This window comes from Amaricoccus sp. W119 (assembly GCF_047275745.1).
In the GTDB taxonomy this organism is placed as follows: Bacteria; Pseudomonadota; Alphaproteobacteria; order Rhodobacterales; family Rhodobacteraceae; genus Amaricoccus.
On record NZ_JBKQWU010000001.1, the window covers coordinates 281005 to 337425 of the forward strand.

The window sequence follows — 56421 nt, forward strand, 5'->3', positions numbered from 1 at the left end:
CGAGGCTGGTGCCCCGGCGCCCTGCGTCCGATGGCATCGGGCGACGGCTGGATCGTGCGTCTCCGCCCGCCGCTCGGGCGGCTCACCCCGGCGCAGGCGGCCGGTGTCGCGCGCCTCGCCACCGCGCATGGCAACGGGTTCCTCGACCTGTCGTCACGCGCCAGCCTGCAGATCCGGGGCGTGACCCCGGCCTCGCATCCGGGGCTGATCGACGGCCTTCGCGCGCTCGGCCTCGTGGACGAGACGCCAGAGGCCGAGGCGCGGCGCAACGTGATGCTCACGCCCTTCGCGACCCCCGCCTGCGACGCGCTCGCCACCGCGCTGGAAGCGGCGCTCGCGCAGGCGCCGTCCCCGCCGTCGAAATTCGGCTTCGCGGTCGATACCGGGCCCCGTCCGGTGCTAACCACCACGTCCGCGGACATCCGGCTGGAACGCGCGGCCTCAGGCGCGCTGATCCTGCGGCCCGATGGCGCGGCGCTCGGCGTGAAGATCGCCGAGGCGGCGATGCCCCGCGCCGCGCTCACCCTCACTCGGTGGTTCCTCGACTCGGGCGGCGCTCCGGAGGGGCGCGGGCGGATGGCGCGGCATCTCGGCTCGGGAGCCGTTCCGCCGCTCCGTCTCGACACCGCGCCCGCCGCGCCGCTGAGGCCGCCCCCGCCGGGAGCGCATACCATGGGCCTGCTCGGCGCCTTCGCCTTCGGCGCGCTTGACGCGGAGGTGCTGGTGGCGCTCGCGGAAACCGGCTTTGAACTGCGCCTCACACCGTGGCGGATGATCCTCGCGGTCTGCCTCGGCCGCGCCCCCGACATTCCCGGCCTCGTCACCGATCCCGCGAGCCCCCTGCTCCGCGTCGCCGCCTGCGCGGGCGCGCCGGGCTGCGCCTCCGCCTTCGCACCGACCCGGCCGCTCGCCCGCGCACTGGCGCCGAAGGTCCCGCCGGGCGGCTTCCTCCACGTCTCGGGCTGCGCGAAGGGTTGCGCGCATCCGCGACCCGCGCCATTAACCCTCGTCGCGGGCGAAGCGGGTTTCGCGCCGGTCCGGAACGGCACCGCCGCCGGGCGGCCCTCCGGCCAGCCGCGCGATCCAGAGTCCATCGCGGCCGATCCCGGCCCCCTGTTCGAGACGCCCTGATGCCGCATCTCTACGAAACCGACGGCGCCGCGATCTACCTGCGCTCCTTCGCCACGATCCGCGCCGAAGCCGATCTCTCCCGCTTCGCCCCCGCCGAGGAGAAGGTGGTGGTGCGGATGATCCACGCCGCCGGGATGGTCGGGCTGGAACGCCATGTGCGCTTCACCCCCGGCATGGCCGAGGCGGCGAAGGCGGCGCTCCATGCCGGGGCACCGATCCTCTGCGACGCCTATATGGTGAGCGAGGGTATCACCCGGCCCCGGCTCCCGGCCGGGAACGAGGTCATCTGCGCGCTCCGCGACCCGCGCGTGCCGGATCTCGCGCGCGAGATGGGCAATACCCGCTCGGCGGCGGCCTTTGAGATCCTGCGCCCACGACTTGCCGGCGCGCTTGTTGCGATCGGCAACGCGCCGACCGCGCTCTTTCATCTCCTGAACATGCTCGAGGACCCAGCCTGCCCGCGGCCCGCGGCGATCATCGGCTGCCCCGTGGGCTTCGTCGGCGCGGCGGAATCGAAGGCGGCGCTGCTCGCTGATCCGCCCGCGCCCAGCCTCATTGTCGAGGGTCGGCTCGGCGGCTCGGCGATCACCGTCGCGGCGGTGAACGCGCTCGCGAGTGAGAAGGAATGACGGGCATGGCAGGCAAGGTGATCTGCGTCGGCCTCGGCCCGGGTGACCCGGAGCTCATGAGCGTGCGCGCCGACCGGTTGATCCGCTCGGCCGCGACCGTCGCCTATTTCCGCAAGGCGGGCCGCGCCGGTCAGGCGCGTCGCATCGTCGAGGGAATGCTCCGAAGCGACGCGCGCGAGATCGCGATGGAATATCCGGTGACGACCGAGATCCGCTTCGACACCGAGGAATACGACGCGCTGCTCACCGAATTCTACGACCGCGAGGCGGAGCGGCTGGCCGGGATCGCCGCCGCGGGCGAGGATGTGCTGGTGCTCTGCGAGGGCGATCCGTTCTTCTACGGCTCCTTCATGCACCTGCACTGGCGGCTCACGGGCCGGGTGACGGTCGAGGTCGTGCCGGGGATCACCGGCATGTCGGGCTGCTGGACCGCGACGGGCGTGCCGATCACCTGGGGCGACGACGCGCTCTCCGTCCTGCCCGCGACGCTTCCGGAGGCGGAACTGATCCGCCGCGCGGCGAGCGCCGACGCGCTCGTCTTCTTGAAGATCGGCCGCAACCTCGGCAAGCTCACCCGCGCGCTCGCCGCGGTCGGGCGGCTCGACGCCGCCTGGCTGGTCGAGCGGGGCACGATGCCGAACGAGCGGGTGGCGCGGCTCACGGAGGTCGATCCCGGCGACTGCCCGTATTTCGCCGTCGTGCTCGTTCACGGCCAGGGCCGCCGCCCCGGCGCGGCGCGGCTCCGCGCCGAGGCGGCGCGCGCCTCGTGACCGGCGCGCTCGCCATCGCGGGGCTCGGCCCCGGCGCGGAGGCGCTGGTGACGCCCGAGGTCGCCGAGGCGCTGGCGGAGGCGACGGATGTCGTCGGCTACTTTCCCTATGTCGCCCGCGTCCCCGAGCGGCCCGGCCTGACGCGCCACGCCTCGGACAACCGCGTGGAACTTGACCGCGCCCGGCTCGCGCTCGACCTCGCGGCGGCGGGGCGTCGGGTGGTGATCGTCTCCTCCGGAGATCCGGGCGTCTTCGCCATGGCCTCCGCCGTCTTCGAGGCGCTGGAAGCTGCGTTGGAGGATGCGCCGGACTACGGACACCTGCCGATCCGCGTGCTCCCCGGCATCACCGCGATGCTCGCCGCCGCCGCCCGCGCGGGCGCGCCGCTCGGGCACGATTTCTGCGCGATCAACCTCTCCGACAATCTCAAACCGTGGGCGCTGATCGAACGGCGGCTCCGCGCCGCGGCCGAGGCGGATTTCGCGATCGCGCTCTACAACCCCCGCTCGAAGGCGCGGCCCGAGGGGTTCGCTCGCGCACTCGATCTCTTGCGCGAGACCTGCGGGCCGGAGCGGCTTGTCACCTTCGCCCGCGCGGTGACGACACCGGAGGAACGGATCGAGACGGTGACGCTCGGCGCGGCCAGGCCGGAAATGGCGGACATGCGCACCGTCGTTCTGATCGGCAGTTCCGCGACCCGCCGCGTCGTCGGCCATGTCTATACGCCGAGGCAGGCCTCGTGAGCGAGCCAGCGCATCACCTCCGCCACGGTCCCGGCCACGCGCCTGTCGGGGCTCGCGGGCCTGTCGATCATGATGACCGGCAGGCCGAGATCGCGCGCCGCGATCAGCTTCGCCTCCGCCCCCGCGCCGCCGGAATTCTTGGCGACGACGAGCCCCACGCGATGCGCGCGCATGAGCGCCAGATCCCCGGCGACGGTGAAGGGACCGCGCGCGATCACGACCGCGGCGCCCGCAAGCGGCGGGCTTTCGGGCGGATCGACCAGGCGGAGCAGGTAGCGGTACCCGAGACGCGCGGCGAAGGGAGCGAGACCCTGCTTGCCGATCGCGAGGAACACCGTGGTCGGCTCGGGCGGCAGCGCGGCCGCGGCGGCGGCGGGATCGGCGACATGCATCCAGCGGTCCCCCGGCCCCGCGCGCCACGCGGGCCGCTCGAAGGCGATGAGCGGCACGCCCTCGGCGGCGCAGGCGGCGCGGGCATTGGCGCTGATCCGCGCCGCGAAGGGATGGGTCGCATCGACCACGGCGGCGATGTCCTCCGCGCGGAGATAGGCGCCGAGCCCCTCGACCCCGCCGAAGCCGCCGACCCGGACCGGCAGCGGGCGGGCGCGTGGCGCCGCGACCCGGCCGGCGTAGGAATAGACCGCCGGCCAGCCCGCCTCCGCCAAGGCTCCCGCGAGCGCGTTGGCCTCGCTCGTGCCACCGAGCAGCAGGACGCGGCCCATGGCTGATCCGGTCACGTTCGCCACCGCCCCGGCCTCGTCCGACATGACCGATTTCCCCCTCGCGCCGTGGCTCGCCATCATCGGCATCGGCGAGGATGGCCTCGCCGGGCTGCCGGAGGCAAGCCGCGCCGCGCTCGACGCCGCCGAGGCGGTGTTCGGCGGCGCCCGCCATCTCGCGCTGGCGAGCATCGAAGAAACTCGCGCGCGCCCCTGGCCGGTACCCTTCGCGCTCGATACGCTGCTCGCGCTGCGGGGCGCGCCGACCGCGGCGCTCGTTTCCGGCGATCCGTTCTGGCACGGGGCCGGGTCCTCGATCGCGAAACGGCTCGCGCCGGGCGAATGGCGCGCCTACCCCGCGCCCTCCGCCTTCTCGCTCGCCGCCGCCCGGCTCGGCTGGCCGCTCGAGACCACCGCCTGCCTCGGCCTCCACGCCGCGCCTTTCACCCGGCTCGGCCCGCATATCGCGCGCGGCGCACGGATCATCTGCACGCTGCGGGACGGCGCGGCGGCGGGGGAACTGGCGGCCTGGCTGGTCGCGCGGGGCCTCGGCACGACGGAACTGACGATCCTGGAGGCGCTCGGCGGGTCGCGCGAGCGGGTCAGGCAGAGCAGTGCCGAAGGTTTCGCCCTGACCGACGTCGCCGCGCCCGTCGCCGCCGCGATCGACCTCGCGCGGGCGCCGCGCGGCACCGGCCTCTCCCGCGCGCCCGGCCTCCCGGACGCGAGCTTCGCAAGCGATGGGCAGATCACCAGATCGCCGGTCCGCGCCCTCACCCTCGCCGCGCTCGCCCCCCGGCCAGGCGAGCATCTCTGGGACATCGGCGCCGGGTCCGGCTCGATCTCCGTCGAATGGCTGCTCGCCGCGCCCGGCACCAGCGCGAGCGCGGTCGAGCCCCGTGCCGATCGCGCCGGGAACATCCGGGCGAACGCGGCGGCCTTCGGGCTCGACACCCGCCTCCGGCTCATCGAGGGGCGAGCGCCCGAGGCGCTGGACGGGCTCACGACGCCCGACGCGGTCTTCATCGGCGGCGGCGGGTCGGCGGCGCTCTTCGACAGGCTCTGGGAGATCGTCGCGCCAGGGACGCGGATCGTCGCCAATGCCGTGACTCTGGAAACCGAGGCGCTCCTGACCACGCTCGCCGACCGGCATCGCGGGACGCTGCTCCGGATCGAGCTTTCCCACGCCGAACCGCTCGGCCGGATGCGCGGCTGGCAACCGATGCGCCCCGTCGTCCAGTGGAGCGTGACGCGATGAGAGTCGCACGATGAGAGTCGCACAATGAGAGTCGCGGGCCTCGGATTCCGCGCAGGCGCGCAAGCGGACTCGCTCCGGGCGGCGCTCGACGCGGCGGGCGGCGCGGCGGGGCTCGCCGCCCTTGCAACCGCCGAGGACAAGGCCGGGACGGAGAGCGTTCGCGCCTTCGCCGCCGCGCTCGCGCTTCCGATCCGCGCGATCTCCGCCGCCGAGATCTCCGCCCAGACCACGCTCACCCGCTCGCCCCGCGTGGCGGCGGCGCGCGGCACCGGCAGTCTCGCGGAGGCGGCCGCCCTCGCCGCGCTCGGCCCCGGTGCCCGGCTCGTCGCGCCGCGCGCGGTCGCGCCAGATGGGATGGCGACCGCGGCGATCGCGGAACTGACCGAGGAGGCCGCCCCATGACCGTCCATTTCATCGGCGCCGGACCCGGCGCGCCGGATCTGCTGACGCTGCGTGGCCGCGACCTGATCGCCGCCTGCCCGGTCTGCCTCTACGCCGGTTCCCTGGTGCCCGAGGCCGTGCTCGGCCATTGCCCGCCCGGCGCGCGGATCGTGAACACGGCGCCGCTGACACTCGACGAGATCATCGCGGAGATCGAAGCCGCGCACGCGGCGGGCCACGACATCGCAAGGCTGCATTCCGGCGATCTCTCGGTCTGGTCGGCGATGGGCGAACAGCTGCGCCGCCTGCGCGCGCTCGGCATCCCCTTCGACGTGACGCCCGGCGTGCCCGCCTTCGCCGCCGCCGCCGCCACGCTCGAAGCCGAGTTGACGCTGCCCGGCGTCGCGCAATCGGTGGTGCTCACCCGCACCTCGGGTCGCGCCTCGGCGATGCCGCCGCGCGAGACGCTGGCGAATTTCGGCGCGACCGGGGCGACGCTCGCGATCCATCTCTCGATCCACGTCCTGCCCCGCGTGGTGGCGGAGCTCACGCCGCACTATGGCGCCGGTTGCCCCGCGGCCGTGGTCTGGCGCGCGTCCTGGCCCGATCAGCGGATCGTGCGCGCGACGCTCGCGACGATCGAGGCGGCGAGCGAAGGCGGGCCCGGCCGCACCGCGCTGATCCTTGTCGGCCCCGCGCTCGGCGTGGATGATTTCGCCGAGAGCGCGCTCTATTCGGAAGGCTACGACCGCCGCTTCCGCCCGACCGGCACCAACCCGCGTTTCCCGGAGGCCGAATGACACCCGGGCTTCTCATCGCCGCGCCCGCCTCGGGCAGCGGCAAGACCACGCTCGCCCTCGGCCTCGCCCGCGCGCTGACCCGCGACGGGCTGCGCGTCCAGCCGTTCAAGAGCGGCCCCGACTATATCGATCCAGCCTTCCACACCGCGGCGACCGGTCGGGCGTCAGTCAATCTCGACAGCTGGGCGATGGGCCCCGGACGGCTCTCCGCCCTCGCCGGGGCGGGCGCGGACGCCGATCTCGTCCTCGCGGAGGCCTCGATGGGGCTTTTCGACGGCGTGGCACGCCCCGGCGAGACCGGGAACGGCGCCTCCGCCGATATCGCGGCGCGCTTCGGCTGGCCGGTGCTGCTGGTGCTCGACATCTCCGGGCAGGCGCAATCGGCGGCGGCCGTCGCAGCGGGGTTCGCAGCCTTCGATCCGCGGATCAGCCTCGCAGGCGTGGTGCTGAACAAGGTCGCGAGCCCCCGGCACGAGGCGCTGGCCCGCGTCGGCATGGAAGCGGCGGGGATCGCGGTGCTCGGCGCCCTGCCCCGCGCGCCGGATCTCGCGCTGCCCGAGCGGCATCTCGGGCTCGTGCAGGCGGGCGAGACCGGCGATCTCGAGGCGCGGCTCGGGGCGCTGGCCGATTTCGTCGCCGCCCATGCCGATCTTCAAGCGATCCGCGCCGGGGCGGCGGGGACTTTGCCGGAGGACGGCGCGGCGCCGGTGACGCCGCCCGGCCAGCGGATCGCGCTCGCCCGCGACGCGGCGTTTTCATTCGCCTATCCGCATCTCGTCCAGGGCTGGCGGGCGGCGGGCGCGGAACTCCTGCCCTTCTCGCCGCTCGCCGACGAGGCGCCGCCCGAGGCCGCCGATAGCTGCTGGCTCCCCGGCGGCTATCCCGAACTGCACGCGGGCAGGCTCGCCGCCGCCACGCGGTTTCGCGACGGTCTGCGGCGCTTCGCCGAGACGCGGGCGGTGCATGGCGAATGTGGCGGCTACATGGCGATGGGGGCGGCGCTGATCGACGCGGAGGGGACGGCGCATGAGATGGCCGGGCTGCTCGGCCTCGTGACCTCGTTTGCGAAGCGGCGGATGCATCTCGGCTACCGGCTCGCGACGCTCGACCGGCCGATGCCCGGCCACGGGGCGGGTGCCCGGCTGCGCGGGCATGAATTCCATTACGCGCGGGTGATCGAACAGCCCGACCCGCCCCTCGCCCGCGTCGAGGACGCGACCGGCGCGGCAGTGCCCGAGACCGGATCGGCGCGGGGCCGCGCGACGGGGACCTTCTTCCATCTGATCGCGGAGGCGGAGGCATGACGGGTTTCGTGTCCTTCGTATCCTCCGGTCCCGGCGATCCGGAACTTCTGACGCTGAAGGCGGTGGACCGGCTCGGCGCCGCCGACGCGGTGCTGTTCGACGATCTCTCGGCGGGGCCGATCCTCGCCCATGCCCGTCCGGACGCGGATCTCGTCGGTGTCGGCAAGCGCGCGGGACGGCCTTCGCCGAAGCAGGACCATGTGAGCCGGCTGCTGGTCGACTATGCTTCGGGCGGCGCGCGGGTGGTGCGGCTGAAGTCCGGCGACTCTGGCATCTTCGGCCGGCTGGAGGAGGAGCTGACCGCGCTCCGTGCCGCCGGGATCGGCTACGAGATCATCCCCGGCGTGCCCTCGGCCTGCGCCGCCGCCGCCGCCGCCGGCATCCCGCTCACACGACGCCTCACCGCGCGGCGGGTGCAATTCGTGACCGGCCACGACATTACCGGCGGGCTGCCGACCGACCTCGACCTCGCCGCCCTCGCCGATCCGCGCGCGACAACCGTGCTCCACATGGGGCGGCGGACCTTCGCCGCGCTCGCGGGGCTTCTGGTCGGCCGCGGCCTCCCGGCGGAAACACCCGCGCTGATCGCCGAGGCAGTCTCGACCCCGGCGCAGAGCCTGCGCCGGACCACGGTCGGCGCGCTCGCGAGCGACCTCGCCGCGCCCGCCGAGGGTCCGATCCCGGTGACGCTGATCCTCTACGGGCCGCTCGCCGAAGGTGAGCCGGGCGGGGATGAGCAGGGCGAGGATCAGGCGTGATCGACCTCTCCCTGATCGGCATCGGCTCGGGCAATCCCGAGCACCTGACGCTCGCCGCGATCCGCGCGCTCGGCACCGCCGACCTCGTGCTGATCCCGCGAAAGGGTGCCGAGAAGGCCGATCTCGCGGAACTCCGCCGCGCGATCCGCGCCGAGCACTCGGCGGGGGCCGCGACCGCCGAATTCGACCTGCCGGAGCGGGACGCCGCCCGGCCCGACTACCGCGCCGGGGTCGATGCCTGGCATGCCGAGATCGCGCGCGCTTGGCAGGCGGCGATCGGCGCGCATCCCGACGCCCGGAGGGTCGCGCTGCTCGTCTGGGGCGATCCCTCGCTCTACGATTCGACGCTTCGGATCGCGCGGCTCGCGGGCGGGTTTAACGTCACCGTCGTTCCGGGGCTGACCGCGCCGCAGCTTTTGACGGCCGCGCATGGAATTCCGCTCAACGCCGTCGGAGCGCCGGTGCTGACGACGACGGGCCGGCGGCTGCGCGACGCGGGCTGGCCGGAAGACGAGCCCGATACCGTGGTGGTGATGCTCGACGGCGACTGCGCGTTCCGGCATCTCGATCCGGACGGGGTCTCGATCTGGTGGGGCGCGTTTCTGGGAATGCCTGAGCAGATGCTGCGCGCCGGGCCGCTCGCCACCGTCGGGCCGGAGATCGTCACCGCGCGTGCCGACGCGCGGGCGCGGCACGGATGGATCATGGATACGTACATCCTTCGCCGGGGTACGGACCGGGAGGCTTGAACGACCCGGGAAAGCCGGAACCGCGATCACCCTAGCTTTCGCGGCCGTAGGCCCAGGGGCCCTGGGCGAAGAGGCCGCCATCGACCCAGAGCGTCTGACCGGTGACGAAGCGCGCCTCGGGCGAAGCGAGCCAGAGCACCGCGCGCGCCACATCCTCGGGCTGGCCCACGCGCCGCATCGGGGTGATCGCGCCCCAGGTCGCGCCGTAATCCGCCGCCTCGGCCTTGGTGCGCTCGGTCTCGACCGCGCCGGGGGCGACGCAGTTGACCGTGATCCCGAGCGGCCCGAGTTCGACCGCCGCGACCTTGGTGAACTGCTCGACCCCGCCCTTCGAGGCGGTGTAGGAGACGAGCGACGGGAAGGCGACCTTGTTGCAGCCCGAGCCGATGTTGACGACCGCGCCGGGACGCCCCGCCGCCGAAAGCCGTCGGGCGAAACGGGCGGTCATGTAGAAGGTGCCGGAGAGGTTCACGCCGATCACCCGGTCCCAGTCCGCGTCGGCGTGATCGAGCAGGCTCGACCAGACCTGGATGCCCGCGTTGTTGACGAGCACCTCGGCGGGGCGGCCGAAATGCTCCCCGACCCGCGCGAAGACCGCGTCCGCCTCGGCGGGCCGGCTCACATCCGCGCGGATCGCGAGGCATTCGGCGCCGGCGTCGCGCGCGAGGCGTTCGGTCTCGGCGGCGGCGTCCTCCGGGTCCTGATGGCAGAAGGCGACCGGACGCCCCGCCCGCGCGAAGGTGAGCACGATGTCCCGCCCGATCCCGATCCCGCCGCCCGTGACCAGAACGGGTGTCTCGCCAGCTTCGTCCACGATCCGTCTCCTCTCGTCCGCGGCATTTGCTCCTTCATACACTTCAAGGGCTTGCGGCGAAGACCGAAAAGCCGGAGCATCGCGGCGCGGAACCGTCTCGGAACGGTCACATCCCCGCGCTATCCGGCGGAGACCGGAGTTGAACCTCAAGGGAGAACATTATGGACAAAGGCCAGATATTCGCCGTCGCGCTCGCCGCCTGCGCCGCCGGGACGCTGCCCGCCGAGGCCCAGACCCAGATCAGCTGGTGGCACGCGATGGCCGGCGCGAACGCCGAGGTGGTGACCAAGATCGCCACCGATTTCAACGCGGCGCAGTCGGACTACGCGGTGATGCCCGTCTTCAAGGGCACCTATCCCGAGACGCTGAACGCCGGCATTGCCGCCTTCCGCGCGCGTCAGGCGCCCGACATCATCCAGGTCTTCGACGTCGGGACCGGCGTCATGATGGCCGCGGAGGGCGCGGTGAAGCCGGTGGCCGAGGTGCTGGAGGACGCAGGCCTGACCTTCGACAAGAGCCAGTATCTGCCGGGCATCGTCGCCTATTATTCGCGGCCCGACGGCACGATGCTGAGCTTTCCCTATAACTCCTCCTCGCCGATCCTCTATTACAACAAGGACATTTTCGAGAAGGCCGGGCTCGACGTGGACACGCCGCCCAAGACCTGGAGCGAGGTCTGGGAAATGGCGAAGACCATCAAGGAATCGGGGGCGGCGCCCTGCGGCTATACATCGACCTGGCTCACCTGGATCCATCTCGAGAATTTCGCCGCCTGGAACAACACGCCCTATGCGACGAACGAGAACGGTCTCGCGGGCGGGGACGCGGAACTCCAGATCAACGCGCCGCTCTATGCGAACCATTTCCAGGAACTCGCCGATCTCGCCAAGGACGGCACCTTCCGATACGGCGGCCGCACCTCCGAGGCGAAGCAGATCTTTCTCGCCGGCGAATGCGGCATCTTCACCGAGAGCTCGGGCGGGCTCGGCGATATCGTCAAATCCGGCATGAACTACGGCATCGGCCAGTTGCCCTATGACACCGAGGCCGAGGGCGCCCCGCAGAACACGATCCCGGGCGGCGCGAGCCTCTGGGTCTTCGGCGGCAAGTCGGACGAGACCTACCAGGGCATCGCCGCCTTCTTCGAATACCTGTCGCGGACGGAGGTTCAGGAATACCTGCACCAGACCTCGGGTTACCTGCCGGTGACGATGGCGGCCTATGAGGCGACCAAGGCTTCAGGCTTCTACGAGGAGAACCCGGGGCGCGAGACGCCGATCACCCAGATGATGGGCAAGGAGCCGACCGCGAATTCCAGGGGCGTCCGCCTCATCAACCTGCCGCAGGTTCGCGACATCGAGAACGAGGAATTCGAGCGGATGCTCGCCGGCGAACAGACCGCGCAGGAGGCGCTCGACAACGCCGTCGAGCGTGGCAACGCCGCCATCCAGTCGGCGCTCGGGAACTGAGGCGCGCGATGCCTCTCCGGCCCTTCGGGGCCGGATATACCCGGCGAAGCGCCGGGCGAGGCCAACCGGGCCCGGAGTTGCCATGAACCGCGCGACCTTCCCACAGAAGCTGCTGCCCTATCTGCTCGTAGCGCCACAGCTCGCGATCAGCCTCGTCTTCTTCTACTGGCCGGCGGGTCAGGCGATGCTGCAATCGACGCGGCGCGAGGACCCGTTCGGCCTCTCGTCGCAATTCGTCGGTCTCGCGAATTTCCGCGCGGTCCTGAACGATCCGGCCTGGCTCAACTCCTTCCAGGTGACGCTGGTCTTCTCGGCCTGGACCGCCTTCCTCTCGATGGCGATCGCGCTTCTGCTCGCGACGCAGGCGGAAAAGCTCGTGCGCGGCAAGGGCGTCTACCGCACGCTCCTGATCTGGCCCTACGCGGTGGCGACGGCGATCGCGGGGATGCTCTGGCTCTTTCTCTTCAACCCCTCCTTCGGCACGCTCGCCTGGCCGCTCCGCCAGCTTGGCATCGCCTGGGACCCGGTCCTGAACGGCACGCATGCGATGATCCTGGTCATCGGCGCGGCGGCCTGGAAGCAGATCAGCTACAATTTCCTCTTCTTCGTCGCGGGGCTGCAGGCGATCCCGAAATCGCTCCTCGAAGCGGCGGCGATCGACGGGGCGGGCGGCGCGCGGCGGTTCTGGACCATCACCTTCCCGCTTCTGGCGCCCACGACCTTCTTCCTGCTCGTGGTCAACACCGTCTACGCGCTCTTCGACACCTTCGGGATCATCCATGCCGTCACCGGCGGCGGGCCCGGCAAGGCGACGGAGACGCTGGTCTACAAGGTCTACAACGACGGCTTCGTGAACCTGCGGCTCGGAACCTCGGCCGCGCAGTCGGTGATCCTGATGGCGATCGTGATCGCGCTGACCGCGATCCAGTTCCGCTACATCGAGCGGAGGGTGCATTATGGCTGACGCCCGCGATCAGGGCATGGTCGGCGCCAGCCGCTCGGGGCAGTGGGTCGCGCATTTCCTGCTGGTGATCGGCGTGATCGTCGTGGCCTTCCCGATCTACTACGTCACCGTCGCCTCGACGCATTCGCTGCAGACCATCCTGCGCCCGCCGCTGCCGATGCTGCCGGGCGGCGAGGCGGTCGCGAACTACGCGGATGCGATCGGCGGCGGCGTCGGCCGGATCGGTGGAGTCGGCGTCGGGCGGCTCCTCTGGAACACCACGCTCGTCGCGATGGCGGTCGCGCTCGGCAAGATCACGATCTCGATCATGTCGGCCTATGCCATCGTCTTCTTCCGCTTCCCGCTCCGCATGGTGTTCTTCTGGCTCATCTTCATCACGCTGATGCTGCCCGTCGAGGTGCGTATCCTGCCGACCTACAAGGTCATGGTGGACCTGCGCCTCATCGACACCTACGCGGGGCTCATCCTGCCGCTCATCGCCTCGGCGACGGCGACGCTCCTGTTCCGGCAGTTCTTCCTGACGATCCCGAACGAGCTTCTGGAAGCGGCGCGCGTCGATGGCGCGGGACCCTGGCGGTTCTTCAAGGATATCGTGCTGCCGCTCTCGGCGACCAATATCGCGGCGCTCTTCGTCATCACCTTCATCTATGGCTGGACGCAGTATCTCTGGCCGCTGCTGGTGACCAATTCCAATTCGATGAACACGATCATCATCGCGCTGCGCAAGATGATCTCCTTCGCCGACGCGGACACGCCCTGGAACCTCGTCATGGTGACCTGCGTCTTCGCGATCCTGCCGCCGATCCTCGTCGTCGTGCTGATGCAGCGGTGGTTCGTGAAGGGCCTCGTGGAGACCGAAAAGTAATGGCAACCGTCTCGCTCAGGGATGTCCGCAAGTCCTACGGCCCGACGCAGGTGATCCACGGCGTCTCGATCGACATCGCCGATGGCGAATTCGTCGTGATCGTGGGCCCTTCCGGCTGCGGCAAGTCCACGCTGCTCCGCATGGTCGCCGGGCTCGAAGCCATCACCTCGGGGACGATCGAAATCGCCGGGCGGGCGGTGAACGATCTGGAGCCGCGCGCGCGCGACATCGCGATGGTGTTCCAGAACTACGCGCTCTATCCGCACATGAGCGTCTTCGACAACATGGCCTACGGGCTCCGGATTTCGGGCGTCCGGGGCGCGGAGTTGCGCGCGCGCGTCGAAGCGACGGCGGCGATGCTGGAACTGACGCCCTTCCTCGCCCGCAAGCCGCGCGAGCTTTCCGGCGGTCAGCGGCAGCGCGTCGCGATGGGCCGGGCGCTGGTGCGCGGGCCGGCGGCCTTCCTGCTCGATGAGCCGCTCTCGAACCTCGATGCGAAGCTCCGGGTGCAGATGCGGCTGCAGATCAAGGAACTGCAACGCTCGGTCGGGACCACCGCGCTCTATGTGACGCATGACCAGGTGGAGGCGATGACTCTGGCCGACCGGCTTATCGTGATGAACGAGGGCCGCGCGGAACAGATCGACGCGCCGATGAAGATCTATCTGGAACCGGCGAGCACCTTCGTCGCGGGCTTCATCGGCTCGCCCGCGATGAACATCCTGCCCGCCGAGGGCACCGAGCGCGGCGTGCGCCTTGGCGGCGTCGACCTGCCGCTCGGCCGCGCCGCGCCCGCGGCCGATGTGCTCGTCGGCATTCGCCCCGAGGATCTCGAAGCGGCGCCGGAGGGCGAGGGCCTGCCGCTGACCGTGCAGGCCGTCGAACTCCTCGGCGCCGATGCCTTCGCCCATGCGGCGGCGCCCGGCGGCGGCACGATCGTCTTGCGCGTACCCGGCAAGCAGGCGCTCACCCCCGGCCAGCGCGTCGGCGCGGTCCCCGTCCCCGGGCTCGCGCATTTCTTCGATCCGGCGACCGGGCGGCGCATCCCCTGACATTGCTGATGACATTGCTGTCGGGGTTGATGGCGGGCCATTGCGATCGGCGCGGCGATCGGGAATGATCCGCCGCGACGGCGGAGGAAGGAGCCAGGAACGGATGGCAGCGGATGGCGCGGGAACGCGGACGGGCGGAACCCGCAAGGGGTACTACGAGAGCGGCGCCTACTGGCGCAAGCGGACCGACCTCATGTACTATCAGTATTTCAAGTACTTCGTGCGCTGCCTCGCCCCGAATGCGAAGAGCCTTATAGACATCGGCTCCGGCAACGCGCCCTATCTCGAATGGTTCGACTGGATTCCGGATCGCGTCTCCTTCGACAAGGCCCATCCCTATCAGTCGGAGACGGTGCGAGGGCTGGAAGGCGATTTCTTCACCTTCGATTTCGGCCAGCGTTTCGATCTCGTGACCTGCATGCAGGTGCTGGAGCATATCCCAGACGCGGAGCGGTTCGCGCGGCGGTTGACGGAGATCGGCGATCTGCTGCTGGTCTCGGTGCCGTTCCGATGGCCGAAGGGGCAGACGCGGGGCCATGTGAACGACCCGGTCGATCTGAAGAAACTGTCGCGCTGGTTCGGGCGGGAGCCGAACTACAGCATGATCGTGCGCGAGCCTTTCGTGAAACGCGCCGGCGCCCGGCTCTTCGCGATCTACGATCCGGACCCGGAGCGGGTCTTCAACGCGAAGATCCGCCATACCGCCCGGCCGCTGGCGGACTGACGCCACGGGAAGCGTGATGCGCCCGGCCTTGCCTCTCCCGCGGGAAAGTGGAGGAGTGCGCGCCGGACAGGGACAACCGGACGGAAGAGGTTGAGGCGATGGCCGGACAGAAGCCCGCGGGCGGCATCGAGAGCTATGGCACGGGCGCCTACTGGCGCGACCGGATGGACCTGCTCTACTATCAGTACTTCAAGTTCTTCATCCGCTGCCTCGGTCCCAATGCCAGGAGCATGATCGACGTGGGCTCCGGGAACGTGCCCTATCTCGAATGGTTCGACTGGATTCCCGACCGGGTCTCGATCGACCTCGACTACCCTTACGAATCAGGGAAGGTGAAGGGGATCAAGGGCAACCTGCTCGACACCGATCTGGGCCGGAAATTCGAGCTCGTGACCTGCATGCAGGTGCTTGAACACGTGCCCGAGGTCGAGGCTTTCGCGAAGCGCCTGACGGAGATCGGCGATTTGCTCCTGATCTCGGTGCCGTACAAATGGCCGAAGGGGCTCGTGAAGACGCATGTGAACGACCCGGTCGATCTCGACAAGGTCGTGAAATGGTTCGGGCGGGAGCCGAACTACCACCTCGTGGTGCGCGAGCCCTTCAAGAAGCGCACCGGCGCGCGGATGTTCGCGATCTACGATCCCGACCCGAAACGGGTATTCGATGCCAAGATCCGCCACTCGGCACGCCCGCCCATCGACTGAGCGGAACGCGCCGGTCAGGGCACGAGCTCGAACGGCCCGTCGACCGGCGGATGCTCCTCGCCGAAGAAGATCCCGACCCGCGACGCCAGCCTGAGCTTCGCGCCCGGCAGGATCGCGCGCATCCCCTCGCCCGCGATCAGCATCGCATGGGCGTTGGGCAGATCGCGCGGCGGCGCGGAGAAGGCCGGCCAGTGGAAGATCCCGATTTTGGCGCCTGGATGCGCGGCGACCTCGGCGCGCATCCCCGCGAGGATCGCCGGATCGGTACAATCGCCGATCAGCAGGAAATCGAGTTCGACCGGCCCTTCGACCCGGCCCAGCGCCTCCGGCGGCACCGCCGCGTGGCGCCAGCGCCAGTCGGTCAGCGCCGGGCCGCCGGGGCGTTCGCGATCGGCGCGGGCCACGGCGTGATAGATCTGGCGCAGGCCGAAATGAACGCTCCGCGCATGCGTGACCCTGGTCCGCGTCAGCGAGCTATCGGCGTCGAGCGCGAAGGCGAGCGGCGCCTGAGGCAGGATGGTCACCACCGATTTCTCGCCCTTCGCCGCCCGCGCGCGGGTAATGAAATCGGCGTCGGCCCCGACCCTGACCGGGTCCCAGGGCCCGAGCTCATGGGCGATCTCGCGCCGGAACAGGAAGGAGGAATGGCTGAAGAACAGTATCCGTCGGCCGATCCGCCAGTTCGGCGTCACGCGCAGATCGGCCCGGGCGCGCACCCAGTAGCAGCAGGCGCCGACGAGCTTCGGCTTCTTCGCCAACGCCGCCACCAGCCGCTCGATCTTCTGCGGATGCGACCAGTCGTCGGCGTCATGCGTCGTGACGAAAGCCCCGCTCGCGACGGCGAGCCCGCGGTTGCGCGCGGCATAGGCGCCGGCATTGGTGCCCTGGCGGATGACGCGGATGCGCGGGTCCGCCGCCGCCAGCGCCTCCGCGCGGGCGACCGTCGCATCGGTCGAGCAATCGTCCACGACGATGATTTCGAGATCGCGGTAGCTCTGCTCCATGAGTGAGCGGAGCGCGATCCCGATGCTCGCCTCGGCGTTGTAGCAGGGCACGACGACGCTGACCCGGCCCTGATCCGACGCCGCGGCCGGAACGTTCGACGTGAGATTGTCGAAACCGAGCGGTCGGTCGCGGTCCGCGCGCCGGATCGGCGCCAGCCCCGCGCGGGTCAGCACGCCGTTCACCGCCGCGAGCCGCGCCTCGTCCTCCGCCTCGTAATTCGCAAGCGCGAGCACCGCGTCGGCGTCGACGCCGCCACCCTGCCGGACCAGCTTGCCGAAGGCGTGCCGGGCCCCGTCGCGGTCGCCCATCGCGTCGAGGATGAAACCTTCGCGCATGTAGCGGTCGGCGATGTCGCGCTGTCTCGGCAGGCCCTCCACCGCCCGGCAGGTCGCGAGCGCCCGCTCCCAGTCCCCGGCGAAGGCATACCAGGCGGAGAGCTTCGTCAGCGCGTCGTATCGGTCGCCCCAGGCATAGCCGGGATCGGCCGCGATCCGCTCGAGCGCCGGGGCCGCGGTGGACGAGAGCCCGCCCCAGAGATGATGGATCGCGCGCAGCGTCTCCTCGCGGCGCGCTTCCTCCTCGGTCGCGAGCCGGCCAGCCTCGATGCGCGGCTCGAACCGCTCGGCCGGGCGGCGGCGGATGCGCTGGACCACGCGCCGCATCGGCTCGGTCGCCTGCCAGCCGAAACTCCGGCGGGCGGCGGCGTGATGCGCTTCGACGGAGCGGCCATAGGCGCGAAGCTCGGCGATCTCGGCCTCGGTCGCGCTCCGGGCTTCCTCGAGCGCGGCGAGTCTTTCGTCAAGCAGGTCCCGGTCGAGCGCGGTCGGAGCGGTGGGATGGGCGGGCATCATTCAATCTCCGAGGCGGCGGCCGGCACGGGCCGCATCGCCCGCCGCAGCCGCGCGACATGCTGCTCGTAGCCGAAGCGGTCGCGCACGATCGCGGAGGCGCGCGCGGTATGCGCGACATAGGCGGCGCGGTCGGCGAAATAGCGGTTCACCAGCGGCTGGACCCCCTCGGGCTCGCAATAGAGCGCGGCCTCGCCGAAGAGCGGTTCGAAGACACGCGGCAGGATCACGAGGCAGCCCGAGGCCATCGCTTCGATGATCGTGCGCCCGAAGGCTTCGATCCGCTCCTCATGCGGGAAGAAGACGAAGAAATCGAGCGAGGCGAGAAATTCGCGCGGATGCACCGAATTGAAGGGCAGCATTTCCCAGTTCCGAAGCTTGGTCCCGAGGATCTTCTCCGGGATCGCGGCGCCCCCGAGCACGCGCACGCGCATCGACCCGTCGTCCGGATAGGCGGCACGGATCGGCCCGGCCTTCGTCGGCCATTTCTCGACCGCGTCCCTGCCGTGGCGGCCGATGATCGGACGCGAATCCTGCCAGGTCGGACGCTCGACCGCCCAGGCATCGACGTCGATGATGTTGAACCAGTCCTCGCTGGTCAGGAGGTCGCCATCACCGTCGAGCGTCAGCCCGTCGCGCACCTGCGGCCCGATCGGCACCCAGTCGCCGGGCTGGCCCAGCCAGGTCTCGATATGCCGCCGCGCGGCGTGGATGTCGTAGAAGGGCGCCTCCCCCGCCATGCGCCGCGGCGTCTGGTTCACGACGACGCGGAGCCCGCCGGCCCGGATCTCCGGCAGGTGGCGCTGCGGCTCGTGGAAGATCGCCGGGAAGCGGATCACCGCGACATCCGCGGCCGCGCTGTCGCCCTCGGTCAGTTCGTCGATCTTCCCTTCGTCGATCAGCGCCTGAATCTCCGCGTTGACGCCGCGGTCGACATCGTAGCCGTAGCGGTTGACCTGCACGACCGCCGTCCGAACGCCCGCGCGCACCTGCGCCAGCAGCTCCTGATGGTTCGAGGCCGTCGTGCCGCCGACATGGCGGAAGTCCGAGATCAGCACCGCGTCGTAGTGCTCGCCCCGGCGCGATTGGCCGGTGAGGATGAGGGAGGGTGTCGCGAAGAGGCGCGTGCCCTCCGGCGGCCAGGCGACGCGGGCCGCCGTCGTATCCCTGCCCTTCTCCGTCATCGCCTGATGATGGCCGGTGAAGAGCCGCGCATAGGCCCGCCCGGCACCCCGGTCGAGCGTCACCGCCGGGGAATCCTCGTTCACCCGGGTGATGGTGAGCGGTGCCGCGTGCGTGGTGATCGCCTTCCCGCCGAAGATCGCTTCCAGCCGCGCGGCGAATTCCTCGTCACCGCCAAGCTCGACCGCGTCCCAGAACCCCGCCCGTTCGAGGACCGGCGCGCGCCGGAACATGAGCCCCGCCGGGTCCGGCTCGGTCAGCGTCGTCGCGAAGGGGGCGCGGACAAAGCGCAGATCCTCCGTCGCGTGGAGCCGCGCGGTCCGGACCGCGATGGTCCTCGTCGATTTCAGAACCGCGCGCGCCTGCTGTTCGATGCGCGCCGGATGCGCCCAGGCGGCCGCGTCGAGACAGGCGACCAGATCGCCGGTCGCGCGCGAGAGCGCGAGATTGCGCGCCGCGTAGAGGCCGAGCGGCGTATCGGATCGGATCGGCACCACCCGGGGATCGGCCGCCGCCGCCTCGGCGAGAACCGCCGCGGTCTCGTCCGTCGTCGCGTCGTCGACCGCGAGGATCTCGAGATCGCGCCAACTCTGCGCGCGAAGCGAACGCAGGGCCGTCGCGATCATCCCGGCGGCATGGGCGACGAGGATGACGCTGACGCGAGCACCGCCAACGCTGCCGGCCGGAATATCGGCGGCGAGATTGTCGAGCCGCGCCGGTCCGTCCGGATCGGCTCGCCTGAGCCCGACGCCGGCGAGAACCCCGAGCGCGCGGGCGATTTCGTCGATCCGGGTGGCCGGATCGACCGCGCCCGGCCGTCCGAGCAGCATCAGCTCCGGGTTCAACCAGGCATTGATCGCGAACCGATCCGCCTCCCCGGCTCCCGCATCCGGAAGGGTCGCTGCGATGGCGCGGGCGAGGAAGGCGATCTCGGCGCCGTCCTGCGCCTCGCCCCCCCAGTGGCGGAGCGTGTCGAGACGTGCCAGAGCACGAGCGCGGATCGCGGGATCGGGCGACTCGCCGTCGATCAGGACCATCGCCCGCTCGCAGAGCCCGCGCACCGGATCGCTCGCCTTCCAGTTGTCCCGGAGCCGCGCGAGATCGGCGAGCGCCGCTTCGGGAAACCCGGCGCGGGCGGACGCGAGAAGCCGGTCGATCTTCTCGGGCGAACGGCTGACCACATAGCCGGGCGGCCGGTACTTCCGGAACCGCGGACGGAACTTCGCGGCGCTCTCGGCCCTGTCGGCTCCGGGGATCAGCCCGCTGAGCCGCGCGCCGAGCTTCCAACTGGTCGAGCGCAGCAGGCGCGCGTGCCGGTTCTCGACCTCGGAGATATGCGCCCGGAGCGCGATCACCTCGGCGTCGCGCCGGCGTTGCTCCCGCTCCATGGCCTCGGCGCGCGCGAGATCGTCCTGGTAGCCGGTGTCCCCAGCCGCGTCCGCACCCGCCGCGTCCGCACCCGCCTCGCCGTGCTTGACCTCGCCGCGCCCGGCCTCGCGGGCCTCCCGGGAACGGCCCTTGTCCTGCGACGTCCCAAAGTCGGCCGGCGCTGGGGTGATGCTCATCGTCGTCCTCGACTGCTGCCTCGCGGGGCTCCGGCCCTTGGCTGATTCGTCTTGCGTCTTCGCGCTGGCGGACCGGGAGTTCGGTCCCTTTTCAGCCATCCCAACCGCGGTGTCCAGAACCGACCTGTGCTCGCTTGCCGATCACCGACGATCGCAGGCGACGGTCGAACCGAGAGTTCAGCCCATTTCAGGCGGGGCCTTGCTCCCGCTTCGGAACACATCCTGCGATGCGCGAGCCGGCAGTGCCGGGATCAAGCGGTGTATCAGCATGAAACCCGGCCGGACCGCGCCTCACGGGATGGATGCCACCTTGACGGGTGCGCGCCAGCCTCGCCCGGGAGCGGGCTGGCGGCGTGCTGATGGAGATGTGAGCAAATTGTCGCAACCATATGATGTGATTTCAGAAACGAAATGCGAATCTGTTAGCATTTTCCCGAGCCGGCCGTGGGTCCGGATAGACCGGCATTAAACCCGGAGGACTAGCGTCGCCCCAGGATTGCAATGGCAAGACATCAGGAGGCCGCGCATGACGACACTGACCTTCACCGCGGAGAGCAGCGCCGCCGAAATCAACGCGGCGATTCGGGCGGCGGACGGTCCGCTCACCATCCTGCTCGCCGCCGGAACCTATGATCTGGAGGAACCGATCCGGATCCTTCGCTCCGATGTGACGGTGACCGGCGCGGGTGTCGGCGCGACCATCCTGAAGGCGAGCGCGATCGGCGACGGCAACGCGCAGGCCATCGTCGTGCACGGCGGCGGCGGGACCGAGGTCACGACGCTCAGGAGCTCGACCGTCGCGGATGGAACGACCGAGATCGTCCTCAACAGCGCGGCCGGGATCACCGCTGGCATGGTGATCAAGATCGAGCAGGACAACGACGACGCCTATTTCATCGAGACGGGCAACACTCATCTCGACGCCGCCGAGAAGAACGAGCTCGGCCAGCAGCTGCGGCAGATGCTGGCCGAGGTGGTCGCGGTCGATGGCGACACGGTCACGCTGAAATCGAAGACGCCCTACGCCTTCACCGGCTCGGACGCCAATGGGGCGACGGTGACGAGGGTGAGCATTCCCGACCTGCTGGCCGGGGTCGAACTTTCGGGCTTCACCGTGACCTCGGATCTTCCCGGCACGCCGGACAAGAACAGGTTCGTAAACGTCTACGAAGAATTCTCCCAGCAGGGGACGCAAGCGGCGCTCGAGATCTCGGGGGTCCGCGGCCTCGTCCTTCATGACGTCTCGACGCTCAACGTCGCCTCGACCGCCTTCGACTTCTCGAACATGTACGGCGCCGAGATCGACAGCCTCGAGGCGAAGGGCGCCTTCAACAAGGGCGCCGGAGGCAATGGCTACGCCTTCCACCTGCGCACGGCGTTCAACAATACGCTGACGAACCTGACGGACCAGGACATGCGCCACGGCGTCCTGTTCGCCTCCTTCTCTGCCGAGCACCACAACACGATAGAGGTCACCTCGACGAACCGCGACATCAACTTCCACGGCAGCGCCGACAGCGGGAATACGATCGTCGTGGATCGCTCGGTGCTGGAATTCTCGAGCGCCGGCGAGGTGAAGAAGGCGGTCCAGACCGGCAACCGGAACATCCACCCGAATTCGACCGTCGATGCCAATGACGTCACGTTCAAGTACCTGATCGGCAGCTACTCCGAGGATATCGCCCACGGCCACGCCAGCGGCTCGAAGCTCTACGGCAAGGAACGCGACGACGAATTGCACGGCGGCGCGGGCAAGGATCTGCTGGACGGCGGAGTCGATGACGATATTCTGTCGGGTGGCGCGGGGGCCGACACCTTCGTCTACCGCCGCGACTACGGGCTCGACACAATTCTCGATTTCACCTCCGGCAAGGGTGGCGACACGCTCGATCTCAGCGGCGCCGGGGTCGCATCGCGCGGCGCGCTCGCGGCGAAACACGTGGGCGGCGACACCGTCATCTCCTTCGGCGGCGGCCATGCCCTGACGCTCAAGGGCATCAGCAAGTCCGAATACGCGGCGATGAACATCACCTTCGGACCCGCGACCAAGAAGGGCGTCTCCGTTCTCGCCCGAGGCTCGGACGTCGGTTTCACCGGAACTTCGGGCAACGACACCTTCTCGCTCAGACCGGGCAATTTCGGCGAGGGCGCCCGGCCCGACATCCTCGCGCTCAAGGGCGAGGACACGCTCAGGATCGTCGCGGGCTCGAACTTCGACTCGGGGCTCGGAGGCAAGCTCCGAGGCATCGACGTTCTCGACGTCTCGGAGGCGCCGCGGCGGCCCACGGCGAAGCTCGACAAGGCCTTCACCAAGCAGGCGGACAAGCAGTACGTCGTCGTCGAATACGGCGAGAAGGGCGTCTTCCTCGACACCGGCGACATCCGGGACTGGGACATGGTGCGGGTCCGGGGCGAGGGGCAGGTCCTGCTCGGTTCCAAGGGCGGGTTCGTCCGCGCGGCCGGCGCCGCCGCCATCGACGTGAAGGGGAACTCGAAACACGACGAGATCCTCGGCGGCAAGGGCGACGACCGTCTCGACGGCGGCCGGGCCAGCGACCTCCTGAAAGGCGGCGGCGGCGACGACGCCTTCGTCTTCTCCACGAGCAACGGCAGTTCGGCGGCGGATGTCATCGACGATTTCAGCCGGAAGAAGGGCAACGACGACTGGTTCGAGATCGACAACGCGATCTGGCAGGGGATGAAGCAAGGCTGGATCCCGGCAGTTCAAGCTCGTCTCCGCGCCGAAGCTCTGGGAGGGCGTCGACAAGGACGACCGCGCCCTCTACGACCGGAAGAACGGCGATATCTGGTTCGACCGCGACGGCTCGAGCGTCAAATACGGTCGCGTGAAGCTCGCCGAGGTCGATGACGGCACGTATCTCAGCCACGATGACTTCCTGATCATCTGAGGCCCGCGGCGCTCCCCGGGTGGCGCGGAGCAAGAACGCCCGCGCCACCCTGCCCGCCGAGACTGGACGAGACCGCCTGCTCGGCGCGCGGCTGTTCCACCGGGCCAAACGCGAGGACGCATTGACTGCCGAGGACCGGGACCTGCTGCCGATTCTGGAAGGCGTTCCCGATCACGAGACCCTCGGAAATGCCGGGGTCCCCGGGGAACACCGAGGGGAGCTGGCCGGCGGCGTTCCAGCCGCCGGCCACCCGCCCGGATCTCCCCCTCAGGCGGAAAGGGGGAGCGGCGGGGTCTTCATGTTCGAGGGATCGACGCGGCGCTCCAGCGCCTCGCCCGCGCCATCGAAGAGGTGGCAGTCGCCGGCGAAGAACCCGACCTCGAGCGGCTGCTCCTCGGAGATCAGCCGCGTGCCCGGCAGCACGAGGCAGAAGTTCTCCTCGCGGCCCGGCAGCGGCGCGTAGCCGATCGTCTGCTGGCCGAGTTGCTCGATGACCGAGGGCGTGATGGTCATCCGTCCGTCGCCCGCGCCGATCGCGACATGCTCGGGGCGGATGCCGAGCTGAAGCTCGCTTCCGACAATGTCGCCGCGGCCTTCCACCGGAATGACGATCCGCTGGCCCTGGAAATCGACCTCGACCCCCGCGTCGGAGACGCCGAGGCAGGTGACCGGCAGCATGTTCATGCCGGGATTGCCGATGAAGCCCGCCACGAAGGTGTTGCGCGGCTTGTGGTAGAGTTCGAGCGGCGCGCCGACCTGCGAGATGTAGCCGCCGTTCAGCACCACGATCCGGTCGGCCATGGTCATCGCCTCGACCTGGTCATGCGTCACGTAGATCATGGTCGCGCCGAGCTGCTTGTGCAGGCGGGTAAGCTCGATGCGCATGTCGGCGCGCAGCGCGGCGTCGAGGTTCGACAGCGGTTCGTCGAAGAGGAAGATCTTCGGCTCGCGCACGATCGCGCGCCCGATGGCGACGCGCTGACGCTGCCCGCCCGAGAGCATCCCTGGCCGCTGCTGCAGGCGCTGGTCGAGGTGCAGGATGGTCGCGGCCGCCTCGACCTTCTCGCGGATCGCCTCCTCCGGCGCGCGCTCGACGCGGAGCGGGAAGGCGATGTTCTCGTAGACCGACATATGCGGATAGAGCGCGTAGGACTGGAAGACCATCGCGATGCCGCGCTTGACGGGCGGCAGGTCGTTGACCTTGCGGCCGTCGATGACGATGTCGCCGCCGGTCGTGTGTTCGAGCCCCGCGATCATCCGGAGCAGCGTGGACTTGCCGCAGCCCGAAGGGCCGACGAACACGACAAACTCGCCGTCCGCGATGTCCAGCGACACGTGCTTGACGACATCGATCTTGCCGAAGCTCTTCACGACGTTGTTGAGTGTAAGCTGACCCAAGTTACCTTTCCTCCATTTCGGCCCGGATGTCCGGCCCGGTCGCGATGCTCCCGGGCCGTCCGGTGTGATTACTTGTATTCTTCAAGCGCTTCGGCGGCCTTCGTCAGCGCGGCCTGAGGCTCGGCGGAACCGGTGACGACGGACTGGACCATGTCGATCATGACGTTCTGCAGGCCCTTGTAGTCGGTGAAGAGCGGCTCGGGCCCGCCGAAGGCGATGCCCTCGATGAAGGGCTGCCAGTACGGAACCTCGGCGACGAGTTCATCGACGCGCTCCGACGGCCGCGTCGGCGTCAGGCCCAGATCCGGCGAAAGCTCGTATTCGATCTGGATCTCGGGCGAGGTGATGAACTTGGCGAATTCGGCCGCCTTCTCCTCGACGCCGGAATCCGCGAAGACCGCGAGGCTGTCGGTGATCAGGAGCGTGCCCGGCCCATCGGCCGAGGGGCCGAGCGGCAGCGTGGTCACGCCCCAGTTCATCTCGGTGTCCTTGAGCAGCATCGCCGCCCCGACCGAGGCCTGAAGCATCGCGACCTTGCTGTCGAGGAAGATCGCCCGCATCTCGTTCTGCTCGTAGGCGGTGGCGCCCTCGACCGAATAGGGGGTGATGTCCTTGTAGGCCTGGAGCGCGGCGAGGGTCTCGGGGCTGTCGAGAACGATGTTGTCCTCGGCGTCGATCACCTTGCCGTTGTTCGTGTAGACCCAGTGCAGGAACTGATGCATCGTGTTGTCGAAGGACTTCGCCGACAGGCCATAGCCCGGGACACCGGTCTTGTCCGTGATGACCTTGGCGAATTCGATCTCCTCGGCCCAGGTCTTGGGCGGCGTCTCGGGATCGAGCCCGGCCTTCGCGAACAGGTCCTTGTTCCAGTAGAGCGCCTTGGTCGAGAAGGCGATCGGCACGCCCCACTGGGTGTCGTCGAAGGTCACGGTATCTACGACATGCGGGAAATAGGCCGCCTTCTCCTCCTCGGTCATCGGCACCGGCACGATGAGCTCGCTGAGCGCGAATTCCTTGAGCGTGCGCGAGCCGACATAGGCGAGCGCGGCGGGGCTGCCGGCGGCGGCGAGCGTCGTCGCCTTGTCCTGGCACTGCGCCCAGCCGACCACCTCGACCGCGATCGGATAGTCGGGATTGGCCGCGTCCCATTCACCGATGTACTTCTCGTGAACCGGATCGATCCTGTCGCCGCAATAGATCCAGCTGATCTCCTCGCCGAGCGCCGGCAGCGCCGTGGTTCCCGCGAGAAGGAACCCGATCAGAGTTTTCGGAAACATGGTGGACACCTTATCTCTCCCTGGTGTGAGGTCTTTTATTGCTTCACCGCGCCCGCGGTCAGGCCGCCGACGAGATACCGCTGGAGGAAGAAGACGATGACCAGCGCGGGCGCGATGCCCACGAAGCTGGCCGCCATCAGCTCGTTCCAGATCACTTCCTGCTTGCCGAAATAGGCGTAGAGCCCGATCGGAAGCGGCATGTATTCGGTCTTGGAATTGAAGGTCAGCGCGAAGATGAACTGCTGCGAATAGGACCCGATGAAGGTCACGATCGCGACCACGACGATGCCCGGCATCGCGATGGGCAGGATCACCCGGCGGAAGGTATAGAACTGCGACGCGCCGTCCATGTAGGCGGCTTCGTTGAGCTCGATCGGGATGCGCATCATGTAGGTACGCAGGAGCCAGATCGCGGCCGGGATCAGGAAGGCCGCGCCCGGGACGATCATCGACCAGTAGGTGTTGAGCAGCCCGAGCGTGCGCATCAGCCGGAAGAGCGGGATGAGCAGCACCGCGCCCGAGAACATGCTGACCGCGAGGAAGCCGGCGAGCACCAGCCCCATGCCGATGAAATGGAACCGGGCGAAGGCATAGGCCGCCGGAACCACCAGGAAGAGCACGATGAGCGTCGCCACGGTCGAGATCAGGAAGGAGTTGAAGATGTAGCGCGCGAAGCCCGGCACGCTCTCCCACATGGTGAAATAGGCGGCGAAGGACCCGTCCTCCGGCCAGAAGCGGTATGGCGAGGAGAAGAGCTGCGAGAGCGGCTTCAGGCTGACGAGGAAGCCCTCGAGGAAGGGAGCCAGCATGAAGAACAGGAAGGCCGCGATCCCGGCGTAGACCCCGATGACCTCCCACCAGCGGTAGCGGTCGATCATCGGCGTGTTGTCGTCATGAAAAAGTGCCATGGTTTCCTCCTCAGCCCTTGCCCATGCCCGAGATGCGGTGGGTCACGCGGAAATAGGCGACGCAGAACAGCGACAGGAACAGGCAGATCACCACGGCGCGCGCGGCGCCTTCGCCGTATTTCTTCGAGCCGATCGCGACCTGATAGGTGTCGATGATCATCGTCGTGGTCTGGCCCGAGGGGCCGCCCTGCGTCAGGATCCAGATGATGTCGAAGCTGTTGAACGTGGCGATGAGCGAGAGCATCGACATGGTGATGATCGCCGGCGCCATCAGCGGCAGGGTGATGCGGCGGAATCGCGTCCAGCGGCTGGCGCCATCGGTCCAGGCGGCCTCGTAGAGATCCTTCGGGATCGCCTGGATCGCGGCGAGGAAGTAGATCGTCACCATCGGCACACCGATCCAGACGTCGGTCACGATCGTCGCCCAGAAGGCCGTGCTCCCGTAGGCGAGGAAGGCGACCGGGCCGTCGACCAGCCCGAACCTCTGCAGGAGGCCCGAGATCATTCCGAACTGGCCGTTGTACATCCAGCCCCACATGAAGATGCCGATCGCCATCGGGACGATCCACGGCGGCATGGTCAGGATGCGGAACAGGTGGCGTCCGGGAACCGCGGCATTGAGCAGCACCGCGCCGCAGGTTCCGATGATCATCTTCAGAAGAACCGAGAAGAAGGTCCAGATGAAGGTCCGGAGGATGACGGTGAAGAAGGTCTCGTTGAAGATCTTCTCGTAGTTCCGCCAGCCGACGTAGTTCGTCACCTTGCGGAGCGAGGCGTCCGTGAAGGACAGCCGGAAGGTCTCGAAGAGCGGCCATGCGACGATGCACAGCACATAGAGGATCGCGGGCGCGAGCAGCGCCCATGCGAAGATCATCGCGGATCTCGAATTGGTCATGTCAGGCCGCCCTCCTTGCCAGCGCGGTATCGAAACGGTCCCAGACGGGGGCGAGGTCGACGACGCGGCGCGCGCGGCGCGCGTCGTCCATGGCGAGCGCGAGGATGCCCGCTTCGAGCGCATCCGTGGGCGAGACCGGCAGCGGACCGCCCTCCGTCACATGCGCGACGACTTCCGCGGCCATGCGCTCGTCGGCGCCGTAATGCTGCGACAGCGCCGTCTCCGCGTATTCGCGCTCGACCACCCGGGACTCGCTCAGAACGTCGGTGACGTTGAGGAATCCGCGGGTGAAATCGCCCTCGGCCTGCCCGCGGGTGCCGAAGACGGCGAAGCGGCGGTACTGGTCCGGCGCGTTCAGATTGGTGTGGAAATTCATGCCGACGCCGTTGGCGTATTCGATGATCGCCACCTGATGGTCGATGATGTCGGCGTCGGTGTCGAAGACCCGGTCGGTGCCGTTCCAGCCCGAAGGCTTGCGGTGGAAGATGCTCAGGTCGTTGACGCCCTCGGCGCGCGGATCGTTCTCGGGCACGAAGGTCGCGCGGCCGCCGAAGCTTGCCACGCGCATCGGCCGCGCCCCGATCAGGCCGTTGTAGAGATCGAGGTCGTGGCAGCACTTCTCCAGCATGAAGCTGCCCGCCCATTTCTCGTAGCGCCGCCAGTCCCGCATGAAGAAGGCGCCGTGATAGGGGAAGATATGCTCGGAGGCCTCGACCGAGACGATCCTGCCGAGCCGCCCCTCGTCGCGCGCGGCGAGCAGATCGCGGTAGAGCGGGGCGTAGCGCAGCACGAGGCCGACGAGCAGCCGGTCATGCCCATGGCGCGCCAGCAGCCCCGCGAGCTCGACCGTCTGCTCGATGGACGAGACGATCGGCTTCTCGGAGAAGACCTTCACCCCCGCTTCGAGCCCGAGGCGAATGTGGTCGAGATGCATGTGGTTGGGCGAGCCGATCATCAGGAGATCGAACCCGCCCGCCGCGACCAGCGCCTCCGGAGACTCGTGGCGCGTGCCGGGAGAGATGCCGTGCTCGACGAGCGTCGGAAGCCCGGCCGGCGCGGGATCGAAATAGCCGACGATCTCGAACGCCGGATCTATCTCCCTGAAGACATAGCCCAAATACCCCAGGCGATAGCCCAGGCCGATGATGGCGACTTTCATAGCGCTCCCTGAGAGAAATTCTTTTTCTAAAAATGGCACAAACTCGGCCATTTTACCAATGATTTGGGTGCGACATCCTGTCGTATCTGTAATAGATTTTCAGGAACGTCGCGGTTTCGCGCTCAGGCGGAAACCGCCTCGCGGGTTTCGCGCAGGCCGAGGATCGCCGCGCCGACGAGACCCGGCTCGATGGCGCATTCCGCCCTCACGATCAGCGGGCGCTCCACGCGGCAGAGGACGCGGGACCGGAGCTCGCGGTCGAGCGCCTCGATGAGCGGCCGGGAATTGGAGAGCCCGCCCCCTGCGACGATGATCCCGGCGCCGAGGAGGTTCTGCGCCACCGCGAGCGGACCGGAGAGGATCTCGAGCCAGATCGCGACCGTGCGGCTTTCGCGCGCCGCCCCCGCCTGCCAGCCCGCGATGATCGCGTGGCTGTCGGCGGAGGCTCCGGGATGCAGATGGCGATGCAGCATCTCGATGCCGCGCGCGCCGCAGACCGCGTCGAGACAGCCTGACTGGCCGCAGCCGCAGGGAAAGGCCGGCAGCGTGACCGGCGGATCGCCGACGACGCGCTGCGTGACCGGACCATGGCCGAGCTCGCCCGCGAAACCGCCGGGCCCATCGAGCAGTCGCCCGCGCACCACGACGCCGCCGCCGACGCCGGTTCCGAGGATGAGGCCGAGAACCGTGTCATGGCCGCGCCCGGCGCCGACCACCGCCTCGGCCAGCGCGAAGCAATCCGCGTCATTCGCGAGATCGACCGGCAGGCCGAGCGCCAGGGTCAGATCCCGTTGGAGCACGCGCCCATTGAGGCAGGGGATGTTCGCGACGCGCGCGATACCGGTATCCGGATCGACGATGCCGGCGATGGAGAAGGCGGCGCGGGCGGGTGAGACCCCGGCCGCGGCGATGGCTTCGCGCAGGACGGCGGTGAAAGCGGCGAAATCCCGCCCCGGGGTCGGCACCCGGCCGATCGGGCGGACGTGCTCGGCGGCGTAGGCATGGCCGATCTTGATGGCGGAACCGCCGATATCGAAACAGATGATCATCGGGCCTACGCCTCCATACGCTGTCCGGCGATCCAGACACTCGACGCGGTGATCTCGGGCGTCAGGGTCAGGAAATCGGCGCGGGCACCCGGGCGCAGATGCCCCCGGTCCTCGGCGCCGATCGCGCGCGCGGGGAAGAGCGCCGCGAGCCTCAGCGCCTCGCCGAGCGACCAGCCGAGGCTCGCATGGACGTAGCGGACCGCGTCGATCAGCGCGATGTCGGCCCCGGCCAGCGTTCCGTCGGCCAGCGTCAGGCGCCCGCCCTCGCGAAGGATGCCGCGTCCATTGAGCGTGAAGCCGGGGAGGTCGGTGCCGATCGTGGACATGGCGTCGGAGACGAGGAACATCTGCGCCGGCCCCGCCTTGCCGCGCAGCGCGATGCGCATCGTCGCATCATCGACGTGGAAGCCGTCGGCGATCAGCCCGGCCCACACCCGTCCGTCGTCGAGCGTGGCGCCGACGAGTCCGGGCGCGCGGTGGCCAAGCTGGCTCATCGCGTTGAAGAGATGCGTCACCATCCGCGCGCCGGCGTCGAAGGCGGCGCGCGCGCCATCGGCGGCGCAGTCGCTGTGGCCGAGGCTCACCGTGACGCCCGCCCCGGCGAGCGCGGCGATCTGTTCCGCCGTGACCGATTCCGGCGCGACGGTGCAGATCAGGCAGGGCAGCTCCGCGGCCGCCGCGATCAGCGTCTCGAGATCGGCCTCGGTCATCGGCCGGATCAGGCTCGGATCATGCGTCCCCTTGCGCGACCGGTCGAGGTGCGGCCCTTCGAGATGCAGGCCGAGGAGGCCGGGCTCCCCCACGACGGCGCGGGCGGCAGCGATGGCGCGCTCGGTCACGTCGGGGCGGTCGGTGATCAGCGTCGCCATGACGCCGGTCGTGCCAAGCGCGGCATGCGCGGCGCAGATCCGCGCGATGCCTTCCGGGCTCGGATCGTTGTTGAGGAGGACGCCGCCGCCACCATTGACCTGCAGGTCGATGAGCCCCGGCGCGATCCAGCCGTCGAGCCGCGGGCCGCCGGGCGCCTCGCCCGACCGCAGGACCGCCGCGACCCGTCCGTCGCGGATCACGAGGGCGGCGTCGTCGTGCCAGTGATGGCCGTCGAACAGGCGATCAGTATGAAGGACGAGATCGGTGGAGACGAGATCGATAGGGGCGAGGTCGGTCATGTCGCTCACCAGACGGTGCCGCGGGCGATCAGCGGCTCGACACGCGTGACCACGCCATCGCGGTGGAAAACCATGCGGTCGAAGAGGTTCGACACGACGCAGGTATGGTTCGGCACGATCCGGAGCTGGTCCCCGATCGCGGGCGGCGGCCCGGCGCTGTCGCCCAGATCGACGACCGCGTGTTCCTCCGACAGCGCGACGATCCGCGCGCCGGGCAGGCCCTCGATCTCGCCGTGATCGGCGAAGCCGAGAAGATCGGAGGTCAGCGCCTTGGAGCCCGCGTCGAGAACCGCGCGGGTCGGCGTCGGTCGCGACACGACCGTCGCGAGGACATGCATGGCGAGATCCTCAGGCCCGCATTCGCCCGCCCGGACCATCGAGCGATCGTTGTAGACATAGGTGCCCGCGCGATGCTCGGTCGCCGCCGGAACGAGATGCGCATTCCAGAGATCCGGACTGCCGCCGTTCGAGCGGACGGGGCATTCGATCCCGCGCGCCGCGAGAAGCGTCATCGTGCGCGTGAGATAGTCCTGAACCGCTTCGGCGCCACCCACCGCCGGATAGGTGAGCAGCCCCCGGAACCGGAGCCCCGGCGCCGCCGCGATACGCGCGGCGAGGTCCGCCGCCGCCTCCGGCGTCGTCGCGCCGCAGCGGCCGCCGCCCGTGTCGCATTCGACCATGACCGCGAGCGGCTTCCCGTCCCCGAAGGCGCCGGCGTAGCCGTCGATCGTCTCGGCGCTGTCGGCGCAGACTGTCAGCAGCGCGACGCGGTCGTTCAGCGCCTTCAACTCAGCGAGACGCGCCGCGCCAAGGATGTTGTAGGTGATCAGGATGTCATCGAATCCCGCCTCGGCGAAGGCGGCGGCCTCGGTCACCTTCTGGCAATTGATCCCGACCGCGCCCGCCTCGATCTGCTGGCGTGCGACCGAGGCGAGCTTGTGCGTCTTGATATGCGGGCGGAAATTCAGCCCGTGGCTGGCGAGATAGCTCTGTGCGCGCGCGATGTTCGCGGCGAGCCTCGCCTCGTCGATCACGGGCATGGGCGTCGGCACATCGCGGAGCGCGGTGCCGGGCTCGGGCCAGGGAAAGGTCATGTCTCACCTCCGAAGGGATTTTCGCAGCGGGGCCAGATGTCGTCGCGCACCAGCCGGTAAGGATTGGTCGCGGGATCGTTCGGATAGGGCTTGCCCGCGGAGCAGTAGATGATCCGCGCCGCGATCGGCGCGAAGGCGGCGTAGAAATGGTTGGTCGACTTGATGGCCAGGATCTTCCGGGCCGAGGGCTCGATCCCCATGACCGAGAAGAGCGACGGGTCGAAGCTCTGGGCGCGGACGGTGTTGAGGATCACCTCGATCCCGGTCTCCGATCCATCCTCCCGCAGGAGCGCGACCCGCGCGGCGGGGCCGAAGGGCACCCGGCTCTCGCCGAACCGCATCTCGGCGTCGGGGACGACGCTGAGGACACGGACCATCGCGTCGAGCGGCTCGCCGGTCATCGGCGCCGACTTGCCCCCGAAGCGGAGCGGCATCTCGGCGCCCTCCCCCGCGACGGAGCAGAGCTGGACGGCGATCGGGTCCCAGATCGTCCCGACCGCGACCCCCGTCGCGCCCTGTGCCAGAAGCTCGCGCAGAAGCACGGTCGCATCGCCCGCGGTGCCGCCGCCGGGATTGTCCCACATGTCGGCGATCACGACCGGACCGGCCTCCGCCGCCATCGCCCGCGCGACCGCTTCCGTCTCGACCATCGCGGGCATGATGTGGTGGCCGCGATTCGCGAAAAGCCGCTCGCTCAGTTCCCGCGCCAGCCGCGCGCCCAGATCCGCGTCGCCATCGGTCACGGCGATCATCTTCGTGCCCATCTCCGGCACGTCGCCGGCCATGAAGCCGTGGATCGCGGAGAGCGAGAGCACCTTCGGATCGTCGCGTTCGATCGCCATCATCGTATCGACGAAGCCGCGCATCGGCTGGCGCGATGTCGGGAACACGTCGATCATCCGACAATCATGGACGCACATCACCGGGCGGACCCGCCCGTCCAGCGTATCCGCGACGATGCGCCACAGGTCCTCGGCGCGATCGACGAAATCGGTATGGGGGAATTCCTTGAAGGCGACGAAGAAATCCGCCGCCGCGACCCGTTTCGCCGTCAGATGGCTGTGCGGATCGAGCTCCGCGCAGATGAGGACGCCGGGGCCGACGATCTCGCGCGCCCGCGCCAGCAGATCGCCCTCCGGGTCGAGGCAACCTTGCGCCACCATCGCGCCGTGCAGGCCGAACACCACCGCCTCCACCGGCAGGGCGGCGCGGAGCTGGTCGAGGATCTCGTCGCGGAGCGATTCATGGGCGCCGCGCGACACGAGCCCCGCCGGATCGGCCCAGGCCGCCGTTCCCTCGATGAGCTCCCACCCGCGCTCGGCGCAGACCCGCCGGCCGACCGTGACCGGGGCCGTGCAGAGCGTCGGGGTTGCGGGATGCCGTCCGGGCGGGGCGTAGAGCGAGGCTTCGAAGGCGCGCCGGTCGATCACGATCGGCGAGAAGGTGTTCGTCTCGGTCGCCAGCGCCGCGACGAAGATGCGTCTCGGTGACACGGAGCCCATGGTCATTCCTGGATGTGCGGCAGATAGCCGACGAAACCGGCGATCTTCCAGCGCCCGCCCGCGCGCCGGCAGACATAGAGCGTCTGCCAGTTCATCCGGTCCGAGGTGCCATCGGCCTTCGCGATCCGTCCGTCGAACTTCTTGCGCGCCAGCGCCGCGTCGCCGTCGATCTCGATTTCCTCGAGCCGGGTCGCGGCGAAGATCGCGGCGCGCGGATCGCCCGCGAAGGCGCCGGCGTTCAGATCCGCGACGAAACCGCGCGCCTGCCGCAGCCATTCCGCGCGGTAGAGTTCGAGACTCGGGTAGGCGAGCGCGAAGCCTTGGGGATCGGACTGGAAGCCGCCGCTGACCCCGGTGAAGTTGACCTCCAGGAAGTCGTCGGCGACCGCGGCCCAGTCAGCGGCGATGAAGGCGTCGATATCGCGTGGGACGAGCATCTCCCAGATGGCACGGCGGTCCGAGTCCTCGGCTGGAAACGGGTTCTGGAACGGATCGCGGTCTCCCACGGGTCGGCTCCTCCTCTGAAAATTTGTTTCTGATTTTCTGCAAAAGCGCTGGCATCATGGCCGTGAATATGGCTAAATGTCAAGAGAACTAGAAAATGAATTTCTGGAACCGCCATGCCAAACCCAGCAACCTGCCAAGACGCCATGACCATGCCCGACACGATCCGCCTCGGCGGGAGGCCTCCCGCATGACCGCCCCGATGGACGGAGGCAGGGCACCGACCGGCGTCGGCGCCCCCGATCTCATCGCGGCGCTGACCAACGAGACCGGGCTCTCCTCGCTGGAGCGCAAGCTCGCCGCCTCGATCCTCGGCGATGTCGATTTCGCCACCAACGCCTCGATCACCGAGATCGCCGCGCGCGCCGGGGTCTCGCCGCCGACGGTAACGCGGTTCTGCCGCCGCCTCGGCTGCGCGTCCTTCTCCGACTTCAAGGTGCAACTCGCCAAGAGCGCCTTCGTCGGGCTGCGCTACCTGCATCCGGAATCGGTCACCTCGACCCCGGCGGAGGTCGCCGAGGACATCGTGACCAAGGCGCAGAGCGCGCTCTTCGAGATGCACCGCGCCCTCGATCTCGGGGCACTGTCGGCGGCGGCCGATCTGCTCGCGGGCGCCGAGATGATCCATGCCTTCGGATCGGGCGGCGGCTCGTCCATGGTCGCGAACGAGCTGCAGAACCGGCTGTTCCGGCTCGGCCTCCGGATCTCGTCCTCCAGCGATCACGGCGTCAACCTGATGCAGGCCGCCGCCGCCGATCCCGGCACCGTGGTGATCGGCTCGTCCTTCAGCGGGCGCAATCAGGAGCTGGTCCGCTGTCTCGACCTGCTGCGCGAACGCGCGATCCCGACCATCGCGCTGACACGGAGCGGCTCGCCCGTCGCCGAGGCGGCCGAGATCGCCATCCCCATCGACCTGCCGGAAGGCCAGAACATCTTCCGGCCGACCTCGACCCGCTATGCCTACCTCGCCGCGATCGACATCCTCGCCAATCTTGTCGCCTACGCGGATCGCGACCGGTCCCTGCGCCTGCTGCGCGGGATCAAGGAGCAGTTGATCCGGCACCGCGACGGCGATGACCGCCAATCCCTAGGCGATTAGGCCACCCGCGCCCGGGCCCTCGCGGCGGCCCGGGCGCGGACGCATTCCGCCGCGCAGGACCAGGGAAATTCATGTCGAAACGTCTCGCCATCGTGACCGGAGCCGCCGGCGATATCGGACGCGCCATCGTCGGCCGCCTGCTGCGCGACCATGACCGCGTCATCCTGGCCGACCGTGATCTCACGGCGGCCGAGGCGGCGGCGGCGGATCTCGGACCCGGGTGCCGCGCGGTTCAGGTCGATGTGACCGACCCCGGAAGCTGCGCGGCGCTCGCGGGGGCCGCGCGCGAAGCGGGGGATCTCGCGACGCTGGTGAACAATGCCGGCGCGGCCCTCTCGCCCAGCTTGCGCGCGACCAGCGCCGAGACCTGGCAGGCCGACCGGGCGCTCAATCTCGACGCCGCCTATTACGTCTTCGCCGCGGTCGCGGATCAGCTCGAAGCGAACCGGGGATCGGTCGTCAACATCGTCTCCGTCAACGGCATCTCGGTCTTCGGCAATCCGGCCTATTCGGCGGCCAAGGCGGGCATGATCCACCTCACCCGCCAGATCGCCGTGGAATACGGCCGCCGCGGCGTGCGCGCGAACGCGGTCGCCCCCGGCACCGTCCGCACCCAGGCATGGCAGGCGCGGGCCGAGGTCAACCCCTCGGTCTTCGACGAGGCGGCGGAGCATTACGCGCTCGGCCGGATCGCGCGGCCCGAGGATATCGCCGAGGCCGTGGGCTTTCTCGCCTCCCCGCTGGCCGCGGCGATCACCGGGGTGACGCTGCCCGTCGATTGCGGCCTGACGGCCGGCATCCCGGCGCTCGCCCGCACCTTCGCCCAGTGCGACGATTTCTGAGGCCGGATTTCCCCGCTCCGATACCGAACAAGGCCCACTGCGATGTCTCTCTTTCTCGAAAACGCCTGGTCCCCCGACCCGGCGCCCAAGGGCGCCTGGACCGTCACGCTCCACAATCTCGGCGAGACCGACCTGACCGGCTTCCGCCTCTCGGTCACGACGATCACGCGGATCACTCCCGGACACTGGATCGCAGGCGCGCGGCTCGTCCGGCGCGTGGCCAACTACCATGAGTTCGAGCCGCCGAAGGACCTGCGCCTGACCCCGGGCGCGCGCTGGAGCTTCCGGGCGGAGGGGCTCAACAGCGCCCCCGCGCATCGCAACGACGCGGCCAAGACGGCCTGGGTCACGCTCGCCTCCGGCGAGCACCTGCCGATCATGACCGGCGATCTGACCCGCGCGGACGCGGCCCCCGCGGCGCCGTCTCCCCGGCTGCCCGAGGGACGCCTGACGCTGCCCTTCGCGCTCCTTCCCTGGCCCAATGCGATCGAGGCCGAAGCCGGTCCGGCACCGGTGATGCTCCACGCCGCCGAGGGCACATCGCTCGCCGACAGACGGCTCATGCTCTCGGTCGGCGCGCTGCATGCGCGGCTCTATCCGGCGGCGAGGAAGCTCTTCCAGATCTCGGCCGTCCCCGGTGGCCGCGCGCTCGCCTTCGCCGATGACGCGGCGCTCCCCGCCGAGGGCTACCGGCTCGACTTCGGCCCGACGATCACGCTGAGCGCGAGCGCGGGGGCGGGGCGGCGATACGGTCTCATCTCCCTCGCCCAGATGCTCCACGGCGCCGCCACCGACCCGGCGTTCCGCTTCCCCACGACGGGGCGGATCGAGGACGCGCCACGCTATGGCTGGCGCGGCAGCCACCTCGACGTCTCGCGGCATTTCTGGAGTTTCGGCGAGGTCAAGCGTTTCATCGACATCCTCGCCTGGTTCAGGATGAACCTGTTCCACTGGCACCTGACCGACGACGAGGGCTGGCGGGCCGGGATCCGCGCCTTTCCGGAACTGACGACCATCGGTGCGACCCGGGGGCATGACCGCCCCGGCATGCCGCCGCAGCTTGGCGACGGACCGGAGGACAGCGGCGGCTTCTACACGCAGGATCAGATGCGCGCGGTGGTCGCGCACGCGGGGGCGCTCGGCATCGAGGTCATGCCGGAGATCGAGACTCCGGGCCATGCCGCCTGCGTGCTCGCGGCGCTGCCCGGCCTCACGGATCCGGGCGAGACGCCCGAGAGCTACTTCCCCGTCCAGGGCTATCCCAACAACGCCTGGAATCCGGGAGTTCCCGAGACCTTCGAGGTCCTGGAGGCGATCATCGGCGAGCTCTGCGAGATCTTTCCCTCGCGCCATTTCCACATCGGCGGCGACGAGGTCGCGCACAACGCCTGGCTCGAATCGCCGATGGCGCGCGCGCGGATGGAGCGCGAGGGACTCGCGGGCACGTTCGAACTGCAGAGCTGGTTCCTGCGCCGCGTCAAGGCGATGCTGACGGCGCGCGGCAAGGTGCTGGTCGGCTGGAACGAGGTCGCGCATGGCGGCGGCGTCGGCCCCGAGGACACGGTGCTGATGGCCTGGGAGAGGCCCGAGGTCGGGATCGACCTCGCCCGCCGGGGCTATGACGTGGTGATGACGCCGGGCCAGGCCTATTACCTCGACATGGCACAGGGCGCGGCCTGGCTTGAGAACGGCGCGGGATGGGCCGGCGCGGTGTCACCGCGCCAGACCTACGAATACGAGGCGGAAGGGGCGTTTCCCGAGGAGTCGCGGGCGCGGATGCGGGGCATCCAGGCCTGCGTCTGGTGCGAGCATTTCACGACGGCCGCGTGGTTCAACGACCTGGCCTTCCCACGCCTTCCCGCCATCGCCGAGGCCGCCTGGACCGAGAAGGACGGCAAGGACTGGCTCCGCTTCGCCGCGCAGGCGCGCCTCCATCCGAGGCTCTGAACGCGCCGTGCCGGGGCGTCACCGGCGCCAGCTTCGGGGCCATCACCGAACCGACGAACGACGAGGAGACGACCGATGACCCGCGTCACTCTAGAAATCTGCGTGGACGACGCGGCGGGGATCGCCGCCGCGTCCGAGGGCGGGGCTGACCGGCTGGAACTTTGCGCGGCCCTCGCCCTCGGCGGGCTGACTCCCTCGGCCGGGCTGATCGCGCTCGCCGCCCGCTCGCCCCTGCCCGCGCTCGCGATGATCCGGCCCCGCGCGGGCGATTTCGTCTGGTCCGAGGCGGAGCGGGAGGCGATGCGCGCCGAGATCGCGGCGGTGCGGGCCGCGGGTCTCGCGGGCGTGGTGATCGGCGCCTCGCTGCCCGATGGACGGCTGGACGCCGGGACGCTGGCCGAACTGGTCGCCGCCGCCGCGGGGCTCGACATCACCCTGCATCGCGCGATCGATCTCACCCCCGATCCGGCCGAGGCGATGCGGCTGGTGCATGATCTCGGTATCCGGCGGGTGTTGTCGTCGGGAGGCGCGCGCACCGCCGAACTCGGGCTCGCGCGGCTGGCCGTGATGGCCCGGGCGGCGCCGGAGGTGTCGGTGATGCCGGGCGGTGGCATTTCGGCCGGGAATGTGGGGGTCTTCCTGACCGCCTTCGGGGAGGCGCCGCCGCGCGAGATCCATGCCTCGTGCTCGGTCCCGGCGCCCACGCCGACGCTGCCGGCCGTGGCGGAGTTCGGCTTCCAGCCCCCGGCCGCCCGGACCACCGACGCGGGGCGCGTGCGCGCCCTGCGCCTGGCAATCGATCAGGTGGCAATCGATCAGGCAGCGGTCTGATCAGCTAGCGATCGATCGAATTGGAATCGACGGCGCCGGATCGGCCGGCGCCAGTCGACCATGCGCGATCGGATGGCGCCGGATCAGGCCACTTCGGACCGGCCGCCGGGGTGAACTTCCTCGTAATACTCCCGCAGCGTCAGCTTGCCGGCCGCCGCCTCGTCGAGCACGACGGTCGTCCTGCGATGCATCTGCAGCGCCGATGCCGGACAGGCGGCCGACATCGGCCCTTCGATCATCGCCGCCGCCGCTTCGGCCTTGCCCGCGCCATAGGCGAGCAGCACGATCTCGTCGGCGCGCAGGATGGTCCCGATCCCCATCGTGATGGCGCGGCGCGGCACATCGGCCGGGTTCGCGAAGAACCGGGCATTCGCCTCGCGGGTGGATCGGGTCAGCGTCTTGATCCGGGTCAGCGACTGGAGGCTCGAGCTTGGCTCGTTGAAGCCGATATGCCCGTTCGCCCCCAGGCCCAGCAGCTGGAACCCGATGTCGCCCGCCTCGACGATGGCCCGCTCGTAGGCGACGGCCTCCGCCTCGGCGTCCCGGGCATCGCCGCGCGGCAGCCGCGTCGCCCCCGCGGGCATGTCCACATGGTCGAAGAGCTGCTCGCGCATGTAGCGCCAGTAGGAGCAGGGATGGTCAGGCCTGAGCCCGACATATTCGTCGAGGTTGAAGGAACGTGCCCGCGCGAAGCTCACCCGACGGGCGCGATGGGCCTCGATCAGCCGGGCATAGACCGCCTCCATCGTGCCACCGGTCGCGAGGCCCAGCACCACCTCGGGCTGCCGCGCGAGCCGCGCCATCATGAGCCCCGCGACGCAATCGACCGCCAGCGCGGCGTCCTCGTGGATCAGGACCTTCACAGCGGCTTCCACGCGAGCGCGTCGATTTCGACCTTCGCATCGACCATCAGCCGCGACTGGACGGTCGACCGGGCCGGCGGGTTGTCGATGAAATGCTTCTCAAAAACGGCGTTGAAGCTCGAGAAGTCGCGCGGATCGTCCAGCCAGCAGTTGACCTTGATCACGTCTTCCAGCCCGCAGCCCGCGAGCGCGAGCACGGCCTTGATGTTCTCGATCACCTGTTCGGTCTGGGCGACGATCCCGCCGGTGACGACCTCGCCGCCGACGGTCGGGACCTGCCCGGACACATGAACGTAGTCGCCCGCCCGGACCGCCTTCGCGAAGGGCCGCTTCTGCCCTCCGGCCTGAGCGTCGGCGGTGTCGTAGCGGATCAGTCGCGTGTCGGTCATGCTTACCTCTGCGGTTACTCGTGATGTGAATTTATTTCATTCATAGCGCAAGATTGGTCGAGTCTCAAGCAGATCGGCCGCGTATGGCATCGAAGAATGTAAATGAATTTCTCAGCGCCGCGAGATCCACAGCTTTCGACTGGCGGGCCGAGCAGCGCCGCCGAAGGTCGCGGCCGTCCCTCGCTTCGCCCGCGAAACGGGTCCCGCCGGCATTGCCGGAGCGCGCCGTATCCGCTTAGTCTTGACCGGTCCGAAGCGGAGGAGAGAGCATGGCCGCGGAGCAACGTGTCACCTTGTCGCGGCTGGACCGGTTCTGCCGCGAGGCCTTCGCGGCCATCGGCGCCGATGCCGCCACGGCGGATGCCGCCACCCGCGCGATGCTGCATGGCACGCGCCTCGGCGTCGACAGTCACGGCATCCGGCTGCTGCCGCATTACCTGCAGGCGCTCGAAGGCGGGCGGCTGAATCGCGCGCCCGTTGTGAAACGCGTCGGCGGCGCGGGGGCGGTCGAGGTTCTCGACGCCGACAACGCCCATGGCGCGGTCGGAACCTACCGGGCGATGGAGCGCGCGGTCGAACTGGCGCGCGATTTCGGCCTCGGCGCCGTCGCCGTCCGCGATAGTTCGCATTTCGGCCCCGCCGGCGCCTATTCGATCGAGGCGGCGCGCGCGGGCTTCATCGGCTTCACCTTCTGCAACTCGGACAGTTTCGTGCGGCTGCACGACGGGGCGATGCGCTTTCACGGCACCAATCCGATCTCGGTCGCGGTGCCGGTCGCGGGCGACGACCCCTGGCTCCTCGACATGGCGACCAGCGCCGTCCCCTACAACCGCGTGCAGCTCTATCGCAGCCTCGGGGTCGAACTGCCCGAAGGGGTCGCCTCCGACACGGCCGGCATCGACACGCGCGACCCCGAAGTCGCCGACATGCTGGCCCCGGTCGGGGCCGCGTTCGGGTTCAAGGGCGCGGCGCTCGCCGGTGTCGCGGAGATCCTGAGCGCCGTCCTGACGGGCATGAAGCTGAGCTTCGACATCCTGCCCATGGCGGGGCCGGATTTCAGCACGCCGCGCGGGATCGGGGCCTTCACGCTGGCGCTGAACCCCGACGCCTTCCTCGACCGGGCCGCGTTCGACGCGGGAATGCGCCGCTACATGACGGTGCTGCGCGAGTCTCCGGCGCGGAGCGGCGCCCGGGTCATGGCGCCGGGCGACCGGGAATGGCGGGTGGCGGCCGAGCGTGATCGCGACGGGGTGAGTCTCGATCCGGCGACGGCGGAAGCCTTCCGCGAGCTGTCCGCCCGACTCGGGCTTTCGCCCGTTGTGTGAACGATACCGGCCAAGCACCTGGAACGAAGGATGTTCTCCGGTGGCGTAGACGGAGGCGACGAGGGGGATTCGGAATTTTCTTGACCGATTCGGGTTTCACCGCCTAGTCTCGATATTGGTCAGACCAGTTCGACTGCCGCGCCATCGGAGAAATGGGGCGGGTCCGGGAGGAGCAATGGTCCAGAACGAACGACCCCGCCGGCAGTACCGGCAGGTGGCCGATCAGATTCAGGCACTCGTGGCCGCGCGAAAGCTCGGGCCGGGACAACGCCTGCCCTCCGAGCGCGAGCTCGCGGAGATGCTGTCGGTCTCGCGGCCCTCGCTTCGGGAAGCCCTGATCGCGCTCGATGTCGAAGGTCACGTCGAGATCCGCATGGGGTCCGGCATCTACGTCGGCTCGACGGCTGGACCGCGGGCGGAAGGGGACACGCCCCGGCCGGACGCCGAAGGGCCGCTCGAACTCCTCAGGGCGCGCTGCGTCATCGAGAGTGCCATCGCGGAGGAGGCCGCCGCTCATGCGACGCCGCGCTCGGTCGCGCGGCTCGACGACAACCTGCGGGAGATGGCCGCCTGCCTCGACGATACCGCGCAGGCCATCCGGCTCGACGGCGCGTTCCACATCGAGGTCGCCTCGGCCACCGGCAACGCGGTGCTGGCGAAACTGACGGCCGAGACGTTTCACAAGCGGATGTCGCCCTATTTCGCGCAGTTCTCGGCCTATTTCGAGAACCCGCGGACCTGGCGCCTGGCGCTGGAAGAACATGGCACCGTGCGCGACGCGATCGCCGCCGCCGATCCCCCCGCCGCGCGCGACGCCATGCGGCATCATCTGACCGAAGCCGGGCGGCGTTTCATAGACGGCGTTCTCGCCGAGCGAGCGGAGGAATCCGCCGCGACGTGACCCTGCGCCCCGGGACGAACGGGCGCCCGAGACAGCAAATGAAACTGGGAGGTTACAGCATGAACTTCGGATTGAGAGGCCTGATCGGGGCGACGGCGATGGTCATGGCCAGCGCGATCGCCGCGCAGGCGCAGACCACGCTCAAATGGGCGCATGTCTACGAGACCTCGGAACCGTTCCACACGGAATCGGTCTGGGCGGCCGAGGAGATCGGCAAGCGCACCGAGGGCCGCTACAAGATCGATGTCTTCCCGGCCTCGCAGCTCGGCAAGGAGGCCGACATCAACCAGGGCCTGAAGCTCGGGACCGTCGACATCATCATCTCCGGCTCCAGCTTCGCCTCGCGCGACTACAAGCCGATCGGGGTGACCTACTACCCCTACATCTTCCGCGATGCCGACCACCTTCTCGCCTATGCCAAGAGCGATGTCTTCCAGCGGTTGGCGGGAGGCTATGAGGAGGAGACCGGCAACCACATCACCGCCGTGACCTATTACGGGACGCGCCACACGACGGCGAACAAGGAGATCAAGACCTGCGCCGACATGGAGGGGCTGAAGATCCGCGTTCCGGACGTGCCCGCCTATCTCGCGATGCCGCGCGCCTGCGGCGCCAATACCTCGCCGATCGCCTTCGCCGAGGTCTATCTCGCGCTGCAGAACGGCACGGTCGAGGCGCAGGAGAACCCGCTGACCACGATCGAGGCGAAGAAGTTCTACGAGGTCCAGTCGAACATCGCGCTGACCGGACATATCGTCGACCATTTGAACACCGTGGTCTCGAAGATGACCTGGGCGAGCCTCTCCGACGAGGACAAGCAGATCTTCTCCGAAGTCATGCTCGAGGCGGCGGAACGCGCCACCAAGATCGTGCAGGAGCGTGAAGCGGCGCTGGTCGACAAGTTCACCGCCGAAGGCATCACCGTGACCGAGGTCGACAAGGCCGATTTCGAGAAGAACGTGATCGAGAAGGCCCCGCTCGACGACTTCGGCTACGAACAGACGGACTGGGAAGCCATCCGCGCCATCCAGTAAGGCCGCCTGACCCCGGCGGCCCTCGCCGCCGGGGTCGTCCATGATGACCCCGTATCGGAGGCCCTAAATGGCAGACCCAGGACACGCGCCCGTCAGCATCGAGGAAATGGCACATGCCTTCGAGGAGGAGGGCGGCCCCGTCGATCTTTCGAACTACGCCATCGAGGACTGGCTGACCATGGCCGTCTTCTGGGCGATGGCGGTCTGCATCTTCCTGCAGTTCTTCACCCGCTACGCGCTCAACAACAGCCTCGCCTGGACCGAGGAAATCGCCGCGAACTGCCTCGTCATCGTGGTATTCATGGGATCGGCGATGTGCGTGCGGATGGGGCGCCATATCGTGGTGGACCTGCTCTACAATTTCCTCTCCCCGAAGACCGGCCGCGTGCTCGAGGTCATCGTCGATCTGATCGGCATCTGCTTCTACGCCTACATGGCCTGGCTCATGTGGCGCTACATCGACATCGTTGGCGGCGAGCGCATGGTCACGGTCGATCTGCCGCGCGGTTTCGTCTTCTATACCGTCTTCATCGCCTTCGTGCTGATGACGCTGCGCTCGGCGCAGAATTTCGTTCACGACCTGAGGGCGAGGAAGTCCGTCAGGGAAGAGGCGGCCGAATCCGGCCCGACGGCGGGGGTGTGAGACCATGCTGCTTCTGATCGGAGCCTTCCTGCTCCTCATGATGGTCGGCGCGCCGGTGGCGGTCGCGATGGCCGTCGCCTCGCTGGCCTATCTGCTGATCTACGGCGTGGCCCCCGACATCGTCGCCGCGCAGCGCATGATCGCGGGTGTCGAGAGTTTCCCGCTGATCGCGGTGCCCTTCTTCATCCTCGCCGGCAATCTCATGAACATCGCGGGCGTTACCGGCCGCATCTATCACTTCGCGCTCTCGCTCGTCGGCTGGATGAAGGGCGGGCTGGCGCAGGTCAACATCATCGGCTCCGTGGTCTTCTCGGGCATGTCGGGCACCGCGCTCGCGGACGCCGCCGGTATCGGCACGATCGAGATCAAGGCGATGAAGGACCACGGCTATCCGGTGGAAGCCGCCGTCGGCGTCACCGCCGCCTCGGCGACGCTCGGGCCGATCTTCCCGCCCTCGCTGCCCTTCGTCATCTACGGGATGATGGCCAATGCCTCGATCGGCGCGCTCTTCATGGCGGGCATCCTGCCGGGGCTGGTGATGACCGCGCTCATGATGCTGACGGTCTACATCTTCGCCCACCGCTATGGCTGGGGCTCGGACACGCCCTTCAGCCTGAAACAGCTCGCCGGCGCGACGCTCGAAGTGCTCGTCGTCCTGGGATTTCCGGTCGCCGTCTGGCTGCTCGTCCAGATCGGTCTGTCGATCAATCTGGCCGTCCTGATCGCGCTCGCGACACTGATCGCGCTCGACTGGTATTTCGACTGGCACGCGGTCATGGCGCTGATGGCGCCCGTGCTCCTGATCGGCGGCATGACCATGGGCTGGTTCACCCCGACCGAGGCCGCCGTCGCCGCCGTGATCTGGACGCTGTTCCTCGGCCTCGTGCGCTACCGCACCATGACCTTCCGCACGCTGGCCAAGGCGTCCTTCGATACGATCGAAACCACGGCCTCGGTCCTCTTCATCGTCACCGCCGCCTCGATCTTCGCCTGGCTCCTGACGGTCAGCCAGGCGGCGCAGCTCTTCTCCGATGCGATGTTCGCGCTCACCGACAACTGGTGGACCTTCCTCATCATCGTGAATGTGCTGCTCCTGGTGGTGGGGGCGTTCCTCGACACGATCGCCGCGATCTCGATCCTCGTGCCGATCCTGATGCCGGTCGCGGCGCGATACGGGATCGACCCGGTACACCTGGGCCTGATCCTGACCCTGAACCTGATGATCGGCCTCCTGACACCGCCGCTCGGGGTGGTGCTCTTCGTGCTGTCGCGGATCTCGCAGCTTTCGGTCGAGCGGACGGCGCTCGCGATCCTGCCCTGGCTCATCCCGCTCATGATCGCGCTCGCGCTCATTACCTTCGTGCCGGCGATCACGCTCTGGCTGCCGACGCAATTCGGCCTGATCCGATGAGCTTCCGCCCGCGCGGGGCCACCGCGCGGGCTTCGTTCCACGAGGATAGCGCCATGGAACCCACCATGCGAACCCGCGTCGCCCGCCTCCACGCGGCCAGGGACCTGAGGGTCGAGGAACAGGAGGTCGCGCCGCCCGGCCCCGGCGAGGTGCTGGTGCGGATGGCGGCCGGCGGCATCTGCGGCTCGGACCTGCACTACTATCACGACGGCGGCTTCGGGCCCGTGCGGGTCAGCGAGCCGATCATCGCCGGCCACGAGGGCTCGGGACGCGTCGCCGAGACGGGTCCGGGCGTGGAGGGGCTGGCGCCCGGCACGCTCGTCGCGGTGAACCCGTCCCAGCCCTGCGGCGCCTGCGAATACTGCCGGAGGGACATGCCGATCCATTGTCTCGAAATGCGCTTCATCGGCTCGGCCATGCGGATGCCGCATGAACAGGGGATGTTCCGCGATCTCTTCGTCGTGCCCGCCGCGCAGCTCCACCCCTTCCCCGCCGAGGCGACCGAGGCCGAGGCCGCCTGCTCCGAACCGCTCGCCGTCTGCCTGCACGCGGTCGCGCGGGCGCGGGAACTCGCGGGCGATCTCGCGGGCCTTCGCATCATGGTGATGGGCGCGGGGCCCATCGGCCTCCTGGTTCTCGCGGCCGCGCGCCACGCCAGCGCGCGGGACATCATCGTGACCGACCTGACCGACGCCGCGCTTGCCCGCGCGCGCGACATGGGCGCCAGCGAGACGGTCAACGTCGCGGACAAGGCCGAGGCGCTGGAACCTCTCACCGCCGACAAGGGACGGATCGATCTGATCTTCGATTGCTCGGCGGCGGCGCCCGCGCTCCGGAGCGCCTTCGCGCTCATCCGTCCGCGCGGCACGATCCTACAGGTCGGCGTGACCGGCGACATGACCTTCCCGCTGAACGCGCTGGTCGGCAAGGAGATCACCTGGCGCGGCACGCAGCGGTTCGAGCAGGCCGAATTCGCCGAGGCCGCGCGGCTGATCGGCGGGCGCGAGATCGACGTGCGCCCGATCATCAGCCACAGCCTGCCGCTCGAAAAGGCGCGCGAAGCCTTCGAACTGGCGCTGGACCGGAGCCTGGCCTGCAAGGTGCAACTGACATTCGCCGGGGAGGAACAGCGATGAAAGCCCTGATCTGCGAGGAGCCCGGGCGGCTCGCCCTGATCTCATGCTCGGAACCCGTCCGCGCCTCGGGGGAAGTGCTGGTCCGTATCCGCCATGTCGGCATCTGCGGCACGGATTTCCACATCTTCGGCGGCAAGCATCCGTTCCTCGAATATCCGCGCGTCATGGGTCATGAGCTCTCCGGCACGGTCGAGGAAGCGCCGGAGGGCAGCGAATTCAGGCCCGGCGATCCGGTCTATATCGTGCCCTACCTCTCCTGCGGGACATGCCAGGCCTGCCGGATCGGTCTGACCAACGCCTGCCGCGACATCAACGTTCTGGGCGTGCACCGCGACGGCGGCATGGCCGAGCTTCTCTCCGTGCCCGAAGCGAATGTGGTGCCGACCGGAGACATCGATCTGCGCGACGGCGCGATGATCGAGTTCCTCGCCATCGGCGCGCACGGGGTGAAGCGCGGCGCGATCGCGGCGCGCGACCGGGTGCTGGTGACCGGCGCGGGACCGATCGGCATGTCGGCGACGATCTTCGCCAAGGCGCGTGGCGCGCATGTCACCGTCATGGACATGCGCGAGGATCGCCTCGCCTTCGCCCGCGACGGGCTCGGCGCCGACGGCATCCTGATCGCCGATGGCGAGGCGGAGGCCAACGCGGAGCGCATGACCGGCGGCGAGTGGTTCGACGTGGTGATCGACGCGACCGGCGCCGCCCAGCCGATCGAGCGCGGCTTCGGCTTCCTCGCGCATGGCGCGCGCTATGTCCTGCTCTCGGTCGTGCGGCAGGACATCCGCTTCTCGGACCCCGAGTTCCACAAGCGCGAGGCGACGCTGATCGCAAGCCGCAATGCCCAGCCCGACGATTTCGCCGAGGTCGTGGCGCAGATGCGGGCGGGACGCGTGCCCACGCGGGCGCTCAACACCCATCGCGGCGACCTGTCGGACGGCGTGGCCCTGTTCCAGGACTGGTCGCGTCCCGAGGCCGGCGTCATCAAGGCCATTCTCGACCTCTGAGCGGATCGCGCGACGCGGGCGGCGCCGGCCTCAGGAAGCGGGCTCGACCTTCGGCGTCGGGCGTTCGCCCGGCCAGATCTTCGCGCGCGTCCGCTCGACGATGAAATCGACGAAATGCCGGACCTTCGGGTCCTGCAGCTTGCGGTGGGGATAGAGGCAGCCGAGAACCGCCGGCTGCGGCGGCGTCTCGGGCAGGACCTCAACGAGCGCGCCACTGGCGAGATGATGGGCGACATCGAACCGGCTCTTCATCGCGATCCCCCGCCCGGCGAGCGCCCAGTCTGTCAGGATGTCGCCATCGTCGGCGTCGTATTTGCCCGACACTTCGAGCCTCCGCGGCCCATCGGGCGTCTGGAGCACCCAGAAATACTCCGGCGAGCGCGGAAACCGGAGCAGCAGGCAGTTGTGGCCGCCGGAGATCAGATCCTCCGGGCTTCGCGGCGTGCCGCGCGCCGCGAGATAGGCGGGCGCGGTGACCAGAACCCGGTCGCAATCGGCGATCTTGCGGAGCTTGAGGTTGGAATCCTTCGGATTGCCGAGAAAGATCGCCACGTCCAGCGAATCCCCCAGAATATCCACGGTCCGATCCGAGAGCCGCATCCGAACCTCGGTCTCCGGATGCGCGTCCACGAATTCGGGCACGAGCGGCGCGATGATCCTCCGGCCGAGCCCGAGCGGCGCGGTCACGTGCAACGTCCCCCGAGGCGTGTCGGAGTAGTTGGCCACCATCGCCTCGGCCCGGTCGATGGTCTCGAGCACCTGAACCGCCTCGTGATAGAAGACCCGGCCCACCTCGGTCGGTGCGATGGAGCGGGTCGTGCGGTTGAAGAGCCGGACGCCGAGCCGCTCCTCGAGCTCCCTGATCCGGTTGCTCGCGACCGCCGGCGTCAGCCGCAGTTCACGGCCGCCCTGGGTGATGCTGCCGACCTCGACCACCCGGGCGAAAACGCGTAGGCTTTCGATATATGGCATGAGCCGGGCTCCTCATCTCGCGCGCCAACCGCCTCCTCGCTGATCACACGATCGCAGATTGCGCGGGGATTATACATGCGACGTATAAATTCTTTCAGATCCGGCTCGGTATTCAGCGCCGTCCCTGCCGCGGTATCCTACTCTCGATCTGAACGTGCCTGTGACACAGCCGATGGAGAGAGCCATGCAACACCGCGCAACGATCCGGTTCCGGCTGAATGACGAGGATGTCGAACTCGGCCGCGTCGCCGCCTCCGACACGCTCCTCGATCATCTGCGGCTCGCGAAGCGCCTGACCGGGACCAAGGAAGGCTGCGCCGAGGGCGATTGCGGCGCCTGTACCGTGCTGGTCGGCCGCCTCCTGAACGGCGTGCTGCGCTACGAGAACGTCAACGCCTGCATCCGTTTTCTCGCCTCGCTCGACGGCTGCCATGTCGTCACCGTGGAGCATCTCTCGGCCCGGAACGGCGAGCTGCATCCGGTGCAGAAGGCGATGGTCGACTATCACGGCAGCCAGTGCGGCTTCTGCACGCCGGGGTTCGTCATGTCGCTCTACGCGCTCTGGATGGAGCATCCGCGGCCGAGCGAGGATCAGATCCTGACCGCGCTGCAGGGCAATCTCTGCCGCTGCACCGGCTACGAGCCGATCATCCGCGCCGCGATGGCGATCAGCGCCCATGGCACACCGGCCGACGACTGGCTGACGCGGGAGCGCGCGCGGACGACCGAGGCGCTGGCCCGGATGCGCGACGGGCGCCGTGTGGTGACCGGGCCGGAGGGCGATCGCGCGATCCTGCCGGCGGATGTCGACGATCTGGCGGAGTTCCTCGCCGGGACGCCGGAGGCGACCATCGTCGCGGGTGCGACCGATGTCGGGCTCTGGGTCACGAAATTCCTGCGCCCGATCGGCCCGGCGGTCTTCATCGGCCATCTCGACGGGCTGAAGGCGATCGAGGTCGCCAAGGACTCGGTTACCATCGGCGCGGGCGTCACCTATTCGGAATTCGAGCCGGTCATCGTCGAGCATTTCCCGCATCTCGCGCCCTACTGGAACCGGATCGCCGGCTGGCAGGTACGCAACATGGGCACGATCGGCGGCAATATCGCCAACGGCTCGCCGATCGGCGACACGCCCTCGGCGCTGATCGCGCTCCGCGCGCGCATCACGCTCCGCCTGGGCGCGAAGCGGCGCGAATTGGAGCTCGAGGATTTCTTCATCGAATACGGCAAGCAGGATCGTGCGAAGGGCGAGATCGTGGAGAGCATCACCATCCCCCTGCCCCGCCCGGACGAGTATCACGCCGCCTACAAGATCTCGAAGCGGCGCGACGAGGACATCTCCTCGGTCGCCGCCGGGATCGCGGTGACGGTGGCGGATGGCGTCATCGGCGACGTGCGGATCGCCTTCGGCGGCATGGCCGGGACGCCGAAACGGGCGGCGGGCGCCGAGGCGGCGCTCCGGGGCCAGCCCTTCGCGCGCGAGAGTTTCGAGGCGGCCGCGGAGGCGCTCGGGGCGGATTTCCAGCCGCTCACCGACTGGCGTGCCACTTCCGCCTACCGGATGCTCGCGGCGCGGAACCTGCTCCGCCGCTTCCACCTCGAACATGACACCACCATTACCGCTCAGGTGCGGCTCAGCGCGTGAGGCAAGAGAAGATGAACAAGATCGAAGCCATCCGGGGCGCCGTTCATTCCGGGCTCGCACATGACAGCGCGATCAAGCATGTCACCGGTCGCGCGGAATACTGCGACGACATCGCCGAGCCCGCCGGCACGCTGCACGCCTATTTCGGGGTCTCCTCGATCGCGCATGGCCGGCTGCTCTCCATGGACCTCTCCGGGGTCCGCGCCGCGCCCGGCGTCGTCGGCGTGCTGACGGCCGAGGACATCCCCGGCCACAACGACATCAGCCCCGTCGGGCGTCACGACGATCCGGTCTTCCCGACCGAGACGGTGGAATATCACGGCCAGCCGCTCTTCGCGGTCGTGGCCGAGACCCGCGACGCCGCGCGCCGCGCCGCCGAACTGGCGAAGGTCGATTACGAGGCGCTGCCGCATGTGACCGACGCCGTGGCGGCGATCGAAGCCGGCTATCCGCATGTCACCCCGCCGCTCAAGCTGGAGCGCGGCGACATCGCCCAGGGCCGCGCCGCCGCCCCGCGCCGGATTCAGGCCCGGATGGTCGTCGGTGGGCAGGATCACATGTATCTCGAAGGCCAGATCTCCTTCGCCATCCCCGGCGAGGACGACGAAGTGACAGTCCACTGCTCAACCCAGCACCCGAGCGAGGCCCAGCACATGGTCGCCCATGTGCTCGGTGTGCCGTCGAACGCGGTCACGGTCAACGTTCGCCGGATGGGCGGCGGCTTCGGCGGCAAGGAAAGCCAGATGAACATCTTCGCCTGCGTCGCGGCGCTGGCGGCGAAGCGGTACAACCGGCCGGTGAAGATGCGGCCCGATCGCGATCAGGACATGACCGCGACCGGCAAGCGCCACGATTTCGTCATAGACTACGATGTCGCCTTCGACGACGAAGGCCGGATCGAGGCGGTCGAGGGCGAGTTCGCCGCGCGCTGCGGCTTCTCCGCCGATCTTTCCGGTCCGGTGACGGACCGCGCCCTGTTCCACGCCGACAATGCCTATTTCTACCCGCATGTGCGCCTCACCAGCCGGCCGATGAAGACCAATACGGTCTCGAACACCGCCTTCCGCGGCTTCGGAGGACCGCAGGGAGTCATCGCAGCGGAACGCATGATCGAGGAGATCGCCTACGACCTCGGCCGCGATCCACTCGACATCCGCAAGGCCAATTTCTACGGCGAGGAGGGCCGCGACCTCACACCCTATCACCAGCGGGTGGAGGACAATGTCATCGGCCGGGTCGTTGACGAGCTGGAGGCGAGCGCCGATTACCGGGCTCGCCGCGAGGCGATCATCGCGGAGAATGCGAAGGGCGGCGTGATCCGCCGCGGCATCGCGCTCACGCCGGTCAAGTTCGGGATCTCCTTCACCGCCACGCATTACAACCAGGCGGGCTCGCTGATCCATGTCTACAACGATGGCTCGATCCATCTGAACCACGGCGGCACCGAGATGGGCCAGGGGCTCAATACCAAGGTGGCGCAGGTGGTCGCGGATGCGTTCCAGGTCGATATCGACCGGATTCGGATCACGAAGACGACGACCGAGAAGGTGCCGAACACCTCCGCCACGGCGGCCTCTTCCGGCACCGACCTGAACGGCATGGCGGCGCGCGACGCGGCCGAGCAGATCAAGGCGCGTCTGGTCGATTTCGCGGCCGAGAAGTGGCAGGCCGAACCCTCGGAGATCCGGTTCATCCCGAACGCGGTCCAGATCCGCGACGAGATCGTCCCCTTCAACGATTTCGTCAAGCTCGCCTACATGGCGCGGGTCCATCTCTCGGCGGCCGGCTTCTACAAGACGCCGAAGATCCACTGGGACCGCGCCTCGGGCCGCGGGCGGCCGTTCTACTACTACGCCTATGGCGCTGCCTGTTCCGAGGTTTCGGTCGATACGCTGACGGGCGAATATCAGGTCGATCGCACCGATGTCCTCCACGACGTCGGCCGCTCTCTCAATCCCGATCTCGACAAGGGCCAGGTCGAAGGCGCCTTCGTGCAGGGCATGGGCTGGCTCACCACCGAGGAGCTCTGGTGGGACGACAAGGGCCGTCTCCGCACCCACGCGCCCTCGACCTACAAGATCCCGCTCGCCTCGGACCGGCCGCGCGTCTTCAACGTCGATCTCGTGACCTGGAACGAGAACCGCGAGAACTCGATCAAGCGGTCCAAGGCCGTCGGCGAGCCGCCCTTCATGCTCGGCATCTCGGTCTTCGAGGCGCTGTCGATGGCGGTCGCGAGCACGGCGGGTTACGCCGTCTGCCCGCGGCTCGACGCTCCTGCCACGCCCGAGCGCGTGCTGATGGCGATCGAACGCCTTCGGGCGGAGGGGTCGAAAGGACAGCGGCCGTGACCCGGCACGGGCTGGAGCGCTTCTTCGCGCGCCATGCCGACACCGTCCGCGTGCTCGTGACGCGCGTCCGGGGCTCGGCCCCGCGCGACGAGGGAACGGAGATGTACGTCGCGCGCGACGGGCTGTTCGGGACCATCGGCGGCGGCCAGCTCGAATACATCGTCATCGACGAGGCGCGGGCGCTGCTGGCAAGGGGCCGGGACAAGGCCGATCTCGACGTGCCGCTCGGGCCGGAAATCGGCCAGTGCTGCGGCGGCCGGGTCGAGATCGCGCTCACGCGGATGAGCGCGGAGGACCGGCGCGACGCCCTCGCCGCGGAAGACGCGTCCGAGAAGGCGCTGCCCGAACTCAGGATCTTCGGCGCGGGCCATGTCGGCCGCGCGCTCGCGAATCTGACCCAGCACCTGCCGGTCCGCACGATGCTCGTTGACACCCGGCGCGAGGAACTCGACCTCTGCGAGGCCGAGGTCGAGACGCGGCTCTCCGCGATCCCGGAGGCGGAGGTCGAATCCGCTCCGCCCGGAACCGTCTTCGTCGTCGCAACGCATGACCACGGGCTCGATTTCCTCATCACCGCCGCCGCGCTCCAGCGGGCCGACGCCGCCTATGTCGGGCTCATCGGCTCGAAGTCGAAGCGCGCGAAATTCTCGAAATGGTGCCGCGAGGTCTGCGACGGCCTCCGGATCGGCGGTCTGACCTGCCCGATCGGCGCCGCCGGCACCGCGGACAAACGACCCGCGGTCATAGCCGCCTTCGTCGCCGCCGAACTCATGGCGGCGCTGACGACCAATGCCCCCGCCAGCGCGCGGCTCCGCCGCGAGCGGGGATCGGGAACGGTAACGACAGTTCGGCGCCACTGACAGGCGCTCCAATCGATAACAGGGAGGGAACCCGTCAATGAACACGGGAAGCTATACCTATAGGCTGTTCTCACGCAGCGATTTCAGCGCCTTCTGGGCGCTTTTCACCGACAATCTCATCAACCTCATCGTCCTTTCCGGCATCTGTCAGTTCGTCTTCCAGATGCCGGCTGAAATCGTTTATGGACGCATCGTGCCCGGCGCCGCGGTTGCGATCATCGCCGGCGTCGCGGTCTATGCCTGGCTCGCCAAGCGCACCGCCGAGCGCGAGGGCCGCGACGTGACGGCCCTGCCCTATGGCATCTCCACCCCGGTCATGTTCGTCTATCTCTTCGGCGTGATCGGCCCGATCTACTGGTCGACGCAGGACGCGGTCCTCGCCTGGCAGGTCGGGATCGGCGCGGGCTTCATGGGTGGTATCGTCGCCGCGATGGGCGCGCTCGTCGGCCCGTGGCTGAAGCGCGTGACGCCGCGCGCGGGCATGCTCGGCACGCTCTGCGGCATCGCGCTGGTCTTCATCGGGACGGTGCCGCTCGCGATAATCTTCGAGGACCCCTTCGTCGGCTTCGCCTCGATGATCATCATCCTCTGGGGCCTGATCGGGCGCTTCCGGCTGCCCTTCGACATCCCCGCCGGCCTGCTCGCCCTCGTCATCGGCACCGCGGTCGCCTTCTCGCTCGGCAAGGCGTCGATCAGCTTCGAAGGCGTCGGCTTCTACCCGCCGCTGCCCTATGTCGGCGACCTTATCGCGGGTATCCAGCATCTCTTCGCCAATCCGGAACTCTTCCTCGTCCTGGTCCCGGTGCAGATCTACAACTTCATCGAGACGATGAACAACGTCGAGAGCGCGGAGGCGGTCGGCGACAAGTACCCGGTCGGGCTTTGCCAGGTCACCGATGGCGTGGGCACGATGATCGGCGCAGTCTTCGGCTCGCCCTTCCCGACCACGGCCTATATCGGCCACCCGGCCTACAAGCGGATGGGCGCCCACGCGGGCTATGTGATCGGGGTCGGCACGATCATCCCGGCCGCGGCCTTCTTCGGCCTCCTCGCCTTCCTCAACAACCTGATCCCGGTGGCCGCGGCCGCGCCCGTCCTGGTCTTCGTCGCGCTGAGCCTCATCACCAACACCGCCCATTCGATCAGGACCGAGCACATGGCCGCCGTGACCATCGCGATGATGCCGCATGTGTCGAGCTTCCTCGTCACCAAATGGGGCTCGCTCATGGGCGCGCTCGCCGCGAGCGGGGTCGAGGGGCTGCCGAGCCTCGGCGATCCGGCCCTGACCGCCGCGATGCTCCAGCAGGGCGCGCATTACCAGGGGCATCTGGCGCTCAGCCAGGGCGCGATCCTGACCGGGCTGATCTGGGGTGCGATCGTCGCCAGCACCATCGACGGCAACTTCCGCAACGCCGCCGGCTTCGCCCTCGCCGCCGCGCTCATGTCCTCGGTCGGCATCATCCACGCCGCGAGCCTGCAGGTTCCGACGCTGGGGCCGGTCTCCGGGGGCTATCTGATCGCCGCGGGCTTCCTGTTCTTCTACCCGATGTTCCATGCCGGGAAAGAACTGGAGAACCGCAAGGTCGTCGTCGAGGAACCGTCCATCGCGCCGGGCGCGTGACCCCCATCCGGGGCGGGCGCGGCGCCCGTCGCGCGCGCCCCGGATACCTAAATCAGGGACAAGACAGACATGACCGAGACCCGAACCCTCATCCGCGGCCGGCTTCTGACCTTCACCGGCGAACCGGCGGACGACCGCGACAAGGACGCCTACCTTTATCTGGAGGACGGCGCCCTGCTCGTCGAGGACGGCCTGATCACCGCGCTCGGCACCCATGACGAGCTGAAGGAGCGCGCCGAGGGTGCCCAGGTCGCCGATCATCGCCCACATCTCGTGATGGCGGGCTTCATCGACACGCATATCCACTTCCCGCAGGTCCAGGTCATCGCCTCCTGGGGCGCGCAGCTCCTCGACTGGCTCAACAACTACACCTTCCCCGAGGAGACCCGCTTCGCCGATCCCGCCCATGCCGAACGCATGGCCGGCGCCTTCTACGACCTGATCCTCTCGCATGGCACCACGACGGCGGTCGCCTATTGCTCGGTTCACAAGGGCTCGGCGGAGGCCTATTTCGAGGAAGCCGCGCGGCGCGACATGCGCATGATCGGCGGCAAGGTCATGATGGACCGCAACGCTCCCGAGGCACTGACCGACACGCCCCAGGCGGGCTATGACGATTCGAAGGCGCTGATCGAGAAGTGGCACGGGCGGGACCGCGCGCTCTATACGATCACGCCGCGTTTCGCCATCACCTCGACGCCCGAACAGCTCGAAGCCGCCGGCGCGCTGGCCGCCGAATATCCCGACTGCCACATCCAGACGCATCTCTCGGAGAACCGCGACGAGATCGCCTTCACGGCGCGGCTGTACCCGGATTGCCCCGACTATCTCGGCGTCTACGAACGCTACGGGCTCGTCGGCCCGAAGACGCTGCTCGGCCATGCGATCCATCTCGAGCCGCGCGAGATCTCGCTTCTGGCCGAGAGCCGGGCGAAGCCGGTCTTCTGCCCGACATCGAACCTCTTTCTCGGCAGCGGGCTCTTCGACGACGAAGGGCTGCGCGGCCGCGGGATCGAGAACGCCATCGCAACGGACGTCGGCGGCGGGACCAGCTATTCGATGCTGGGAACGCTGAACGAGGGCTACAAGATCCTGCAGCTTCGCGGCCAGAAGCTGCACCCGTTGCGCGCCTTCCACTGGATCACGCGCGGCAACGCCGTGGCGCTGGGGCTGGAGGACAGGATCGGGACGCTCGATCCCGGCACCGAGGCCGATATCGTCGTGCTTGACGCCCGGGCGACGGAGGCGA

50 protein-coding genes (2 of these 50 cut by a window edge) are annotated in these 56421 nt (G+C 69.0%); 33 read left to right on the forward strand and 17 right to left on the reverse strand.

The features are described from left to right. The 4 genes in view from cobG to cobJ are tightly spaced (each overlapping or abutting the next) and all read left to right on the forward strand, a layout consistent with a single transcriptional unit that may run on beyond the window. A protein-coding gene (cobG, locus tag ACLJK8_RS01305; RefSeq protein WP_413148149.1) for a precorrin-3B synthase crosses the window boundary here: on the forward strand, positions 1 to 1131 show its 3' portion. The gene continues 48 nt to the left of window position 1, outside the view; 1131 of the gene's 1179 nt are visible here — the last part of the coding sequence; the start codon falls outside the window, past its left edge; the stop codon is at positions 1129 to 1131. After that, positions 1131 to 1760, forward strand: a complete 630-nt coding sequence (locus ACLJK8_RS01310) for a precorrin-8X methylmutase (protein WP_413148150.1) — start codon at positions 1131 to 1133, stop codon at positions 1758 to 1760. The genes cobG and ACLJK8_RS01310 overlap by 1 nt, the downstream gene beginning before the upstream one ends. Continuing rightward, the gene (locus ACLJK8_RS01315) at positions 1757 to 2530 is read left to right on the forward strand and encodes a precorrin-2 C(20)-methyltransferase (RefSeq protein ID WP_413148151.1); all 774 of its coding nucleotides are present in this window, start codon (positions 1757 to 1759) and stop codon (positions 2528 to 2530) included. The genes ACLJK8_RS01310 and ACLJK8_RS01315 overlap by 4 nt, the downstream gene beginning before the upstream one ends. Then, positions 2527 to 3273 carry a precorrin-3B C(17)-methyltransferase gene (cobJ, locus tag ACLJK8_RS01320; protein ID WP_413148152.1) on the forward strand — a complete coding sequence of 249 codons (747 nt, stop codon included), beginning with the start codon at positions 2527 to 2529 and terminating at the stop codon, positions 3271 to 3273. The genes ACLJK8_RS01315 and cobJ overlap by 4 nt, the downstream gene beginning before the upstream one ends. On the opposite strand, the gene ACLJK8_RS01325 is transcribed toward cobJ, so the two are convergent. After that, complete coding sequence (locus tag ACLJK8_RS01325; RefSeq protein WP_413148264.1) at positions 3249 to 3995, reverse strand: cobalt-precorrin-6A reductase; 747 nt, start codon at positions 3993 to 3995, stop codon at positions 3249 to 3251. The genes cobJ and ACLJK8_RS01325 overlap by 25 nt on opposite strands. Before the next feature lie 43 nt (positions 3996 to 4038). Here ACLJK8_RS01325 and cbiE point away from each other — a divergent pair, with 43 nt between their 5' ends. From cbiE to cobF, 6 genes are read left to right on the forward strand one after another with little or no spacing between them, the layout of a single operon-like run. After that, entirely contained in the window at positions 4039 to 5250 is a 1212-nt protein-coding gene (gene cbiE / locus ACLJK8_RS01330; protein ID WP_413148265.1) for a precorrin-6y C5,15-methyltransferase (decarboxylating) subunit CbiE, read from the forward strand. A gap of 24 nt (positions 5251 to 5274) precedes the next feature. Then, positions 5275 to 5652, forward strand: coding sequence for a cobalamin biosynthesis protein (locus tag ACLJK8_RS01335; protein ID WP_413148153.1), 378 nt, complete (start codon positions 5275 to 5277; stop codon positions 5650 to 5652). Continuing rightward, positions 5649 to 6431: a precorrin-4 C(11)-methyltransferase gene (cobM, locus tag ACLJK8_RS01340; protein ID WP_413148154.1), complete on the forward strand. Its 783-nt coding sequence runs from the start codon at positions 5649 to 5651 to the stop codon at positions 6429 to 6431. Before ACLJK8_RS01335 ends, cobM begins: the two co-directional genes overlap by 4 nt. Continuing rightward, positions 6428 to 7735 carry a cobyrinate a,c-diamide synthase gene (locus ACLJK8_RS01345; protein ID WP_413148155.1) on the forward strand — a complete coding sequence of 436 codons (1308 nt, stop codon included), beginning with the start codon at positions 6428 to 6430 and terminating at the stop codon, positions 7733 to 7735. Before cobM ends, ACLJK8_RS01345 begins: the two co-directional genes overlap by 4 nt. Further along, the gene (gene cobA, locus ACLJK8_RS01350; protein ID WP_413148157.1) at positions 7732 to 8493 is read left to right on the forward strand and encodes a uroporphyrinogen-III C-methyltransferase; all 762 of its coding nucleotides are present in this window, start codon (positions 7732 to 7734) and stop codon (positions 8491 to 8493) included. Before ACLJK8_RS01345 ends, cobA begins: the two co-directional genes overlap by 4 nt. Continuing rightward, a complete protein-coding gene (gene cobF, locus ACLJK8_RS01355; RefSeq protein ID WP_413148158.1) occupies positions 8490 to 9242 on the forward strand; it encodes a precorrin-6A synthase (deacetylating) in 753 nt (250 codons plus the stop codon). Before cobA ends, cobF begins: the two co-directional genes overlap by 4 nt. Positions 9243 to 9273: 31 nt before the next feature. Here the strand turns inward: cobF and ACLJK8_RS01360 are convergent, their stop codons facing one another. Then, on the reverse strand, positions 9274 to 10056 hold the full coding sequence (locus tag ACLJK8_RS01360; RefSeq protein ID WP_413148159.1) for an SDR family NAD(P)-dependent oxidoreductase: 783 nt from the start codon (positions 10054 to 10056) through the stop codon (positions 9274 to 9276). A 161-nt stretch (positions 10057 to 10217) separates the two neighbouring features. On the opposite strand from ACLJK8_RS01360, the gene ugpB reads away from it, so the two are divergent. The 6 genes from ugpB to ACLJK8_RS01390 all read left to right on the forward strand — a co-directional run bounded on the left by ugpB (position 10218) and on the right by ACLJK8_RS01390 (position 15834). Further along, the gene (gene ugpB, locus ACLJK8_RS01365; RefSeq protein ID WP_413148161.1) at positions 10218 to 11525 is read left to right on the forward strand and encodes a sn-glycerol-3-phosphate ABC transporter substrate-binding protein UgpB; all 1308 of its coding nucleotides are present in this window, start codon (positions 10218 to 10220) and stop codon (positions 11523 to 11525) included. Positions 11526 to 11607: 82 nt separating this feature from the next. Beyond that, positions 11608 to 12489 carry a sn-glycerol-3-phosphate ABC transporter permease UgpA gene (gene ugpA / locus ACLJK8_RS01370; RefSeq protein WP_413148162.1) on the forward strand — a complete coding sequence of 294 codons (882 nt, stop codon included), beginning with the start codon at positions 11608 to 11610 and terminating at the stop codon, positions 12487 to 12489. 16 nt (positions 12490 to 12505) lie between these two features. Next, a complete protein-coding gene (gene ugpE / locus ACLJK8_RS01375) occupies positions 12506 to 13354 on the forward strand; it encodes a sn-glycerol-3-phosphate ABC transporter permease UgpE (protein WP_413148266.1) in 849 nt (282 codons plus the stop codon). Then, positions 13354 to 14406, forward strand: a complete 1053-nt coding sequence (ugpC, locus tag ACLJK8_RS01380) for a sn-glycerol-3-phosphate ABC transporter ATP-binding protein UgpC (RefSeq protein WP_413148163.1) — start codon at positions 13354 to 13356, stop codon at positions 14404 to 14406. Before ugpE ends, ugpC begins: the two co-directional genes overlap by 1 nt. Before the next feature lie 103 nt (positions 14407 to 14509). Continuing rightward, positions 14510 to 15130, forward strand: a complete 621-nt coding sequence (locus ACLJK8_RS01385) for a class I SAM-dependent methyltransferase (protein WP_413148164.1) — start codon at positions 14510 to 14512, stop codon at positions 15128 to 15130. Positions 15131 to 15228: 98 nt separating this feature from the next. Further along, positions 15229 to 15834, forward strand: coding sequence for a class I SAM-dependent methyltransferase (locus ACLJK8_RS01390; RefSeq protein WP_413148165.1), 606 nt, complete (start codon positions 15229 to 15231; stop codon positions 15832 to 15834). 14 nt (positions 15835 to 15848) lie between these two features. Here the strand turns inward: ACLJK8_RS01390 and ACLJK8_RS01395 are convergent, their stop codons facing one another. Beyond that, positions 15849 to 17687: a glycosyltransferase family 2 protein gene (locus ACLJK8_RS01395; RefSeq protein ID WP_413148166.1), complete on the reverse strand. Its 1839-nt coding sequence runs from the start codon at positions 17685 to 17687 to the stop codon at positions 15849 to 15851. Further along, positions 17687 to 20434, reverse strand: a complete 2748-nt coding sequence (locus tag ACLJK8_RS01400) for a glycosyltransferase (protein WP_413148167.1) — start codon at positions 20432 to 20434, stop codon at positions 17687 to 17689. Before ACLJK8_RS01400 ends, ACLJK8_RS01395 begins: the two co-directional genes overlap by 1 nt. A 526-nt stretch (positions 20435 to 20960) precedes the next feature. On the opposite strand from ACLJK8_RS01400, the gene ACLJK8_RS01405 reads away from it, so the two are divergent. Then, positions 20961 to 23303, forward strand: coding sequence for a hypothetical protein (locus ACLJK8_RS01405; protein ID WP_413148168.1), 2343 nt, complete (start codon positions 20961 to 20963; stop codon positions 23301 to 23303). 307 nt (positions 23304 to 23610) lie between these two features. Here ACLJK8_RS01405 and ACLJK8_RS01410 read toward each other — a convergent pair whose 3' ends face one another. From ACLJK8_RS01410 to ACLJK8_RS01455, 10 genes are all read right to left on the reverse strand, one after another. Continuing rightward, a complete protein-coding gene (locus ACLJK8_RS01410) occupies positions 23611 to 24741 on the reverse strand; it encodes an ABC transporter ATP-binding protein (protein WP_413148169.1) in 1131 nt (376 codons plus the stop codon). Between the two features lie 68 nt (positions 24742 to 24809). Beyond that, positions 24810 to 26018 carry an extracellular solute-binding protein gene (locus ACLJK8_RS01415; protein ID WP_413148267.1) on the reverse strand — a complete coding sequence of 403 codons (1209 nt, stop codon included), beginning with the start codon at positions 26016 to 26018 and terminating at the stop codon, positions 24810 to 24812. Between the two features lie 35 nt (positions 26019 to 26053). Further along, complete coding sequence (locus ACLJK8_RS01420) at positions 26054 to 26926, reverse strand: carbohydrate ABC transporter permease (RefSeq protein WP_413148170.1); 873 nt, start codon at positions 26924 to 26926, stop codon at positions 26054 to 26056. A gap of 10 nt (positions 26927 to 26936) precedes the next feature. Further along, a complete protein-coding gene (locus tag ACLJK8_RS01425) occupies positions 26937 to 27821 on the reverse strand; it encodes a carbohydrate ABC transporter permease (protein ID WP_413148171.1) in 885 nt (294 codons plus the stop codon). Between the two features lies 1 nt (position 27822). Beyond that, positions 27823 to 28980: a Gfo/Idh/MocA family protein gene (locus ACLJK8_RS01430; RefSeq protein WP_413148172.1), complete on the reverse strand. Its 1158-nt coding sequence runs from the start codon at positions 28978 to 28980 to the stop codon at positions 27823 to 27825. 122 nt (positions 28981 to 29102) lie between these two features. Next, a complete protein-coding gene (locus ACLJK8_RS01435; protein ID WP_413148173.1) occupies positions 29103 to 30029 on the reverse strand; it encodes an ROK family protein in 927 nt (308 codons plus the stop codon). 5 nt (positions 30030 to 30034) lie between these two features. Continuing rightward, on the reverse strand, positions 30035 to 31198 hold the full coding sequence (gene nagA / locus ACLJK8_RS01440; RefSeq protein WP_413148174.1) for an N-acetylglucosamine-6-phosphate deacetylase: 1164 nt from the start codon (positions 31196 to 31198) through the stop codon (positions 30035 to 30037). A gap of 5 nt (positions 31199 to 31203) precedes the next feature. Beyond that, positions 31204 to 32292: an alanine racemase gene (locus ACLJK8_RS01445; RefSeq protein WP_413148175.1), complete on the reverse strand. Its 1089-nt coding sequence runs from the start codon at positions 32290 to 32292 to the stop codon at positions 31204 to 31206. Beyond that, positions 32289 to 33785, reverse strand: coding sequence for a M81 family metallopeptidase (locus tag ACLJK8_RS01450; protein WP_413148176.1), 1497 nt, complete (start codon positions 33783 to 33785; stop codon positions 32289 to 32291). Before ACLJK8_RS01450 ends, ACLJK8_RS01445 begins: the two co-directional genes overlap by 4 nt. Before the next feature lie 11 nt (positions 33786 to 33796). Next, positions 33797 to 34300, reverse strand: coding sequence for a hypothetical protein (locus ACLJK8_RS01455; RefSeq protein WP_413148177.1), 504 nt, complete (start codon positions 34298 to 34300; stop codon positions 33797 to 33799). A gap of 188 nt (positions 34301 to 34488) precedes the next feature. Here ACLJK8_RS01455 and ACLJK8_RS01460 point away from each other — a divergent pair, with 188 nt between their 5' ends. From ACLJK8_RS01460 to ACLJK8_RS01475, 4 genes are all read left to right on the forward strand, one after another. Beyond that, positions 34489 to 35397: a MurR/RpiR family transcriptional regulator gene (locus ACLJK8_RS01460; protein ID WP_413148178.1), complete on the forward strand. Its 909-nt coding sequence runs from the start codon at positions 34489 to 34491 to the stop codon at positions 35395 to 35397. 71 nt (positions 35398 to 35468) lie between these two features. Continuing rightward, a complete protein-coding gene (locus tag ACLJK8_RS01465) occupies positions 35469 to 36239 on the forward strand; it encodes an SDR family oxidoreductase (protein WP_413148180.1) in 771 nt (256 codons plus the stop codon). Positions 36240 to 36281: 42 nt separating this feature from the next. Further along, positions 36282 to 38186, forward strand: a complete 1905-nt coding sequence (locus ACLJK8_RS01470; RefSeq protein WP_413148181.1) for a beta-N-acetylhexosaminidase — start codon at positions 36282 to 36284, stop codon at positions 38184 to 38186. Between the two features lie 75 nt (positions 38187 to 38261). Next, positions 38262 to 39017 (forward strand): copper homeostasis protein CutC, encoded by a 756-nt coding sequence (locus ACLJK8_RS01475; protein ID WP_413148182.1) that lies wholly within the window; start codon positions 38262 to 38264, stop codon positions 39015 to 39017. 83 nt (positions 39018 to 39100) lie between these two features. Here ACLJK8_RS01475 and nagB read toward each other — a convergent pair whose 3' ends face one another. Together nagB and ACLJK8_RS01485 are read right to left on the reverse strand one after the other, a co-directional pair. After that, positions 39101 to 39880, reverse strand: a complete 780-nt coding sequence (nagB, locus tag ACLJK8_RS01480; RefSeq protein ID WP_413148183.1) for a glucosamine-6-phosphate deaminase — start codon at positions 39878 to 39880, stop codon at positions 39101 to 39103. Then, complete coding sequence (locus tag ACLJK8_RS01485) at positions 39877 to 40269, reverse strand: RidA family protein (protein WP_413148184.1); 393 nt, start codon at positions 40267 to 40269, stop codon at positions 39877 to 39879. The genes nagB and ACLJK8_RS01485 overlap by 4 nt, the downstream gene beginning before the upstream one ends. A 269-nt stretch (positions 40270 to 40538) precedes the next feature. Between ACLJK8_RS01485 and ACLJK8_RS01490 the strand changes: the two genes are divergently transcribed. From ACLJK8_RS01490 to ACLJK8_RS01520, 7 genes are all read left to right on the forward strand, one after another. Beyond that, on the forward strand, positions 40539 to 41594 hold the full coding sequence (locus ACLJK8_RS01490) for an Ldh family oxidoreductase (RefSeq protein WP_413148185.1): 1056 nt from the start codon (positions 40539 to 40541) through the stop codon (positions 41592 to 41594). Positions 41595 to 41769: 175 nt separating this feature from the next. After that, entirely contained in the window at positions 41770 to 42495 is a 726-nt protein-coding gene (locus ACLJK8_RS01495) for a FadR/GntR family transcriptional regulator (protein WP_413148186.1), read from the forward strand. A 59-nt stretch (positions 42496 to 42554) separates the two neighbouring features. Next, on the forward strand, positions 42555 to 43529 hold the full coding sequence (locus ACLJK8_RS01500) for a sialic acid TRAP transporter substrate-binding protein SiaP (protein WP_413148187.1): 975 nt from the start codon (positions 42555 to 42557) through the stop codon (positions 43527 to 43529). Between the two features lie 67 nt (positions 43530 to 43596). Next, positions 43597 to 44172: a TRAP transporter small permease gene (locus ACLJK8_RS01505; protein WP_413148189.1), complete on the forward strand. Its 576-nt coding sequence runs from the start codon at positions 43597 to 43599 to the stop codon at positions 44170 to 44172. A gap of 4 nt (positions 44173 to 44176) precedes the next feature. Further along, positions 44177 to 45583 carry a TRAP transporter large permease gene (locus ACLJK8_RS01510; RefSeq protein WP_413148190.1) on the forward strand — a complete coding sequence of 469 codons (1407 nt, stop codon included), beginning with the start codon at positions 44177 to 44179 and terminating at the stop codon, positions 45581 to 45583. A 53-nt stretch (positions 45584 to 45636) separates the two neighbouring features. Beyond that, entirely contained in the window at positions 45637 to 46719 is a 1083-nt protein-coding gene (locus ACLJK8_RS01515; protein ID WP_413148191.1) for an L-idonate 5-dehydrogenase, read from the forward strand. Continuing rightward, the gene (locus tag ACLJK8_RS01520; protein ID WP_413148192.1) at positions 46716 to 47726 is read left to right on the forward strand and encodes a zinc-binding alcohol dehydrogenase family protein; all 1011 of its coding nucleotides are present in this window, start codon (positions 46716 to 46718) and stop codon (positions 47724 to 47726) included. Before ACLJK8_RS01515 ends, ACLJK8_RS01520 begins: the two co-directional genes overlap by 4 nt. Before the next feature lie 30 nt (positions 47727 to 47756). Here ACLJK8_RS01520 and ACLJK8_RS01525 read toward each other — a convergent pair whose 3' ends face one another. Beyond that, positions 47757 to 48698 carry a LysR family transcriptional regulator gene (locus tag ACLJK8_RS01525; protein ID WP_413148194.1) on the reverse strand — a complete coding sequence of 314 codons (942 nt, stop codon included), beginning with the start codon at positions 48696 to 48698 and terminating at the stop codon, positions 47757 to 47759. 184 nt (positions 48699 to 48882) lie between these two features. On the opposite strand from ACLJK8_RS01525, the gene xdhA reads away from it, so the two are divergent. From xdhA to guaD, 5 genes are all read left to right on the forward strand, one after another. Next, on the forward strand, positions 48883 to 50343 hold the full coding sequence (xdhA, locus tag ACLJK8_RS01530; protein WP_413148197.1) for a xanthine dehydrogenase small subunit: 1461 nt from the start codon (positions 48883 to 48885) through the stop codon (positions 50341 to 50343). A gap of 11 nt (positions 50344 to 50354) precedes the next feature. Beyond that, positions 50355 to 52691 (forward strand): xanthine dehydrogenase molybdopterin binding subunit, encoded by a 2337-nt coding sequence (xdhB, locus tag ACLJK8_RS01535; protein ID WP_413148198.1) that lies wholly within the window; start codon positions 50355 to 50357, stop codon positions 52689 to 52691. Further along, entirely contained in the window at positions 52688 to 53551 is an 864-nt protein-coding gene (gene xdhC, locus ACLJK8_RS01540; RefSeq protein ID WP_413148200.1) for a xanthine dehydrogenase accessory protein XdhC, read from the forward strand. Before xdhB ends, xdhC begins: the two co-directional genes overlap by 4 nt. Before the next feature lie 37 nt (positions 53552 to 53588). Further along, positions 53589 to 55172, forward strand: a complete 1584-nt coding sequence (locus ACLJK8_RS01545; RefSeq protein WP_413148202.1) for a xanthine/uracil/vitamin C permease — start codon at positions 53589 to 53591, stop codon at positions 55170 to 55172. Between the two features lie 69 nt (positions 55173 to 55241). Beyond that, positions 55242 to 56421, forward strand: the 5' portion of a protein-coding gene (guaD, locus tag ACLJK8_RS01550; protein ID WP_413148204.1) for a guanine deaminase. It continues 125 nt past the right edge of the window; only the first 1180 of its 1305 coding nucleotides appear in the window; the start codon lies at positions 55242 to 55244; its stop codon lies off the right edge, out of view.

What these genes read in the sequence shown, in the direction of transcription:
- ACLJK8_RS01310 (WP_413148150.1), top strand. Translation starts at nt 1,131, where the DNA reads ATGCCGCATCTCTACGAAACCGACGGCGCCGCGATCTACCTGCGCTCC.
- ACLJK8_RS01315 (WP_413148151.1), top strand. Translation starts at nt 1,757, where the DNA reads ATGACGGGCATGGCAGGCAAGGTGATCTGCGTCGGCCTCGGCCCGGGT.
- ACLJK8_RS01325 (WP_413148264.1), bottom strand. Translation starts at nt 3,995, where the DNA reads ATGGGCCGCGTCCTGCTGCTCGGTGGCACGAGCGAGGCCAACGCGCTC.
- cbiE (WP_413148265.1), top strand. Translation starts at nt 4,039, where the DNA reads ATGACCGATTTCCCCCTCGCGCCGTGGCTCGCCATCATCGGCATCGGC.
- ACLJK8_RS01335 (WP_413148153.1), top strand. Translation starts at nt 5,275, where the DNA reads ATGAGAGTCGCGGGCCTCGGATTCCGCGCAGGCGCGCAAGCGGACTCG.
- cobM (WP_413148154.1), top strand. Translation starts at nt 5,649, where the DNA reads ATGACCGTCCATTTCATCGGCGCCGGACCCGGCGCGCCGGATCTGCTG.
- ACLJK8_RS01345 (WP_413148155.1), top strand. Translation starts at nt 6,428, where the DNA reads ATGACACCCGGGCTTCTCATCGCCGCGCCCGCCTCGGGCAGCGGCAAG.
- cobA (WP_413148157.1), top strand. Translation starts at nt 7,732, where the DNA reads ATGACGGGTTTCGTGTCCTTCGTATCCTCCGGTCCCGGCGATCCGGAA.
- ugpB (WP_413148161.1), top strand. Translation starts at nt 10,218, where the DNA reads ATGGACAAAGGCCAGATATTCGCCGTCGCGCTCGCCGCCTGCGCCGCC.
- ugpA (WP_413148162.1), top strand. Translation starts at nt 11,608, where the DNA reads ATGAACCGCGCGACCTTCCCACAGAAGCTGCTGCCCTATCTGCTCGTA.
- ugpE (WP_413148266.1), top strand. Translation starts at nt 12,506, where the DNA reads ATGGTCGGCGCCAGCCGCTCGGGGCAGTGGGTCGCGCATTTCCTGCTG.
- ugpC (WP_413148163.1), top strand. Translation starts at nt 13,354, where the DNA reads ATGGCAACCGTCTCGCTCAGGGATGTCCGCAAGTCCTACGGCCCGACG.
- ACLJK8_RS01385 (WP_413148164.1), top strand. Translation starts at nt 14,510, where the DNA reads ATGGCAGCGGATGGCGCGGGAACGCGGACGGGCGGAACCCGCAAGGGG.
- ACLJK8_RS01390 (WP_413148165.1), top strand. Translation starts at nt 15,229, where the DNA reads ATGGCCGGACAGAAGCCCGCGGGCGGCATCGAGAGCTATGGCACGGGC.
- ACLJK8_RS01395 (WP_413148166.1), bottom strand. Translation starts at nt 17,687, where the DNA reads ATGCCCGCCCATCCCACCGCTCCGACCGCGCTCGACCGGGACCTGCTT.
- ACLJK8_RS01400 (WP_413148167.1), bottom strand. Translation starts at nt 20,434, where the DNA reads ATGAGCATCACCCCAGCGCCGGCCGACTTTGGGACGTCGCAGGACAAG.
- ACLJK8_RS01405 (WP_413148168.1), top strand. Translation starts at nt 20,961, where the DNA reads ATGACGACACTGACCTTCACCGCGGAGAGCAGCGCCGCCGAAATCAAC.
- ACLJK8_RS01415 (WP_413148267.1), bottom strand. Translation starts at nt 26,018, where the DNA reads ATGTTTCCGAAAACTCTGATCGGGTTCCTTCTCGCGGGAACCACGGCG.
- ACLJK8_RS01420 (WP_413148170.1), bottom strand. Translation starts at nt 26,926, where the DNA reads ATGGCACTTTTTCATGACGACAACACGCCGATGATCGACCGCTACCGC.
- ACLJK8_RS01425 (WP_413148171.1), bottom strand. Translation starts at nt 27,821, where the DNA reads ATGACCAATTCGAGATCCGCGATGATCTTCGCATGGGCGCTGCTCGCG.
- ACLJK8_RS01430 (WP_413148172.1), bottom strand. Translation starts at nt 28,980, where the DNA reads ATGAAAGTCGCCATCATCGGCCTGGGCTATCGCCTGGGGTATTTGGGC.
- ACLJK8_RS01435 (WP_413148173.1), bottom strand. Translation starts at nt 30,029, where the DNA reads ATGATCATCTGTTTCGATATCGGCGGTTCCGCCATCAAGATCGGCCAT.
- nagA (WP_413148174.1), bottom strand. Translation starts at nt 31,198, where the DNA reads ATGACCGACCTCGCCCCTATCGATCTCGTCTCCACCGATCTCGTCCTT.
- ACLJK8_RS01445 (WP_413148175.1), bottom strand. Translation starts at nt 32,292, where the DNA reads ATGACCTTTCCCTGGCCCGAGCCCGGCACCGCGCTCCGCGATGTGCCG.
- ACLJK8_RS01460 (WP_413148178.1), top strand. Translation starts at nt 34,489, where the DNA reads ATGACCGCCCCGATGGACGGAGGCAGGGCACCGACCGGCGTCGGCGCC.
- ACLJK8_RS01465 (WP_413148180.1), top strand. Translation starts at nt 35,469, where the DNA reads ATGTCGAAACGTCTCGCCATCGTGACCGGAGCCGCCGGCGATATCGGA.
- ACLJK8_RS01470 (WP_413148181.1), top strand. Translation starts at nt 36,282, where the DNA reads ATGTCTCTCTTTCTCGAAAACGCCTGGTCCCCCGACCCGGCGCCCAAG.
- ACLJK8_RS01475 (WP_413148182.1), top strand. Translation starts at nt 38,262, where the DNA reads ATGACCCGCGTCACTCTAGAAATCTGCGTGGACGACGCGGCGGGGATC.
- ACLJK8_RS01485 (WP_413148184.1), bottom strand. Translation starts at nt 40,269, where the DNA reads ATGACCGACACGCGACTGATCCGCTACGACACCGCCGACGCTCAGGCC.
- ACLJK8_RS01490 (WP_413148185.1), top strand. Translation starts at nt 40,539, where the DNA reads ATGGCCGCGGAGCAACGTGTCACCTTGTCGCGGCTGGACCGGTTCTGC.
- ACLJK8_RS01495 (WP_413148186.1), top strand. Translation starts at nt 41,770, where the DNA reads ATGGTCCAGAACGAACGACCCCGCCGGCAGTACCGGCAGGTGGCCGAT.
- ACLJK8_RS01500 (WP_413148187.1), top strand. Translation starts at nt 42,555, where the DNA reads ATGAACTTCGGATTGAGAGGCCTGATCGGGGCGACGGCGATGGTCATG.
- ACLJK8_RS01505 (WP_413148189.1), top strand. Translation starts at nt 43,597, where the DNA reads ATGGCAGACCCAGGACACGCGCCCGTCAGCATCGAGGAAATGGCACAT.
- ACLJK8_RS01510 (WP_413148190.1), top strand. Translation starts at nt 44,177, where the DNA reads ATGCTGCTTCTGATCGGAGCCTTCCTGCTCCTCATGATGGTCGGCGCG.
- ACLJK8_RS01515 (WP_413148191.1), top strand. Translation starts at nt 45,637, where the DNA reads ATGGAACCCACCATGCGAACCCGCGTCGCCCGCCTCCACGCGGCCAGG.
- ACLJK8_RS01520 (WP_413148192.1), top strand. Translation starts at nt 46,716, where the DNA reads ATGAAAGCCCTGATCTGCGAGGAGCCCGGGCGGCTCGCCCTGATCTCA.
- ACLJK8_RS01525 (WP_413148194.1), bottom strand. Translation starts at nt 48,698, where the DNA reads ATGCCATATATCGAAAGCCTACGCGTTTTCGCCCGGGTGGTCGAGGTC.
- xdhA (WP_413148197.1), top strand. Translation starts at nt 48,883, where the DNA reads ATGCAACACCGCGCAACGATCCGGTTCCGGCTGAATGACGAGGATGTC.
- xdhB (WP_413148198.1), top strand. Translation starts at nt 50,355, where the DNA reads ATGAACAAGATCGAAGCCATCCGGGGCGCCGTTCATTCCGGGCTCGCA.
- ACLJK8_RS01545 (WP_413148202.1), top strand. Translation starts at nt 53,589, where the DNA reads ATGAACACGGGAAGCTATACCTATAGGCTGTTCTCACGCAGCGATTTC.